The organism is Bradyrhizobium sp. 26S5, assembly GCF_036923295.1.
GTDB lineage: Bacteria > Pseudomonadota > Alphaproteobacteria > Rhizobiales > Xanthobacteraceae > Bradyrhizobium > Bradyrhizobium septentrionale.
The window spans coordinates 8,740,702-8,797,005 of record NZ_CP145948.1; the positions used below are offsets into that span (position 1 = coordinate 8,740,702).

At 65.2% G+C, this 56,304-nt stretch carries 54 protein-coding genes (2 of these 54 cut by a window edge); 14 read left to right on the forward strand and 40 right to left on the reverse strand.

Features of this window, described 5'->3' with window-relative positions; all coding sequences use genetic code 11:
- The 13 genes from phoB to V5279_RS41450 form a co-directional block, all read right to left on the reverse strand.
- Positions 1-204, reverse strand: partial view of a phosphate regulon transcriptional regulator PhoB gene (gene phoB / locus V5279_RS41390; protein WP_029079895.1) — the beginning only. 507 nt of this gene lie to the left of the window's left edge; 204 of the gene's 711 nt are visible here — the first part of the coding sequence; the start codon lies at positions 202-204; its stop codon lies off the left edge, out of view.
- A 129-nt stretch (positions 205-333) separates the two neighbouring features.
- The gene (gene phoU / locus V5279_RS41395) at positions 334-1,050 is read right to left on the reverse strand and encodes a phosphate signaling complex protein PhoU (protein ID WP_024578984.1); all 717 of its coding nucleotides are present in this window, start codon (positions 1,048-1,050) and stop codon (positions 334-336) included.
- A gap of 11 nt (positions 1,051-1,061) precedes the next feature.
- Entirely contained in the window at positions 1,062-1,880 is an 819-nt protein-coding gene (gene pstB / locus V5279_RS41400) for a phosphate ABC transporter ATP-binding protein PstB (protein ID WP_050403108.1), read from the reverse strand.
- The gene (pstA, locus tag V5279_RS41405; RefSeq protein WP_338692517.1) at positions 1,877-2,722 is read right to left on the reverse strand and encodes a phosphate ABC transporter permease PstA; all 846 of its coding nucleotides are present in this window, start codon (positions 2,720-2,722) and stop codon (positions 1,877-1,879) included. The genes pstB and pstA overlap by 4 nt, the downstream gene beginning before the upstream one ends.
- A gap of 4 nt (positions 2,723-2,726) precedes the next feature.
- A complete protein-coding gene (gene pstC, locus V5279_RS41410; protein WP_029079898.1) occupies positions 2,727-3,716 on the reverse strand; it encodes a phosphate ABC transporter permease subunit PstC in 990 nt (329 codons plus the stop codon).
- Positions 3,717-3,945: 229 nt separating this feature from the next.
- The gene (pstS, locus tag V5279_RS41415; protein ID WP_338692520.1) at positions 3,946-4,956 is read right to left on the reverse strand and encodes a phosphate ABC transporter substrate-binding protein PstS; all 1,011 of its coding nucleotides are present in this window, start codon (positions 4,954-4,956) and stop codon (positions 3,946-3,948) included.
- A gap of 136 nt (positions 4,957-5,092) precedes the next feature.
- Positions 5,093-6,406, reverse strand: a complete 1,314-nt coding sequence (locus tag V5279_RS41420; RefSeq protein WP_338692522.1) for an ATP-binding protein — start codon at positions 6,404-6,406, stop codon at positions 5,093-5,095.
- Between the two features lie 84 nt (positions 6,407-6,490).
- Positions 6,491-7,546: a lysylphosphatidylglycerol synthase domain-containing protein gene (locus tag V5279_RS41425; RefSeq protein ID WP_224741319.1), complete on the reverse strand. Its 1,056-nt coding sequence runs from the start codon at positions 7,544-7,546 to the stop codon at positions 6,491-6,493.
- 290 nt (positions 7,547-7,836) lie between these two features.
- Entirely contained in the window at positions 7,837-8,064 is a 228-nt protein-coding gene (locus tag V5279_RS41430) for an Rdx family protein (RefSeq protein WP_338692526.1), read from the reverse strand.
- A 19-nt stretch (positions 8,065-8,083) separates the two neighbouring features.
- Positions 8,084-8,992: a haloalkane dehalogenase gene (locus tag V5279_RS41435; RefSeq protein WP_338692528.1), complete on the reverse strand. Its 909-nt coding sequence runs from the start codon at positions 8,990-8,992 to the stop codon at positions 8,084-8,086.
- Positions 8,989-9,579 (reverse strand): TetR/AcrR family transcriptional regulator, encoded by a 591-nt coding sequence (locus V5279_RS41440; protein WP_338692530.1) that lies wholly within the window; start codon positions 9,577-9,579, stop codon positions 8,989-8,991. Before V5279_RS41440 ends, V5279_RS41435 begins: the two co-directional genes overlap by 4 nt.
- Before the next feature lie 107 nt (positions 9,580-9,686).
- Positions 9,687-9,983, reverse strand: a complete 297-nt coding sequence (locus tag V5279_RS41445; protein WP_338692532.1) for a hypothetical protein — start codon at positions 9,981-9,983, stop codon at positions 9,687-9,689.
- 2 nt (positions 9,984-9,985) lie between these two features.
- Positions 9,986-11,380 carry an OmpA family protein gene (locus V5279_RS41450; protein ID WP_338692534.1) on the reverse strand — a complete coding sequence of 465 codons (1,395 nt, stop codon included), beginning with the start codon at positions 11,378-11,380 and terminating at the stop codon, positions 9,986-9,988.
- A gap of 169 nt (positions 11,381-11,549) precedes the next feature.
- Between V5279_RS41450 and V5279_RS41455 the strand changes: the two genes are divergently transcribed.
- A complete protein-coding gene (locus V5279_RS41455; protein ID WP_338692536.1) occupies positions 11,550-12,608 on the forward strand; it encodes a polysaccharide deacetylase family protein in 1,059 nt (352 codons plus the stop codon).
- Between the two features lie 111 nt (positions 12,609-12,719).
- On the opposite strand, the gene V5279_RS41460 is transcribed toward V5279_RS41455, so the two are convergent.
- From V5279_RS41460 to V5279_RS41470, 3 genes are read right to left on the reverse strand one after another with little or no spacing between them, the layout of a single operon-like run.
- Positions 12,720-13,445, reverse strand: a complete 726-nt coding sequence (locus tag V5279_RS41460; RefSeq protein ID WP_338692538.1) for a sulfite exporter TauE/SafE family protein — start codon at positions 13,443-13,445, stop codon at positions 12,720-12,722.
- Between the two features lie 48 nt (positions 13,446-13,493).
- Positions 13,494-13,700, reverse strand: a complete 207-nt coding sequence (locus tag V5279_RS41465; RefSeq protein WP_338692540.1) for a hypothetical protein — start codon at positions 13,698-13,700, stop codon at positions 13,494-13,496.
- The gene (locus V5279_RS41470) at positions 13,687-13,899 is read right to left on the reverse strand and encodes a hypothetical protein (protein ID WP_338692542.1); all 213 of its coding nucleotides are present in this window, start codon (positions 13,897-13,899) and stop codon (positions 13,687-13,689) included. Before V5279_RS41470 ends, V5279_RS41465 begins: the two co-directional genes overlap by 14 nt.
- Positions 13,900-14,137: 238 nt before the next feature.
- On the opposite strand from V5279_RS41470, the gene V5279_RS41475 reads away from it, so the two are divergent.
- Positions 14,138-14,938: an SDR family NAD(P)-dependent oxidoreductase gene (locus tag V5279_RS41475; RefSeq protein ID WP_338692544.1), complete on the forward strand. Its 801-nt coding sequence runs from the start codon at positions 14,138-14,140 to the stop codon at positions 14,936-14,938.
- Positions 14,939-15,097: 159 nt separating this feature from the next.
- Here V5279_RS41475 and boxB read toward each other — a convergent pair whose 3' ends face one another.
- The 4 genes from boxB to V5279_RS41495 all read right to left on the reverse strand — a co-directional run bounded on the left by boxB (position 15,098) and on the right by V5279_RS41495 (position 21,045).
- Entirely contained in the window at positions 15,098-16,549 is a 1,452-nt protein-coding gene (gene boxB, locus V5279_RS41480; RefSeq protein WP_338692546.1) for a benzoyl-CoA 2,3-epoxidase subunit BoxB, read from the reverse strand.
- A gap of 149 nt (positions 16,550-16,698) precedes the next feature.
- Entirely contained in the window at positions 16,699-18,387 is a 1,689-nt protein-coding gene (gene boxC, locus V5279_RS41485) for a 2,3-epoxybenzoyl-CoA dihydrolase (RefSeq protein WP_338692548.1), read from the reverse strand.
- 166 nt (positions 18,388-18,553) lie between these two features.
- Positions 18,554-19,363 (reverse strand): alpha/beta hydrolase, encoded by an 810-nt coding sequence (locus V5279_RS41490; RefSeq protein ID WP_338692549.1) that lies wholly within the window; start codon positions 19,361-19,363, stop codon positions 18,554-18,556.
- Between the two features lie 149 nt (positions 19,364-19,512).
- Entirely contained in the window at positions 19,513-21,045 is a 1,533-nt protein-coding gene (locus V5279_RS41495) for a benzoate-CoA ligase family protein (protein ID WP_338692550.1), read from the reverse strand.
- Between the two features lie 174 nt (positions 21,046-21,219).
- On the opposite strand from V5279_RS41495, the gene V5279_RS41500 reads away from it, so the two are divergent.
- Complete coding sequence (locus tag V5279_RS41500) at positions 21,220-22,128, forward strand: helix-turn-helix transcriptional regulator (RefSeq protein WP_166299412.1); 909 nt, start codon at positions 21,220-21,222, stop codon at positions 22,126-22,128.
- A gap of 214 nt (positions 22,129-22,342) precedes the next feature.
- On the opposite strand, the gene V5279_RS41505 is transcribed toward V5279_RS41500, so the two are convergent.
- A complete protein-coding gene (locus V5279_RS41505; protein ID WP_338692553.1) occupies positions 22,343-23,128 on the reverse strand; it encodes an IclR family transcriptional regulator domain-containing protein in 786 nt (261 codons plus the stop codon).
- A gap of 105 nt (positions 23,129-23,233) precedes the next feature.
- Here V5279_RS41505 and V5279_RS41510 point away from each other — a divergent pair, with 105 nt between their 5' ends.
- On the forward strand, positions 23,234-24,592 hold the full coding sequence (locus tag V5279_RS41510) for an aromatic ring-hydroxylating dioxygenase subunit alpha (RefSeq protein WP_338692555.1): 1,359 nt from the start codon (positions 23,234-23,236) through the stop codon (positions 24,590-24,592).
- Between the two features lie 221 nt (positions 24,593-24,813).
- A complete protein-coding gene (locus V5279_RS41515) occupies positions 24,814-26,262 on the forward strand; it encodes a glutamine synthetase family protein (RefSeq protein ID WP_338692557.1) in 1,449 nt (482 codons plus the stop codon).
- A gap of 48 nt (positions 26,263-26,310) precedes the next feature.
- Here V5279_RS41515 and V5279_RS41520 read toward each other — a convergent pair whose 3' ends face one another.
- Positions 26,311-27,408, reverse strand: a complete 1,098-nt coding sequence (locus tag V5279_RS41520; RefSeq protein ID WP_338692559.1) for an enolase C-terminal domain-like protein — start codon at positions 27,406-27,408, stop codon at positions 26,311-26,313.
- A 5-nt stretch (positions 27,409-27,413) separates the two neighbouring features.
- Here V5279_RS41520 and V5279_RS41525 point away from each other — a divergent pair, with 5 nt between their 5' ends.
- On the forward strand, positions 27,414-28,100 hold the full coding sequence (locus tag V5279_RS41525) for a helix-turn-helix domain-containing protein (RefSeq protein WP_338692561.1): 687 nt from the start codon (positions 27,414-27,416) through the stop codon (positions 28,098-28,100).
- Between the two features lie 226 nt (positions 28,101-28,326).
- On the opposite strand, the gene V5279_RS41530 is transcribed toward V5279_RS41525, so the two are convergent.
- From V5279_RS41530 to V5279_RS41550, 5 genes are all read right to left on the reverse strand, one after another.
- Complete coding sequence (locus V5279_RS41530) at positions 28,327-29,055, reverse strand: ABC transporter ATP-binding protein (RefSeq protein WP_338692563.1); 729 nt, start codon at positions 29,053-29,055, stop codon at positions 28,327-28,329.
- Positions 29,048-29,815: an ABC transporter ATP-binding protein gene (locus tag V5279_RS41535; protein WP_338701681.1), complete on the reverse strand. Its 768-nt coding sequence runs from the start codon at positions 29,813-29,815 to the stop codon at positions 29,048-29,050. Before V5279_RS41535 ends, V5279_RS41530 begins: the two co-directional genes overlap by 8 nt.
- Before the next feature lie 4 nt (positions 29,816-29,819).
- A complete protein-coding gene (locus V5279_RS41540) occupies positions 29,820-30,767 on the reverse strand; it encodes a branched-chain amino acid ABC transporter permease (RefSeq protein ID WP_338692565.1) in 948 nt (315 codons plus the stop codon).
- Entirely contained in the window at positions 30,764-31,681 is a 918-nt protein-coding gene (locus V5279_RS41545; protein WP_338692567.1) for a branched-chain amino acid ABC transporter permease, read from the reverse strand. The genes V5279_RS41540 and V5279_RS41545 overlap by 4 nt, the downstream gene beginning before the upstream one ends.
- Positions 31,682-31,941: 260 nt before the next feature.
- Entirely contained in the window at positions 31,942-33,114 is a 1,173-nt protein-coding gene (locus V5279_RS41550) for an ABC transporter substrate-binding protein (protein WP_338692569.1), read from the reverse strand.
- A 394-nt stretch (positions 33,115-33,508) separates the two neighbouring features.
- Between V5279_RS41550 and V5279_RS41555 the strand changes: the two genes are divergently transcribed.
- Entirely contained in the window at positions 33,509-34,048 is a 540-nt protein-coding gene (locus tag V5279_RS41555; RefSeq protein ID WP_224741318.1) for a DUF805 domain-containing protein, read from the forward strand.
- Between the two features lie 90 nt (positions 34,049-34,138).
- On the opposite strand, the gene V5279_RS41560 is transcribed toward V5279_RS41555, so the two are convergent.
- Together V5279_RS41560 and V5279_RS41565 are read right to left on the reverse strand one after the other, a co-directional pair.
- Positions 34,139-35,035, reverse strand: a complete 897-nt coding sequence (locus V5279_RS41560) for a sigma-70 family RNA polymerase sigma factor (protein WP_338692573.1) — start codon at positions 35,033-35,035, stop codon at positions 34,139-34,141.
- A gap of 50 nt (positions 35,036-35,085) precedes the next feature.
- Positions 35,086-35,394 carry a hypothetical protein gene (locus V5279_RS41565; protein ID WP_338692575.1) on the reverse strand — a complete coding sequence of 103 codons (309 nt, stop codon included), beginning with the start codon at positions 35,392-35,394 and terminating at the stop codon, positions 35,086-35,088.
- 182 nt (positions 35,395-35,576) lie between these two features.
- On the opposite strand from V5279_RS41565, the gene V5279_RS41570 reads away from it, so the two are divergent.
- The 3 genes from V5279_RS41570 (at position 35,577) to V5279_RS41580 (ending at position 40,328) form a co-directional block, all read left to right on the forward strand.
- Entirely contained in the window at positions 35,577-36,983 is a 1,407-nt protein-coding gene (locus V5279_RS41570; protein ID WP_338692577.1) for a DHA2 family efflux MFS transporter permease subunit, read from the forward strand.
- 114 nt (positions 36,984-37,097) lie between these two features.
- The gene (locus tag V5279_RS41575; protein ID WP_166299425.1) at positions 37,098-38,372 is read left to right on the forward strand and encodes an NAD(P)/FAD-dependent oxidoreductase; all 1,275 of its coding nucleotides are present in this window, start codon (positions 37,098-37,100) and stop codon (positions 38,370-38,372) included.
- A 375-nt stretch (positions 38,373-38,747) separates the two neighbouring features.
- A complete protein-coding gene (locus V5279_RS41580; RefSeq protein WP_338701683.1) occupies positions 38,748-40,328 on the forward strand; it encodes a tannase/feruloyl esterase family alpha/beta hydrolase in 1,581 nt (526 codons plus the stop codon).
- A 19-nt stretch (positions 40,329-40,347) separates the two neighbouring features.
- Here V5279_RS41580 and V5279_RS41585 read toward each other — a convergent pair whose 3' ends face one another.
- Positions 40,348-41,298: a helix-turn-helix domain-containing protein gene (locus V5279_RS41585; protein ID WP_338692582.1), complete on the reverse strand. Its 951-nt coding sequence runs from the start codon at positions 41,296-41,298 to the stop codon at positions 40,348-40,350.
- A gap of 149 nt (positions 41,299-41,447) precedes the next feature.
- Between V5279_RS41585 and V5279_RS41590 the strand changes: the two genes are divergently transcribed.
- The gene (locus V5279_RS41590) at positions 41,448-42,113 is read left to right on the forward strand and encodes an isochorismatase family cysteine hydrolase (protein WP_338692584.1); all 666 of its coding nucleotides are present in this window, start codon (positions 41,448-41,450) and stop codon (positions 42,111-42,113) included.
- A 255-nt stretch (positions 42,114-42,368) separates the two neighbouring features.
- Here the strand turns inward: V5279_RS41590 and V5279_RS41595 are convergent, their stop codons facing one another.
- Together V5279_RS41595 and V5279_RS41600 are read right to left on the reverse strand one after the other, a co-directional pair.
- A complete protein-coding gene (locus V5279_RS41595; RefSeq protein WP_338701685.1) occupies positions 42,369-43,595 on the reverse strand; it encodes an ABC transporter substrate-binding protein in 1,227 nt (408 codons plus the stop codon).
- Positions 43,596-43,650: 55 nt separating this feature from the next.
- Entirely contained in the window at positions 43,651-44,853 is a 1,203-nt protein-coding gene (locus tag V5279_RS41600; RefSeq protein ID WP_338692586.1) for a cytochrome P450, read from the reverse strand.
- An 82-nt stretch (positions 44,854-44,935) separates the two neighbouring features.
- On the opposite strand from V5279_RS41600, the gene V5279_RS41605 reads away from it, so the two are divergent.
- Complete coding sequence (locus V5279_RS41605; protein WP_029082941.1) at positions 44,936-45,460, forward strand: MarR family winged helix-turn-helix transcriptional regulator; 525 nt, start codon at positions 44,936-44,938, stop codon at positions 45,458-45,460.
- 419 nt (positions 45,461-45,879) lie between these two features.
- Here the strand turns inward: V5279_RS41605 and V5279_RS41610 are convergent, their stop codons facing one another.
- On the reverse strand, positions 45,880-47,739 hold the full coding sequence (locus tag V5279_RS41610; protein WP_414645974.1) for a feruloyl-CoA synthase: 1,860 nt from the start codon (positions 47,737-47,739) through the stop codon (positions 45,880-45,882).
- 161 nt (positions 47,740-47,900) lie between these two features.
- On the opposite strand from V5279_RS41610, the gene V5279_RS41615 reads away from it, so the two are divergent.
- Together V5279_RS41615 and atzF are read left to right on the forward strand one after the other, a co-directional pair.
- On the forward strand, positions 47,901-48,431 hold the full coding sequence (locus tag V5279_RS41615) for a MarR family winged helix-turn-helix transcriptional regulator (protein WP_338692592.1): 531 nt from the start codon (positions 47,901-47,903) through the stop codon (positions 48,429-48,431).
- Positions 48,432-48,668: 237 nt separating this feature from the next.
- Positions 48,669-50,456: an allophanate hydrolase gene (gene atzF, locus V5279_RS41620; RefSeq protein ID WP_422653175.1), complete on the forward strand. Its 1,788-nt coding sequence runs from the start codon at positions 48,669-48,671 to the stop codon at positions 50,454-50,456.
- 80 nt (positions 50,457-50,536) lie between these two features.
- Here the strand turns inward: atzF and V5279_RS41625 are convergent, their stop codons facing one another.
- The 7 genes from V5279_RS41625 to V5279_RS41655 all read right to left on the reverse strand — a co-directional run.
- The gene (locus tag V5279_RS41625) at positions 50,537-51,268 is read right to left on the reverse strand and encodes a GntR family transcriptional regulator (RefSeq protein ID WP_029082945.1); all 732 of its coding nucleotides are present in this window, start codon (positions 51,266-51,268) and stop codon (positions 50,537-50,539) included.
- Between the two features lie 43 nt (positions 51,269-51,311).
- Complete coding sequence (gene hpxZ / locus V5279_RS41630) at positions 51,312-51,704, reverse strand: oxalurate catabolism protein HpxZ (RefSeq protein WP_338692597.1); 393 nt, start codon at positions 51,702-51,704, stop codon at positions 51,312-51,314.
- Position 51,705: 1 nt separating this feature from the next.
- Entirely contained in the window at positions 51,706-53,103 is a 1,398-nt protein-coding gene (locus V5279_RS41635) for an AtzE family amidohydrolase (protein ID WP_338692599.1), read from the reverse strand.
- A 7-nt stretch (positions 53,104-53,110) separates the two neighbouring features.
- On the reverse strand, positions 53,111-53,290 hold the full coding sequence (locus V5279_RS41640) for a DUF4089 domain-containing protein (RefSeq protein ID WP_338692601.1): 180 nt from the start codon (positions 53,288-53,290) through the stop codon (positions 53,111-53,113).
- 19 nt (positions 53,291-53,309) lie between these two features.
- The gene (locus V5279_RS41645) at positions 53,310-55,136 is read right to left on the reverse strand and encodes an ABC transporter ATP-binding protein (RefSeq protein WP_338692603.1); all 1,827 of its coding nucleotides are present in this window, start codon (positions 55,134-55,136) and stop codon (positions 53,310-53,312) included.
- Between the two features lie 97 nt (positions 55,137-55,233).
- The gene (locus tag V5279_RS41650; RefSeq protein ID WP_338692605.1) at positions 55,234-56,133 is read right to left on the reverse strand and encodes an ABC transporter permease; all 900 of its coding nucleotides are present in this window, start codon (positions 56,131-56,133) and stop codon (positions 55,234-55,236) included.
- 9 nt (positions 56,134-56,142) lie between these two features.
- On the reverse strand, positions 56,143-56,304 hold the final stretch of the coding sequence (locus tag V5279_RS41655) for an ABC transporter permease (RefSeq protein WP_166299435.1). Its footprint extends 852 nt past the window's final position; only the last 162 of its 1,014 coding nucleotides appear in the window; its start codon lies off the right edge, out of view; it ends in the stop codon at positions 56,143-56,145.

Genomic DNA, 56,304 nt, shown 5'->3' on the forward strand with positions numbered 1-56,304 from the left:
CAGACGGCGGCACAGCTCGATGCCGGACAGGCCCGGCAGCATCCAATCGAGTACCACGAGGTCGGGGATGCGCTCCTTCAACCTGGTGTCGGCGTCGTCGCCGCGTCCCACCGTTTCGACGTCGTAGCCTTCCGCATCGAGGTTGTAGCGCAACAGCGTCGTCAGCGCTTCCTCGTCTTCGACTACCAGAATGCGTGCGCTCATCGGTCTAAGTTCTTTCTCTGTGGTGATCCGTTGCCCAAACGCAAACCGAAACACTCAACCCCTGAGCATATTCCCCGTGGAAACGGTTTGTCGCGACGACAATCCGGTTCCGCCGATGCGGATCATGCCCTAGTTGCCCGGCACCGTGGTGGCGAAATTGGTCATATCGCCCTTCGGACGCTTGTCGGTGATCTGCTGGCCCTCGATCATGTAGAACACGGTCTCGGCGATATTGGTGGCGTGGTCGCCGATCCGCTCGATGTTCTTGGCGCAGAACATCAGATGGATACAGAACGAGATGTTGCGCGGATCCTCCATCATGTAGGTAAGCAGCTCGCGGAACAGCGAGGTGCAGATCGCATCGACCTCCTCGTCGCCCTTCCAGACGTTCATCGCCGCCGGCAGATCGTGCGCGGCATAGGCGTCGAGCACCGACTTGACCTGAGACAGTACGAGATCGGTCATGTGCTCGAGGCCGCGGATCAACTTCAGCGGCTGGAAATCGCTCTCCAGCGCCGCGACGCGCTTGCCCATGTTCTTGGCGAGGTCGCCGATCCGCTCGAGGTCAGTCGCGACGCGCATCGCGCTGACGATCTCGCGCAGGTCGATCGCCATCGGCTGGCGGCGAGCGATCGTCAGCACCGCGCGCTCCTCGATGACGCGCTGCAGATTGTCGATCTCGATGTCGGCGGCGACCACGCGCTTGCCCAGCGCGACGTCGCGGCGGATCAGCGCGTCGACCGACTCGGTGATCATGCGCTCGACGAGGCCGCCCATCTCGGCGACCAGGCGGGTCAACTCCTGCAGGTCGCTGTCGAATGCCTTGGCGGTATGTTCAGAAGCCATCGCTTGTCTCCTCAGCCGAACCGGCCGGTGATGTAGTCCTGCGTGCGTCGATCGCTCGGCGAGGTGAAAATCTTGTTGGTGTCGTCGAACTCGATCAGCTCGCCGAGATACATGAAGGCGGTTTTGTCGGAGACGCGCGCCGCCTGCTGCATGTTGTGGGTGACGATCGCGATCGTGTAGTCCTCGGAGAGCTCCTGGATCAGCTCCTCGACCTTGGCGGTCGAGATCGGGTCGAGCGCCGAGCACGGCTCGTCGAACAGGATCACCTCGGGACGCACCGCCACGGTGCGTGCGATGCACAGCCGCTGCTGCTGGCCGCCGGAGAGCGACAGGCCGGAGGCGTTCAGCTTGTCCTTGACCTCGTTCCACAGCGCGCCGCCGCGCAGCGCCTTCTCGACCCGGTCGTCCATCTCGGACTTCGAGATCTTCTCGTAGAGGCGGATGCCGAAGGCGATGTTCTCGTAGATCGTCATCGGGAACGGCGTCGGCTTCTGGAACACCATGCCGACCCGCGCACGCAGCAGATTGAGGTCGAGCTTGGGATCGAGAATGTTGGTCTGGTCCAGCATCAGCTGGCCGACCGCGCGCTGGCCTGGATAGAGGTCATACATCCGGTTGAAGATGCGCAGCAAGGTCGACTTGCCGCAGCCGGACGGGCCGATGAACGCCGTGACGCGGTTGGTGCCGAGCGTCAGGTTGATGTTCTTCAGCGCGTGGTGCTCGCCGTAATAGAAGTTGAGGTTGCGCACCGTGACTTTCGGCGGCGCTTCCGGCAGCGGCACCTGGGGAACGTGGCTCGCGGCAGTCGTGGAGACGGAAAGCTCGGTCATTTTGCGGCCCTTTCGGCACCAAGGATGCGCGCGCCGATGTTCAGCGCGAGCACAGTGAATGTGATGAGCAGCGCACCGCTCCACGCCAGCTCTTTCCAGTAGGCGTAGGGGCTCTGCACGAAGTTGTTGATGGTCACCGGCAGGTTGGCCATGGTCTTGGTCAAATCCCAGCTGAAGAACTGGTTCGACAGCGCGGTGAACAGCAGCGGCGCGGTTTCGCCGGCGACGCGGGCGGTCGCCAGCAGCACGCCGGTGATCAAGCCGGATCGCGCTGCACGATAAGCGATCCGCTTGATCACCAGCGAGCGCGGCAGGCCGAGCGCGGAGGCCGCCTCGCGCAGCGGATTGGGCACCAGCAGCAGCATGTCCTCGGTGGTGCGCAGCACGACCGGGATCACGATCACAGCGAGCGCGAGCGCGCCTGCGATCGCCGAGAAGCCGCGCATCGGCACCACGACCGCACCATAGATGAACAGGCCGATGATGATCGAGGGCGCGCTGAGCAGGATGTCGTTGATGAAGCGGATCACCGAGGTGAGCTTGTCGTTCTTGCCGTATTCGGCGAGGTAGGTGCCGGCGAACAGGCCGAGCGGCGCACCGATGCCGACGCCGATCACGGTCATGATGACCGAGCCGACGATGGCGTTGAGCAGACCGCCGTCGGTCGAGCCCGGCGGCGGCGTGTTCTGGGTGAACAGCTGCACGCTGAGGCCGGCGAGGCCGTTGTAGAGCAGCGTGAACAGGATCAGCGCCAGCCAGGTGACGCCGAACAGCGCCGCGCCGACGCAGAGTGCGCGGATGACGATGTCGCTGCGGCGGCGGGATTTGTAGATCGGGTTCATGGCGCTACTTCCCCGCCTTCGTTTCAAGCCGCATCAGCATCAATCGCGCGCCGGCGAGCACGAAGAAGGTCAGCACGAACAGCAGCAAGCCGAGCAGGATCAGGCCGGACTGGTGCAGGCCGTCGCTCTCGGCGAATTCGGAGGCGATCGCGGCCGAGATCGTGGTGCCCGGCGCGAAGATCGACGACGAGATGCGGAACGAGTTGCCGATGATGAAGGTCACCGCCATGGTCTCACCGAGTGCGCGGCCGAGCGCCAGCATGACGCCGCCGATCACGCCGACCCGGGTGTAGGGGATCACGACGCTGCGGACGACTTCCCAGGTGGTGCAGCCCATGCCGTAGGCGGCCTCCTTCAGCACCGGCGGCACGGTCTTGAACACGTCGACCGAGATCGCGGTGATGAAGGGCAGCACCATGATCGCAAGGATCAGCGCGGCGTTGAACAGGCTGAGATAGGACGGCGGGCCTCCGAACACCGCACCCAGCACGGGCACGCCTTCGAAGATCCGGATCATGAACGGCTGGAACGTGTTGGCCAGGAACGGGCCCAGCACGAAGAAGCCCCACATGCCGTAGATGATCGAGGGGATGCCGGCTAGCAGCTCGATGGCGATGCCGATCGGGCGGCGCAGCATTTGCGGGCAGAGTTCGGTGAGGAAGATGGCGATGCCGATGCCGACCGGGATCGCGATCATCATCGCGATGACCGAGGTGATCAGCGTGCCGTAGATCGGGCCGAGCGCGCCGAGCACCGGCGGATCGGCCGAGGGTGCCCAGCGCTGCGTCCAGAGGAAGGCGAAACCATATTCCTTCATCGCCGGCCAGGCGCCGACGATCAGCGACAGGATGATGCCGCCGAGGATCAACAGAACCGAAATCGCCGAGATGCGGGTGATCCAATAGAAGGTGAGATCACCCAGCTTGAAGGCGCTGAGGGCCTTGGCGCGATCGTACGGTCCCGCGGCTTCCATCACATCGCTCTGAACAGCCATGTCTGCCACGCCAATCCCCTCTTTACTATGTGAAAGCCACGCAAACCGCTACGCCCCGAAGCGATCTTCACTGACGCAGTTGACCGGGCGCCATTCCGGCTTGCGCCTTCGGAGGCGCGAGCCCGGGCCCCGTCCGCGTTTCTTGCCGCGGTAACGGAGCCCGGGGCCTTGATCGCTCAACCTGTGCCGCCCTTGGAAGGCGGCACGGGCCGTGTTCGAAATATCGAACTTAGCTCTTGATGTCCGACGACCAGGTCTTCTCGATCAGCTTGACGACCGAGTCCGGCATCGGGATGTAGTCGAGCTCTTCGGCCGCCTTGTCGCCCTTCTCGAAGGCGTACTTGAAGAACTTGAGCGCTTCCTGCGAGGCCGCCTTGTCGGTCGAGTCCTTGTGCATCAGGATGAAGGTCGCCGCGGTGATCGGCCAGGAGGCCTCGCCCGGCTGGTCGGTCAGGATCACGTAGTATCCGGGAGCCTTGGCCCAGTCGGCATTCGACGCAGCGGCCTGGAAGGCGGCGATGGTCGGCTGCACGGTCTTGCCGGCCTTGTTGACCAGCGCGGTGTAGGTCAGCTTGTTCTGCTTGGCATAGGCATACTCGACATAGCCGATCGCGTTCTTGGTCTGGCTGATGTTGCCGGCAACGCCTTCGTTGCCCTTGGCGCCGACGCCTACCGGCCATTCGACCGCGGTGCCGGAACCGACCTTGGACTTCCAGTCGGCATTCGACTTGGCGAGATAGTCGGTGAAGTTGAAGGTGGTGCCCGAACCGTCAGAACGGCGCACGACGGTGATGGCGTCGCCCGGCAGGGTCAGCTTCGGATTGAGCTTGGCGATCGCCGCGTCATTCCACTTGGTGATCTTGCCGAGATAGATGTCGCCGAGCACTTCGCCCGACAGCACGAGCTCGCCCGGCTTGATGCCCTCGACGTTCACGACCGGAACGATCGCGCCCATCACCATCGGCCACTGGACGAGGCCGTCCTTCTCGAGCTGCTCGGCCTTGAGCGGCGCGTCGGTGGCGCCGAAGGTCACGGTCTTGGCCTGGATCTGCTTGATGCCGGCGCCGGAACCGATCGACTGGTAGTTCAGGCCATTGCCGGTGTCCTTCTTGTAGGCGTCAGCCCACTTCGAATAGATCGGGAACGGAAACGTCGCGCCCGCGCCGGTAATATCGGCAGCGAAGGCTGACGTCGAAGCGGCGACCATGCCGGCAGCGACGATTGCTTTGATGAAATTCATGGGGTGGTCTCCATCTTGTGAGCGAAGCGCCGAACGCGCCCGATTGCGCTCACGCCGGTCCATCTAGGAGCGGTCGGTGCTGCTTTTACGAAGGTTGGATGACAGTTGGATGACAGCGCTAAGCAGCTGAAAGTGCTTAGCTTTTGGTCGGTATCGGGGTCTTCGGCCGGGGAAAACAGGCGGTAAAAGTCGCGCCGTTTTTCGGCACGCTTTCGATCAAAAGACGCCCGCGATGACGGTTAAGAATATGTTTCACCAGCGATAATCCGAGGCCGGTTCCACCCTGGTTACGGCTGTCGCCGACGTCGACCCGGTAGAAGCGCTCGGTCAGCCGCGGCAGGTGCTCCGGGGCGATGCCGGGGCCGAAATCCCGTACCAGGACACGGATTTCGGGGCTTCCCTCGCCGCCCGTGCCCGGAGCGGTCTGGTTGAGCGACACTATGACGCGGCCACCCGAGGCGCCGTATTTGAGGGCATTCTCGATCAGGTTCTCGAACAGGCGGAGCAGTTCCTCGCGGTCGCCGGCGATCGTGACCGGGGTCTGCGGCAGGTCGACGTCGATCTCGACCTGGCGCTCGCTGGCCAGCGCCTCGAGCCCGTCGGCGACCTGACGGATGATCGGCACGATATCGATCGAGGCCTCGGGCCGCACATGGGCCGACAGCTCGACCCGCGACAGCGACAGCAGATCGTCGATCAGCCGCGCCATGCGGGTGGCCTGGGTGTGCATGATGCCGAGGAACCGCTCGCGCGCCCGCGCGTCGTCGCGCGCCGGCCCCTGCAGGGTGTCGATGAAGCCGGACAAAGCAGCGAGCGGCGTGCGCAGCTCATGGCTGGCATTGGCAACGAAGTCGGCGCGCATCTCCTCGACCCGGCGCAACGGCGTCAGGTCGTGGAAGGTCATCAGCATGCACTTCTCGGTGCCACCGAACTGGGTCGGCACTGGAACCGGCGTGATCACCAGTTCCATCCAGCGATCGACCGGGACGTGGTCGGTGTAAGTGGCCCGCCGCGGCTCGGTGGTCGCGATCGCCTCGCGCAGCGCGGTGATGATCTCGGGCGAACGCAGGGCAAATTGCGCCAGTTCGTTCCGGCGCAGCGCCGGCGCGAGCTCGGCCGCGGCGGTGTTGAGGTGGATGACGCGGCCGGCGCGGTCGAGCAGCACGGCCGGATCCGGCATGCCGGCGACCACGGCGCTGACGGAGGCAGCCTCTACCGGATTGCCACTGCGGACATCCTCGCGCGAGGTCCCGGCATCATGCAGCCGCCATGGCACCAGCGCCGCGGCCGCGATGCAGGCGAACACCGCGCAGGCGCGCACCAGCGACAGCTCGCCGAGTGAAACCACCACGCTCAGCGCCAGCGCCGCGGCGAGCAGGATCAGCGCGGCATGACGCAACCGGTCGGGCCAGGGCGAGAAGATGGAGGAATGCGAATCGTCAATTGCCATCGCGGCGGCTTTCTTCCCGTCGGTTCATGTCTCGCCCAGGCGCGGTCACATCGACCTTCCCTCGGGAGGCATCGGGCCGCTTCATCAGACGCCGGAGTCACCGCGCTTGCGGACCAGAACCGCCTCATGATGCGGCTCAGCGCGGGGACCCGAATCAGCCTGCGGCAGCCGTTTGAGTCGGGCGCCGACGATAACCTCCCGAAACGTCAGCAAGATTACAGATATGACGAACGGCGCAATATAGTAGAGCAGGCGGAACAGCAGCATGCCGCCGAGCAGGTCCTCGCGGTCCATCTGCCAGAGGCCGACCAGCATGGCGGCGTCGAACACCCCGAGGCCGCCCGGGGAGTGGCTGGCGAAGCCGAGCAGGGTCGCCGACACGAAGATGACGGCGACCACGACGAAGCCGAGATTGGGCTCGTCCGGCACCAGCACGTACATCGCCAGCGCGCAGAAGCCGAGGTCGACGATGCCGATCGCGATCTGCAGTAGCGTCAGCGGACCGCCCGGCAGGGTCACCGTCCAGGGGCCGCGGCCGACCACCCGCGGCTGGGTCCAGACCCAGACCACATAGGCAACCAGCGCGATGATGATACCGAACGCCAGCGTGCGGTTGAGCCAGGGCGGCAGCTGGTCGATGTTGGCGGCAGCCTCCGGGTGGTAGGCGATGCCGAGCCCGAGCACCGCGGCATTGCCGAGCCAGAAGGTGAGGCCGGCGAGAAAGCAGATCTTGGCGACGTCGATCGCGTTCAGTCCCCAGGCCGAATAGATCCGGTAGCGCACCGCGCCGCCGGTGAAGACGCTGGCGCCGACATTGTGGCCGATCGAATAGGAGGTGAATGCCGCGAGCGCGTTGATGCGATAGGGCACGTGGGCGTGGCCGATCGCGCGCACCGCGAACAGATCGTAGAAGGTCAGCGTGAAATAGCCGGCTGTGACAAACAGCCCCGCCAGCGCGATTTGCCGCGGCTCGGTGCTCTTGATGGCCTCGAGCACCTCGTTGGTGTCGATGCCGCGCAGCATGTGATAGAGGACGTAACAGGCGATGCCGATGACGGCGATGCTGATCACAACACCCAGCCGATGCAGGATTTGCTTCTGGCGCAGAAACGCCATCGCCCTGCGTATTGCTTCCAGCATCTAGACCTCGAATTGCGATCCCGCGACGACGGCTCCCGGGCGAACTCCGCCGGCGCTTCGCTGTGTCCTGCCCCGTGTAGCGCGTTTTAAGCCGGAGTGGAATTCGTCGAAGGACAATAAAACGCGCATCTTCAAGATATTAGGGATGATTCATGACAGCGGATGCACAAATATGCGCGTTTCTCGCCACCTTCGACAAGACTTGACATTCCCGTGCGTTAGTTAGCCCGCCGAACGGCCCGCGAGGCATCCGGAATACTACGGGGAGGAAGCCGCGAGCGGCGGCGCGGTCATGCCCGTGCCGGCGCCACCGCGGTGACGATTTCCGAGGCATCGGGGAAATGCCCCTTGACGCGGCGGGCGATCACCTTGCCGTCAAGCCTGACCTCGAAGATGTCGCCCTTGCCGGGCACCAGCGCCGCATCGAGCCCAAAGCGTTCGCGCAGCAGCGAGGCCGCCTCCCCGGCGCGCTTCTCGTAACCGCAGGGACGGCAATAAATGATCGAGAGATCGGTCATGGCGTGGCCTCCCGTCCACTCATGCCGCGCGGCGTTGCGCGCTCGCGGCCTCGATCCCGGCGATCCAGCCTGCGACCGAGCGGCCGATCGCCTCCGGATGATCTTCCTGCAGATAGTGCGCGCCGGCGCCGAGCTGGATAACCGCGCAATGCTGCAGCGTCGCCGCGAATTCGGCGGCGAAGGCCGGCGACACCAATGCGCCGGGCGATGCCGCAAACAACAGCTTCGGATAGCTCGATGCCGCAAGCGCCGCGTGTGCTGCGGTGAGCGCCTGATCGACATCATCAGGTTCGCCTGCGATCGGCAGCTCGCGCGGCAGCATCAATGTCGGCTTGCGACTCTCACGCGTCGCAAACGGCGCGCGGTAGGCGGCCATCTCCTCCTCGCTGAGCTTGCGCAGGATCGAGCCGGGCAGCACGCGTTCGACGAACGCATTGTTGTCGAGGATCATCGCTTCGCCCTCGCCTGGTGTCCTGAACTTCTTGAACGTCTCCCGTGCCGCGTCGTGCTGGTGGAAATCGGACCAGTCCCGCATCGGGCGGATGAACTCCATGAAAGCGAGCCCGCGCACGAGTTGCGGACGGCGCGCCGCAAGATGGAACGCGAGCGCCGTGCCCCAATCCTGCGCGACGAGATACGCCGAATTGATGCCGAGCGCGTCGATCAGCGCGTCGAGATAGTCGGCATGGTCGAAGAAGCGATAGGCGATGTCGGGCTTGCCGGACTGGCCGTAGCCGATCAGGTCGGGCGCGATGCAGTGCCCGACCGGCGCGACCAGCGGCATGATGTTGCGCCAGATATAGGACGACGTCGGATTGCCGTGCAGGAACAGCACGTGCGGCGCGTCGCTGCGCCCGGTCTCGCGATAGGCCATCGTGGTCCCCAGCACGGAGCGATGATGCAGGCTGATCTCGGCGGCTATGGTCATGGCAACTCCTTGAACACGGTTTGGAATGCGATCGTCTTGAAGCGCGTCAGCGCGGCTTCGCTGCGTTCGACCTTCATGCGCAGCATCGCGCCCTGCCAGGATGCGAGCAGGAAATCGGCAAGCGCGTCGGGATCGAAGTCGGAGGCGATCTCGCGCTTGGCCTGGGCTTCGGCGATGCAGGCCGCAAACGGCACGCGCCATTCCCGGAAGATGTCGTCGAGCTGCGCGCGCAGCATCTCGCTCGAGCCTGACGCCTCGAGGCTGAAATCGCCGATCAGGCAGCCGCGGGTGAAGCCGTCATGCGCAAGCTTGCCGGTGATGAGATCGAGATAGCGCCGCAGCCGTTCGCGCGACGGCAGCGTGGTGTCATCAAGCGCTTCCGCGACGAGGCCGCGCACATAGAGGAAGTAGCGGTCGAGCACCTCGGAGGCGAACAGCTCCTTGGAGCGGAAATGGTTGGTGAACGAGCCCTGCGGGGCGCCGGCGGCGGCGGTGACGTCGCGCACGCTGGTGCCGTGATAGCCGGTGCGGAACATCGCCTTGAGGCCGGCGTCGAGGATGGCATCGCGGAGAGAGGGTTTTGGCATGGCCGCAATTTAATACGTACGTACGTATTGATGTCAAGCCGCAAAATGAATGCGGCCGGCGCCGCGCGTGGCGGCCGCATCAGGCCCGAAGGATCAAGGGTTTGGGGTCAGCTCGCGGGCTTGCTGCGGGAAACCACCCAGTCGCGCAGCCACGAGCCGATGGCGCAGCCGACGAGATAGAGCGCGAACATGACCAGGAACAGATCGAGCCAGTAACCGAAGCGGCCGGGCACGACCCGCGCGAACGACGCGGCCACCAGCGCGGCGGCAAGCAGCGCCAGCCAGCCGATCCAGGCCTTCGAGACGCCCTGCGCCCGATGCACCACCGCAATCCAGCCCATGCCGAAGCCGAGCAGCGCTGCGCCGAGCAGCCAACCCCAGAAGAATGTCGCGAGCACGGTCATCGCTACTTCACCACGAATTCGATGCGGCGGTTCTGCGCCTTGCCGTCTTCACTATCGTTGCCGGCGAGCGGCTGCGTGCTGCCATAGCCGATCGGCGTGAAGCGATTGGCGGGCAGCCCGGCGCGCACCAGGTAATCCACCACGGCCTGCGCCCGACGCTCCGACAGCGCCTGGTTGGCGGCTTCCTCACCGTCGCTGTCGGTATGGCCGACGACCTCGATCGTGGCATTCGGACAGCGCATCGCGGTCTCGATCAGGCGGTCGAGCAGACCGGCGGAGTCAGGCACGATGTCGGCCTTGCCGGATTCGAAGCGGATCTTGCCCTTCGAGAGGATCTCGGAAAACAGCTGCTGGCACACGGTGGGATCGACCGGCGCCGCCGCCGGCTTGACCGTGACCTCGGCCTTGTACTGCCAGCCCTGCGGAAAGTCCTTGCCGAGCCCGTCGCGGATCTGGCCGGCCGCGGCATCATAGAGCGCATCGCCCGACAGCTTCACCTCGCGGTCCGAGACGACAAGCGTTCCGGTCGACAGCCGCGACAGCGCGCCGAGCGCAGGCGCCACCGCCGCCGCAAAACCCGACGGCGCGCCGAGGCTGGCCTTGAGATTGTCGACCACCTTCTCGCTGAAGAACTTGCGGCCGGCGGCCGCGACCAGTGCGGCATGCACGTTGTTGTCGGGCACGTATCCGGTCAGTGTCAGCGTCACCGCGACCGGGTCCTTGTAGGCCTGGAATACGTAAGGCGGCGCCTTGATGTCGTTGGCGGCGACCGAATAGCCTTCCGGCAGGTTCTTCAGCGCGGCCGCGACCGCTTCGCGTCCGCCGAGTTCGCGCGCCATGCCGGCGAGGTTAACCTTGCTGTCGGTCAGCGTGATCTTGCCGTCCTTCAGCTTGCTGATCTGGTCGAGCAGCAGCAGCGCAGCCGCGTCGAACCGCGACGGTGCGCCGCGGGCGAGCGCCATCTGATCCACCACCTCGACACCGCCGAGGCTGGCCTTCGCGGCCTCGGTCAGCTTGCTCTTGCTCGACGGCAGCGGCGCATTGCCGCCAAGCGTGACCCGCACCACGTCGCGTTCGGCGGACCAGACATAGGGCTTGGCCTCGGCAACAAGACGGGTCTCGTCGTTGACCAGCCGCACGCCCGGCACCGCCTCGACCGACGCCACCGCGCTGAGCCGGCCGTCTTCGGAGAAGGCGTTGGCCGCAAACGTCACGTCGCGGCCATCGACGCTGATGCGGCGCTTGTCGAGCACGGTGTCCTTGAGTGCGGCATTAGAGCGCGCGGCGAGGTCGGCTTCGACCGTTGCCGTGCTGGTCCAGGCCGCGATACCCCAAAGGACGACCAGTGGAATCACGCCCGGCCACCACTTGCTACTCCACTTGAAAAGTCCGTGCATTCAGGGTCCTGCGGGCTCGGGAACCAGAGAGAAAACAAACCCTTGGCTGACTGTCAAACCCCAAATCAAGCATCATGGCGGGGGCGCCATGTCGGACCGGAATAACAGTTTCTTCAGTGGTCTTTCGCTAAGTTTGCCGCGGAATGCAAATCGGCCGGCCGGCGCCCTCATGAAACAACTCCGCAACACCGTGATCCGTGCCGGGCTGGAGGCGTTGTATTTTTCGGGCGCGCATCATTTGCTGCGGCCGATCTTCGCCGGCGTCGGCGCCATCTTCATGCTGCACCACGTCCGCCCGCGGCGCGGCGACGCGTTCCAGCCCAACCATCATCTCGAAGTCACGCCCGACTTCCTGCGCGCGATGCTGACGCATCTGCACGCGCTCGACGTCGATGTCGTCAGCATGGACGAGGCGCATCGCCGTCTCACCGAACGGAACTTCGCGCGGCGCTTCGCCTGCTTCACCTTCGACGACGGCTATCGCGACAACCGCGATTTTGCGCTGCCCGTCATGCGCGAGTTCGGCGCGCCGTTCACGGTCTATGTCGCGAGCGATTTCGCGGAGGGCTGCGGCAGGCTGTGGTGGATCGCGCTGGAGCGGGTGATATCGGCAGCGTCCGCGATCGAGGTGCCGATCGATGGCGTGATGACGCGGATCGACACCTCGACGCCGCCGGCCAAGCGCACAGCTTTCGGCCGCATGCACGACTGGCTGCGTTCGCTGCCGGGCGAGCGGGAGATGCAGGCCGAGATATCAGCGCTTTGCGCTCGCCATGGCGTCGACGAGGCCGGCATCGCGCGCGAGCTGTGCATGTCCTGGGACGAGTTGCGCGGCTTTGCCGACGATCCGCTCGTCACCATCGGCGCGCACACCATCAGCCATTGCAATCTCGCCAAGCAGAGCGAGACGATCGCATCGTTCGAGCTCGCGACCAGCCGGGCACGGATCGAGCAGGCCCTGCAGCGGCAGGTCGCGCACCTCGCCTATCCCTATGGCGACCGGATCGCCGCCGGGCAGCGCGAATTCGCGCTCGCCAGATCGATCGGCTTCAAGACCGCCGTGACCACCCGGCCCGGCATGCTGTTTGCCGAAAGCGCCGACCACATGACCGCGTTGCAGCGCGTCTCGCTGAACGGCAATTACCAGGAAGCGCGGCTGTTGCCGGTCCTGACCTCAGGCGCCGCCACCGCGGTGTGGAACGGTTTTCGCCGCATCGACGCGGCGTGATCCACTTTCCGTAGCCCGGATGGACCGAAGCGCAATCCGGGACGGTCTTGCAACCGGGCGAGCCCTTCCCCGGATTTCGCTGCGCTTCATCCGGGCTACAGACCACAGACTCTAGATCACCAGCAACAGCCCCGACACCAGCAACAGGCTGAGGATCACGCGCCTGAAATTGGCCTCGTTGATGTTGCGGAAAGCAAAGATACCGAGCCACGAACCGGCCAGCAGCGCCGGGGCGCCCAGGATGACGTCGTAGGCGACCTTCATCGACAGGTCGCGATGCAGCAGCAGCATCACGAGCGCGGATATCTGCATCGCGGCGATGAAGGGTTGCACGAGGCCGCGCTGCTGCTGCTTCGGCACGCCATGGATGTCGCACCAGATCGTCGGCAGCGCGCCGGGCATCGCGGTCAACCCGCCGATCAGGCCGCCGCCAAACCCGACAAGCGCGTTGCGCCTTTCCGGCAACCGGCCGTAGCCGATCGCGGGCCTGAACAGCATGTAGCCGGCATAGAGCGCGACCATGACGCCGAAGCCTTCGCGGAAGGTCCGGCTATCGGTGTTGTGCAACAGCCAGAGCGCGAGCGGCACGCCAAGCAGTCCGCCTGATATCAGCGACAGGCTCTCCTTCCACTGAATGTGGTGCCGAAGCGCCCACAGATTGGCGCCCTGCACGCCGACGCTGCAGGCCATCATCAGCGGCACCGCCTCGGTGGGCGGCATCGCATGCAGCAGGATAGCGCCGGCAATTGCCGAAAAGGCGAAGCCGGCGAGACCGGATACGAAGGCGCCGCAAAACACCGCCGCGCTGAGCACGAGAAATGACGTGACGTCGGCCACGAGCGGACCTCCGTTGATGAGAGTGATGATGAATGAATTGGGAGAGCGCTAGTCGGTGTGAACCGTTCTCACCTCTTGCGGCGCGGCTGGCTGGGGCTCGGCCGGATCGCCTGCGGCCGCAGGCATCAAAAGCGTCGCAGTGAGGATATGCAGAACGAGAAATCCGATCGCGATGACGATCAGCAGTGTGATCTCGCTGATCTCCGGAAGCCGGATGATCGATTTGCGCGTCGTCGACCGCTCACCGATGGACATGAGCGCCCTCCAGATTGGTGCGGTGGCGGTCGGCACGGTCGATCAGATGCCGATACTGCTTCAGAACGCGGCGCGTCTGGATCCGTCGCGAGACATGAATTGCGCCAAGGATTGCAGTGAAGAGACCCTTCCGCCTTCGGCCCAATTGAATGAGGGTGACAGGCATCACACCCGTCACCGGCAATGAAATGTGCTTCATTCTTGGAACTCCTTGTCCTGGAATTCCACCCCACGTGCTGATACGTCAAAGCGACTGACCCGTTTGTTCAACGCATCACATCTCAAGAAAGCTTGATCGAATCGACGCACGATCTCTGCGGGCATATCGATCAAGACAATTCCTTGGATTGATCGGGCAGCACGTACATCCGCCGCGGCGGTTCCTTGACTAGCTCCGCCAACACGGCCAGAACGCTTGCCACAGCAAGGGAGGCAACATGTTCAAGGATCTGTTCTCACTGAAGGGGCGCGTCGCGCTGGTCACCGGAGGATCGCGCGGCATCGGCAAGATGATCGCGGCCGGCTTCCTCGCGCAGGGCGCCGCCAAGGTCTACATCACCGCGCGCAAGGCCGGGCCGTGCGAAGCCACCGCCCAGGAACTCACCGCCGAATATGACGGCGAGTGCATCGCGCTGCCGATCGACATCTCGACCGTCGAGGGCTGCGAGAAGCTCGCAGGCGAGTTCGTCAAGCGCGAGCCGAAGCTCGACATCCTGGTCAACAATGCCGGCGCGGCGTGGGGCGCGGATTTCGACGAATTCCCGGAGAGCGGCTGGGACAAGGTGATGAACCTCAACGTCAAGTCTATCTTCTTCCTGACCAAGGCGCTGGCCAAGCCGCTGCGCGCGGCGGCGACGCATGACAAGCCCGGCAAGGTGATCAACGTCGCCTCGATCGACGGCATCTTCGTCAACCCGATGGAGACATATTCCTATGCCGCGAGCAAGGCTGCGGTGATCCATCTGACGCGGCGGATGGCGACCCGCCTGATCAAGGACAACATCAACGTCACCGCGATCGCGCCGGGCGCCTTCAAGTCGGACATGAACAAGGCCGCGCGCGACCACGCCGACGAGGTCGCCAAGCGCGTTCCGGCGAAGCGCGTCGGCACCGACGAGGATATGGCGGGTGTTGCAATCTACCTCGCCTCGCGCGCCGGCGACTACGTGGTCGGGAACACGATCGCGGTCGACGGCGGCGTGGTCTACGCGACCGCGGGGCTGGAGATCGCGGGGTAAACAGCCGCGCCTCATGAAAACGATGGCGAACACGTGCCCGGCTCACCCCAGGGCTCACGCGTAAGGGCCACCGCTAGCGCTGGATAAGAAAAGGGGCGAGCCTGGGACCTTTTGGCTCGCCCCTTTTCTGCTCTCTCCCGAAGGAGAGCGCTCAGAACGTCAGCTCTCGATCCTCACATACTCGAAGTCGCCGGGCTTGTTGTCGATGCCGACCTTGGGCGCCGAGATCCAGGAGGCGAACTCGCCGGGCTCGGTCACCGGCTTCATCAGCGAGGCGATGAAGTCGCCGTCCTCGGTCGACGGCAGCCAGTCGTTCCTGCGCTTGGCCCAGGTGGCGTCGTCGATCAGCAAGCCATCGGGCGTCGCATGGACATCCCTGAACTCGCCGATCTGGCGATGGAACACCGTGCTCGGCACCGCGAGCTTGTAGTCGATGCCGGATGTCGAGATCACCTTGTTCCAGCGCAGCATGCCCTTGACGCAATCCTGCGTGTAGTCGTCGCGCAGCCGCATGTTGAGCGCGGTCAGCGCCGGCTCGTCGACCATCTTGATCTGGCCGTCCACCATCTTCATGACCGGATAGGTCGAGTTCTTGAGCTGGTGATCGTCCTCGATCGTGGTTTCCTTGTAGCGGCCCTTGATGCCGGCATTGAAGGCGTTGGCGGCGTTGGTCGAGACCTCGGAGCCGAACAGGTCGAGCGACAGCGAATAATGCAGGTTCAGCTTCTTCTGGATGGTCGGCAGGTCGATCACACCGAGCGCGCGGACCTTGGCGATATCGGTCGGATCGGTGATGCCGGCTTCCTGCATCGCATCGCAGGTGCGCTGCACGACGCGGGTGATGCCGGTCTCGCCGACGAACATGTGGTGAGCTTCCTCGGTCAGCATGAAGCGGCAGGTGCGCGACAGCGGATCGAAGCCCGACTGCGCCAGCGAGTGCAGCTGCATCTTGCCGTCGCGGTCGGTGAAGTAGGTAAACATGAAGAACGACAGCCAGTCCGGCGTCGCCTCGTTGAAGGCGCCGAGCATGCGCGGAGAATCCGCATCACCGGAGCGGCGGCGCAACAAATCGTCCGCCTCCTCGCGGCCGTCGCGGCCGAAATACTTCTGCAAGAGGTAGACCATCGCCCAGAGATGGCGGCCTTCCTCGACATTGACCTGGAACAGGTTGCGCATGTCGTAAAGCGAGGGCGCGGTCTTGCCGAGATGGCGCTGCTGCTCGACCGAGGCCGGCTCGGTGTCGCCCTGGATCACGATCAGGCGGCGCAGCATCGCGCGATGCTCGCCGGGGACTTCCTGCCAAGCCGGCTTGCCAAAATCCTCGCCGAACGGAATGACGCGGTTTTCCTCCTGTGGAGCAAGCAGAATGCCCCAGCGATATTCCGGCATGCGGACGTAATCGAACTTCGCCCAGCCGCGCGGATCGACCGAATAGGCGGTGCGCAGATAGACCAGCGATTCCTGGAAACCGTCCGGCCCCATGTCCTTCCACCAGTCCATGTAACCGGGGTGCCAGCCTTCCAGGGCCTTGAGCACCTGGCGGTCCTCGGCGAGATTCACATTGTTCGGAATCTTGGTCGAGTAATCGACGTTCATGATGTTCATGTTCATGGCCGTGCTCCTTGCTGGGTCTCGTGTCCCGGACGCGGTGCAGCGCGAAGGGATGCGCCGCAGGGCCGGGACCCATTGATTCGTGGTCCACATAAGTCCCGGTTCTGCAGCGCGTCACTTGCGTGCCGCGCAGCGCCCGGGACACAAAATCAAACGCGCGTCATGTCGAATTGCGCCTTCTGGCCGGTGCCGTAGCGGCGCAGCGCGCCGTCCTCACCGACCGCGTTCGGCCGCTGGAAGATCCAGTTCTGCCACGCCGTGAGCCGCGAGAAGATCTTCGATTCCATGGTCTCCGGACCGACGAAGCGCAAATTGGCTTCCATGCCGGTGAGGCCGTCGGGCGAGAACGAGGTACGCTCCTCGAAGAAGACGCGGACCTCGTCGTCCCAGTCGATGTCGTCGAGCGCGAAGGTGACGAGGCCGAGCTCCTCGGCCTCCTCGGCGTCGAGCGCCTTGCCGATCGATGCCTGTGCGCGCTCGATATCCGATGGATCGGCCTGGAAGCGCGATTGCAGCCGGGTCAGGCCGTGGCTCATCGGATAAGGCCCGAAATTCATCGCCGTCAGCTCGATCGCCGGCGGCGGGCGGTTGTCGCCCTGCTTCTGGCCGATCAGCATGTAGGAGCGGTCGGCGGCGAACACGAGCTCGGCGAGCGTGCCGACGAAGCAGGAGCCCGGTTCGACCAGCGTCACCAGCGTGCGCGAAGTAACGTCGATGCGCTTGAGCACGCGCTTCCAGTAATGCCTGACCTCGTTGACCAGCCAGTGCGCCTTGTTGGCCTCCAGGAACGCGTCATAGGACACGACGTTGGCGCGGTCGCCATGGCTCTTGAACACCAGCATCGCGATCTGGAGCTCGTTGATGCGCAGATGCAGGATCGCATCGTCGAGCTCGCGCGCGACCTGCAGCGGCCAGAACGCCGCGCCCTGCGCGATCATGCCGTCGATGTCGGCAGGCGCCGCAGTTTCCGGCGCCTTGATCGAGATCGTGGCGATGCGCGCGGCGCGATCGATATCGACGCTGACGAAGCCGTAGCGGATCGCGCTGTCATCGATGGTGCGCGTCAGCGGCGCCAGCGTGATGCCCTTGCCCTCGCCGTTGCGCTTCGATCTGGCGGCGAATTCCTTGACGCGCTCGGCAAGCTTGCCCTCGAGCTTGGAGTTCGGCGCGATCTCGTCAACCAGGCGCCAGGACACGGCGCGCTTGCCCTTGATGCCTTCCTCGATGGTGCAGAAGAAATCGGCGTGGTCGCGGCGCACCTTGCGCTTGTCGACGACGCGCGTGAGCCCGCCGGTGCCCGGCAGCACCGCGAGCAGCGGCACTTCCGGCAGCGCGACGGCGGCGGCGCCGTCGTCGGCCATCATGATGTGGTCGGTCGCGAGCGCCAGCTCATAGCCGCCGCCGGCCGCGGTGCCGTTGACGAGGGTGATGAAGCTCTGGCCGGAGTTCTCGCTGGAATCCTCCAGACCGTTGCGGGTCTCGTTGGTGAACTTGCAGAAGTTGACCTTGTGGGCGTGGGTCGAACCCGCCAGCATGCGGATATTGGCGCCGGCGCAGAACACGCGGTTCTTGCCCGAGCGCATCACCACCACCTTGACCTCGGGATGCTCGAAGCGCAGCCGCTGCACGGCATCGGCGAGCTCGATGTCGACACCGAGGTCGTAGGAATTGAGCTTGAGCTGATAGCCCTCGAACAGGCCGGCATTCTCGTCGACGTCCATGGTCAGCGTCGCGACGTCACCCGCAATGTCGAGCTTCCAGTGGCGGTAACGCGACGGATCGGTCTGGAAGTCGATGTACTTCGCCCCGCCTGCAAGGACGCGATCGTCACCAGCCATGGGCCACCCTTATCTGTTGTTCGTTTTGAAGGTTCGTCGTCTCAGTCCTCATGCACAATAATGCATGTTTTCGATCTGGTCCAGTTCAAAACGAAAAAACATGCATTTTGTTTCATGTTCGGGAAAATCACGTGCTGGGCCAATGGCCTGGCACCGGCACCAAATGTCAGGCGGCCAAGGTCCGGTCGTCGCGGAGTGCCGCCCGGGCGAATTCGGTGACCGCGTCCAGCGTCACCGCGGCGGCCTCGCGATGCGGCGAGTGGCCGGCGCCTTCGATGACCGCGACGTCGACCGGGCAGTAGCACTCGCCCTCGGCGATCTCGACCTGGCGCATCGTGCCGTACTGATCCTCCGCGCCCTGCACGATCAGGACGGGCACGCGAATATAGGCGAGATAGTCGGAGATATCCCAGTCGCGGAATTTTGGGTCGAGCCAGGCGTCGTTCCAGCCGTAGAAGGTGCTGTCGACATCCTTGTGCCAGCGCGCCAGCTTCTCCTTCAGGTTTGTGGTCCGATACGCCGTCTTGGTCTCGGCGATCGATTTGACCGAGATGTCCTCGACAATGAAATGCGGCGCGATCAATGCGAGCCCGTGCAGGCGATGGTCCTGATGCGAGCCGGCATAGATCGCCGCGATCGATCCGCCGTCGGAATGCCCGAGCAGGAGGCCGCGGCGGAAGCCGATCCGATCGAGCAGCTTCGGCAGCACATCGAGCGCCTCGCGATGCATGTAATCGACCGGACGCGGCAGCCTAGCCGGCGACGAGGCGCCATAGCCCGCGCGCGAATAGGCGAACACGCCGGCGCCGGTCACCGCCTGCAGCTTCTCCGGGAAATCGCCCCACAGGCCGACGCAGCCGAGACCTTCGTGCAGCATCACGATGGTCGGGGCTTTCTCGGGCATTGGGCCGATCATGCGGTATTCGAGCTCGGCGCCGTCGATGCTGAGGAAGCCTGAGGGGTTCAAATTCTGCATGATAGGCCTTCCTCACTCGTCGTCCCGGCGAAGGCCGGGACCCATAACCACAGGCGTTAGTTGTTGCGCAAAAGCCGTTGAACAGCGTCTCTCAAAACGAAAGCCGCGGCGTATGGGTCCCGGCCTTCGCCGGGACGACGCGTGGGCAGCTATTGCGCACCGTCGCGCAACTTGAACCGCTGGATCTTGCCGGTCGCCGTCTTCGGCAGATTGTCGACGACGTCGATCCAGCGCGGATATTTCCACGGGCCGATCTTCTGCTTGACGTGCTCCTTCAGCGCCTCATTCAGACCGTCGGCTGAGCTGCCGGGCCGCAGCACCACATAGGCCTTCGGCTTCAACAGCCCTTCCGGATCGGCCTCCGGCACCACGGCGGCTTCAAGCACCGCGGGATGGGTGATCAGCGCGCTCTCGACCTCGAACGGCGAGACCCAGATGCCCGAGACCTTGAACATGTCGTCGGCGCGGCCACAGAAGGTGTAACGGCCGTCGGCGTCGCGCGTGTATTTGTCGCCGGTGCGGGTCCACGCGCCCTCGAAGGTGGCGCGGCTCTTGGCGCGCTGATTCCAGTAGCTCTCGCCGGCCGAGGGCGCATCGACCACGAGCTCGCCGACCTCGCCGTCGGCGACATCGGCGCCGATCTCGTTGACCAGCCGTACCTTGTAGCCGGGCACCGGACGGCCGGACGAGCCGTATTTGATGTCGCCGGGCGCATTCGACAGGAAGATGTGCAAGAGCTCGGTCGAGCCGACGCCGTCGAGAATGTCGACGCCGAACCGCGCCTTCCAGGCATTGCCGACCGATTCCGGCAGCGCCTCGCCGGCCGAGGTGCAGATACGCAACCGGTCGCCCGCGGCTTGCGCCTTGGTCGCCTCGTCGTTGAGCATCGCCGCGAACAGCGTCGGCACGCCGAAGAAGATGCTCGGATGATATCTGTTCATCAGCGCGAACATCACCGCCGGCGTCGGACGCTCCGAATTGAGCACTGTGGTGGCGCCGACCGACATCGGGAAGGTCAGCGCATTGCCGAGCCCATAGGCGAAGAACAGCTTTGCCGCCGACAGGCCGACATCGTCCTCACGGATGCCGAGCACCTCCTTTGCGTAGGTCTCCGCGGTCGCGGCGAGGTTGGAATGCAGATGGCGCACGCCCTTGGGCATGCCGGTCGAGCCCGACGAATAGAGCCAGAACGCCGGCTCGTCGGCATGGGTCGGCGCAGTGGCAAACACGTCGCCCTCGCGTGCGATCTCGTCCGACAGCTTGTTGTGGCCGTGCGCGTCCTTGCCGGAGACCACGACATGTTCGAGGTCGGGCATGCGAGCGATGATGTCCTTCACGACCGGCAGCAGCGCCTCGGAGACGAACAGCACGCGCGCGCGGCAGTCGCCGAGGATGTAGGCGTATTGCTCCGCGGTTAGCAGCGTATTAAGCGGCACCGGCACCACGCCGGCGCGGATCGCGCCCAGGAACACGATCGGGAAATCGACCGTGTCCAGCATGATCATGGCGACCCGCTCCTCGCGGCGGACGCCGAGCCGGCGCAGCATGTTGCCGAGGCGGCGGGTCTGCTGCTGCAGTTGGCCATAGGTGATTTGCGACACCGTGTCGTCGAACACGACCTTGTCGCCGCGGCCTTCATCGACATTGCGGTCGAGCAGCCAGGTCACTGCGTTGTAAGTCATGGCCCGCTCCTCAGGCAAAAGCGCGTAGCGCCTGCCCTCTCCCGTCAAGTTTTAAGAATTATAATTCATACAAAGCCACCACATTGGCTTGCTGTCAATCCTCATCGGCACTATGTTTCCTAAAGCTTGGGTCTGATTCCAGCCTGAACAGAACCCGCACGTCGCACAGGGATCATGACCGCAGCCAACGATCCGGAAACCGACTTCCTCGAGCAGCTCGGCCAGCGTGTGCGCACGACGCGCGGCCTGGCCGGCATGTCGCGCAAGGTGCTCGCCAAGGTCTCCGGCATTTCCGAACGCTACATCGCCCAGCTCGAGAGCGGCAAAGGCAATGTCTCGATCGTGCTGCTGCGCCGTGTCGCAGGCGCGATGGGCGCGCATCTCGAGGACCTGATCCCCTCGAGCGAACCGATCCCGGATTGGGCTGTCATCCGCGACTTCTTGCGCAAAGCTTCGCCGAACCAGATCGCGCAGGCCAAGGACATCCTCGCCGGCAGCAGCCCGCTGGCACCGCGCCGCGCCTCGTTCTCCGGCATCGCGCTGATCGGCCTGCGCGGCGCCGGCAAAACCACGCTGGGCCGGCTGCTGGCGAAAAAGATCGGCTGGAGCTTTGTCGAGCTCAACAAGGAGATCGAGGCGCAGAACGGCCTCTCGGTCGCCGAGATCATCGCCCTGTACGGCCAGGAAGGCTTTCGCAGGATGGAGCAGGCCGCGCTGACGCAGCTGCTGGCACGCAACGAATTGATGGTGCTGGCGACCGGCGGCGGCATCGTCTCCGAGGCCCTGACCTTCGACCTGATCCTGTCGTCATTCTACACGATCTGGCTGAAGGCCGAGCCGGAAGAGCACATGGCGCGCGTCCGCCGCCAGGGCGATCTGCGCCCGATGGCCGACGACCGCTCGGCGATGGCGGAATTGCGCAACATCCTGGTCAGCCGCGAACCGCTCTACGCCCGCGCATCGGCGGTGGTCGACACTGCAGGCCTCTCGGTCGATGCCGCCGCCGCGCGGCTGATCGATTCAGTGCGACCCGTGCTGCAGAACGAGGCGCGCAGCTTCGGGCTGCGCAGCGTGGCGCTTTAAAGCCGCTCACGTCAGGTTAGGTCGGTCCAACAGCGGTCTCGCTGCACCTCTCCCGCTTGCGGGGGAGGTCGGCGCGCGTAGCGCGGCGGGTGGGGGCTCTTACCACAATACGACTCGCGGAGAGAGCCCCCACCCTAACCCTCCCCCGCAAGCGGGAGAGGGGACCGCAATTCCGATGCCGCTGCTGCTCGATCAACGTCACGCCGTAGACGCACTACAGCAGCCGGCTCTTCACGCACTCCGCCCCTTCACGCAGCAGCGGCAGGAAGCGGTCGATCAACTCCTTGGCCGGCACGCGATCGACGTGCGCGCCCATGTTGATCGCGGCGACGATGGTGCCGTCGTAGCGGCGCACCGGCACTGAGATGGAACGGAAATGCGGTTCGGCCTCGCGGTCGACCAGTGAATAGCCCTGCGCGCGATCGGCGATGATGGCGGCGAGCAGTTTCTTCGGATCGGTGACGGTCTGCGGCGTCACGGGATCGCGGCGCATCGCCTTCAGCCGCGCCGCCAGTTCTGCGTCGCCGAGCCGGCCGAGCATGGCGCGGCCGACCGAGGTGCAGAACGCCGGGAGCCGGTAGCCGATATCGAGACCAGCGGAGAACACCCGCGTCGGGCTCGAACGCGCGACGAACACGACGTCGTCGCCGTCGAGCAGCGCGAGCGACGCGATCTCCTGGGCCGCGGTCGCGATGCGATCGAGCACCGGCTGCAGCACCGTCACCACCTGGTTGGATTGCAGGAACGAGCCCGCCAACGTCAGCACATGCGGCGTCAGCGTGAACAGCTTGCCGTCGGTCGCGACAAAACCGCCATGCGCCAGCGTGAACAGGATGCGGCGCGCGGTGGCGCGCGGCAGGTCGGCGGCGCGCGCCAGATCGCTCAAGGTCGCCGGGCCGTTGACGGTGCCGAACACCTGCAACAGGCGCAGGCCGCGATCGAGCGCCTCGACGAAATCGGTGGCGCGCTCGTCCTGATCGGTCCGCTTCAGCTTGGGCATGGGCTTTGAACGGTTCAAAAATTGCGCTTGCTGTTGGAATTAGACATGGCATAATTCGCACATTCGTTCAATAGGCGAACAAATCCAAATCCAGGAGACGCCGCCATGATGAGCCAGGAAGCGAACGATCTGATCACCCGCACCGGCCGCAAGGACGCCTGCGGAAAGCTGATGCGGATGTACTGGCAGCCGGCGGCGCTGGTCGACGAGCTGGAGGGACCGCGCCCGGTGCGGCCGGTCAAGCTGCTCGGCGAAAACCTGGTGCTGTTCCGCAGCGAGGACGGCAGCTACGGGCTGATCGACCGCCACTGCGCGCATCGCGGCGCCGACCTCGCCTTCGGCCGGCTCGAGAATGGCGGGCTGCGCTGCGCCTTCCACGGCTGGCTGTTCGACGTATCAGGTCAGTGCATCGAGACGCCGGCCGAGCCCGCCGGCTCGCAGCTCTGCAAGGGCATCAGGCAGCGCTCCTATCCGGTGATCGAGAAGAGCGGCATCCTGTGGGCCTATCTCGGCGAAGGCACCCCGCCGGCATTTCCGGAGCTCGACTGCTTCGTCGCACCCGACAGCCACACCTTCGCGTTCAAGGGCCACATGAACTGCAACTGGCTGCAGGCGCTCGAGGTCGGCATCGATCCGGCGCACGCCTCCTTCCTGCATCGCTTCTTCGAGGACGAGGACACCTCCGCCGCCTACGGCAAGCAGTTCCGCGGCGCCTCCGCCGGCAGTGACATGCCGATGACCAAGATCCTGCGCGAATATGATCGCCCGATCATCAATGTCGAGCACACCGAATACGGCCTGCGCCTGATCGCGCTGCGCGAGCTCGACGAGGAGCGCACCCATGTGCGGGTGACAAATCAGCTGTTCCCGCACGGCTTCGTCATCCCGATGTCGACCGAGATGACGATCACGCAATGGCACGTGCCGGTCGATGACGAGAACTGCTACTGGTACGCGATCTTCACCAGCTACGCGGCGCCGGTCGACAAGCAGAAGATGCGCGACCAGCGGCTCGAGCTCTATACGCTGCCCGACTACAAGTCGCGCAAGAACCGCAGCAACGACTACGGCTTCGATCCGCACGAGCAGGCGACCGAGACCTATACCGGCATGGGCACCGACATCAACGTCCACGACCAGTGGGCGGTGGAATCGATGGGGGCGATCCAGGACCGCACCAACGAGCATCTCGGCCAGAGCGACAAGGCGATCGTGCAGTATCGCCGACTGCTGCGGCAGGAGATCGAGAAGGTTGCCGGCGGCGAGAAGCCGATGCTGTTCCTAGACGACGCCTCGGCGCGCAGCATCCAGGGCCCGGCGACGATGGACGGCATCGGGCCGACGCTAGGCTGGGAGCTGTACTGGATGGAGGTCGACGTCAAGCGCCGCCGCGGCGCGCCGTGGGCCGCCCCGGTGCCGCGCGAGATCGCCGGCAAGGTGCATCATCTGACGGCGGCGGAGTGAATGGTGACTTCGATGCTGCAACACTGCGTCTCCCCTAACCTCGCCCCGCTTGCGGGGAGAGGTCGGATTGCACCGCCAGGTGCAATCCGGGTGAGGGGGTACAGGTCCATCGACACATCCAATCGGCGGAGAGAGCCCCTCACCCCGACCCTCTCAGGGCGAGCTTTGCTCGTCCCGGCCCCGCAAAGGGCGGGGCGAGGGAGAAGTGAAGGAGTGACGCGGTGAGCTTTGTCGAGCGTCACGGCCTGTGGTCGGATGAGCAGAAGGAGGCCGCACAGCGCCTCCGCCGCATCGTCGAGGAGAAGAACCTCGAGGTCATCCGCCTCTCATTCCCGGACCAGCACGGCATCCTGCGCGGCAAGACGCTGATCGCCAGCGAAGCGGTGCGCTCGCTGGAGGGCGGCTGCTCGATCACCACGACGATGCTCGCCAAGGACACCTCGCACAAGACGGTGTTTCCGGTGTTCACCGCCGGCGGCGGCTTCGGCATGAAGGAGATGGAGGGCGCGGCCGACGTGCTGATGGTCGCCGATCCCACCACGTTCCGCGTGCTGCCGTGGGCGGAGAACACCGGCTGGGTGCTGTGCGATCTCTACTTCAGCGACGGACGGCCGGTGCCGTTCGCGACCCGCAACCTCTATCGCAAGGTGCTCTATCAGCTCGGAGACCGCGGCTACGATTTCGTCGCGGGCCTCGAGGTCGAATTCCATCTGTTCAAGCTCGACGATGCGCATATGGCGCCGGAGGATGCCGGCCAGCCCGGGCGGCCGCCGTCGGTCAGCCTGCTGTCGCACGGCTATCAATACCTCACCGAGCAGCGCTACGATCTGATGGAGCCGGCGCTCGAGATCATCCGCCGCGACATCCTCGCGCTCGACCTGCCCCTACGCTCGGTCGAGGTCGAGTTCGGTCCGAGCCAGTGCGAATTCACCTTCGCGCCGACCACAGGCCTCGCGCCGGCCGACACCATGGTGCTGTTCCGCTCCGCAGTGAAGCAGATCGCGCGCCGCCACGGCTATCACGCGACCTTCATGTGCCGGCCGAAACTGCCGAACGTATTTGCCTCGGGCTGGCACCTGCACCAGTCGCTGGTGTCGCGCGCCAATGGCGAGAACGTCTTCATGGCCAAGGAAACCGGCAAGGAAACCGGCGAACCGCTCAGCCCGCTCGGCCGCGCCTGGCTCGCCGGCCTGATCGAGCACGCGCGGGCCTCGACCGTGTTCACGACGCCAACCATCAACGGCTACAAGCGCTACCGCTCCTATTCGCTGGCGCCGGACCGCGCCATCTGGGGCCGCGACAACCGCGGCGTGATGATCCGCGTGCTCGGCGGTGCCGGCGATCCGGCGACCCGGCTGGAGAACCGGATCGGTGAGCCGGCCGCCAATCCCTATCTCTATATGGCTTCGCAGATCCTCTCCGGCCTCGACGGCGTCGACCGCAAGCTCGATCCCGGCCCGTCCGCCGACACGCCCTACGAGACCAAGGCCGCGCTGCTGCCGAAATCGCTGCGCGAAGCGGTGTTTGCGCTCAACGACGATCCGTTCTTCCGCGGGGCGCTGGGACCTGAGTTCGTCGACTATTACGTCTTCATCAAGAACGCGGAGATCGAGCGCTTCCAGGCCGAGGTGTCGGACTGGGAGCAGCGCGAATATTTCGAGATGTTTTGAGGGGAGCGCCCCGCGCGGGACAAGCCCTCGAACCGGTCCACTCTGCGGCTAGAGACTCGCGAGGTTTGCGGCAACGGCCCGTTCGTTCCATTCCAGGCCGAGGCCGGGCGCGTCAGGAATATGCAAAAGGCCATCCTTTATTTCATATGGCCGTTCGAGAATTGGATCGGCCCAATCCTGCCACTCTAGCCAATGTGCGGTCTCCGTTGCACGCATGACATGAGCGGCCACTTCCGGATAAAGATGCGTTGACATCGGTATGCCTGCTGCGCCGGCGATCGCTGCCGCGCGCATCCAGCCCGTCACTCCGCCGATGCGCATGAAATCAGGCATTACCAGGTCGCAAGCCTTTTTCGCGATCGCCTTATGCATCTCCCTCGGGCCATAGAAGTTCTCCCCGATCTGAATCGGTGTCTTCAGTTCTGCCGCAAGCTGGGCGTGCCCGTCGAGATTGTCGTAGAGCACGGGTTCTTCGATCCAGTCGAGGCCGTGGTCGTCGATCATATGGCAGCGCTCGATGGCCTCGGCGAGATTTAGCCCCTGGTTGTAGTCGACCATCAGATTCATGTGCTCACCGACCGCTTTATGCACCGCGTCGAGCGTCGCCAAATCTTCGCGCGGATCGCTTCGGCCGAGCCGCAATTTCAGAGCGGAAAATCCTCCTTCGTTCCGCAACTCCAAGGCTTCGGCTGCGACGGCGGCCGGCTCTTTCAACCAAAGGCCGTTGCTGTTGTAGGATCTCACGGCGCCGACCGTAGCACCCAACAGCACGCACAGCGGCTTGTTTGCGGCCTTCGCCAACGCATCCCACGCAGCCATGTCGAGACCCGACGCGGCGATCATCGACAATCCCTCATAGCCGACAAAGTGGAGGGATCTGCGCGCTGCCTCAAAGAGTTCGACCGGCGCCACGCTTCGACCTCTGAGCAATTCGCTGAGGTCATGAAGTGCGGGAACCAGATATCGCATCGATTTCACGATATACGGCTCGAGATAGCTTCGCCCGACGATGCCCTCCTCGGTCACGAGATCGATGAGAACGAGCGGCCACTCCGATATCGTGACAATGCGCGCGACCACAGGCCGCTTCAGCTTGAGCACCACCGGACGGGCTCTGATTTCTCTGAGCGTCAATGGGTCGGGCATGACGATTGCCTTCGCAGCGCGAGGGAAGAAACTGGTTACAACGGGCTGAAAAAGTCACAGATGCCATTCCATTCGGTTTTTCGACCGGTGTAAATTCACTACCTGGTATACTCAGGGGTGACTGCATGGTGCGATCTGCAGAACCGACACGACAGCGCATCCTTGCTGCCGCATACGTCCTGTTTCGCCAGCGCGGATATAGCCGCGTGAGCATGGACGAAATTGCAGCGGCGACGAGGGTCACGAAGCGCACGCTCTACAATCATTTTCAAAGCAAGGATCAGCTGCTCGCCTTCGTGCTTGAAGCCCAGAACGAATTGGCCTTGGCCACGTTCGGCGACAAGCTGTCCGGCTCGCCGGCAGCGATTATTGACGGCCTATTCCGCGACCTCGCGGTCTGGGCCGACCGGCCACGATGGGCCGGCTCGGGATTTACCAGGCTGGTTATCGAACTGGCCGATCTCCCCGGCCATCCCGCACGCGCAATTGCGCGGCGGCACAAGGCATTGCTTGAAACCCATCTCGGCGACTTGCTGAAGCGGGCTGGCGTCCGCGAGGCTCACCGCCGTGCGCGCGAGATCTGGCTGCTCTCCGAGGGCGCGATCTCCTTGATGCTGGTGCATGGCGATCGGGCCTATGCGGCGGCCGCGGCCGATGCAGCAAAACGCCTGCTGCGAAGCTCTTCGCGGTGAACCGCGGAAGGCCTCTACGCCCCGTCATCCCCGCGCAAAGGCTTCGCCTTTGTCGCTGGAGGCGCGAGCCTTGCGGCGCAATTGCGCCGCTGGGCGAGCCTCGAAGGATGCTCGGCCCGGCTGGTGGCCGTCGACCCTTCGAGACGCGCTACGCGCTCCTCCAGCGACAAAGGCGAAGCCTTTGCGCGGGGGTGACGGGGCTTGAATCGGTGCGGCGATCAAGCCGTCAAATCCCCAAATACTTGTGCTGCAGCTCCGGCTCGGCGATCAGCTGCTCGCTGGTCCCGCTCCACACCGCCTTGCCGCGCTCGATGATGTAGTGGCGGTCGGCGATGCGGGCGAGGTTTCCGACGTTCTTGTCGATGACGAGCACCGACTGCCCGCGTCCCTTCAGCATCGACAGGCAGCTCCAGATCTCGTCGCGGATCAGCGGCGCAAGACCTTCGGTGGCCTCGTCGAGGATCAGGAGTTTTGGGTTGGTCATCAACGCACGGCCGATCGCGAGCATCTGCTGCTCGCCGCCGGACAGCGTGACGCCCATATTGCCTGTGCGTTCGGCGAGCCGCGGAAACAGCGCATGGATCTTGTCGATGGTCCAGGGATCGGAGGCGCCGAACCGATTGCCTGAGGCGGCGACGAGATTTTCGCGCACCGTCAGGTTCGGAAAGATCTGGCGTCCTTCGGGCACCAGGCCGATGCCGAGCTTTGCGATCTTGTAGGACGGCAGGCCGCGCACCGACTCGCCGGCGAAACGGATGCCGCCTGATCGCGCCTGCGTCAGGCCCATGATCGAGCGGATGGTCGTGGTCTTGCCCATGCCGTTGCGGCCCATCAGCGCGACCATCTCTCCCGACTTGATCTGCAGCGACAGTCCGAACAGCACCTGGCTCAACCCGTAGCAGGTCTCGATTCCATCGACTTCGAGCAGGGTTTCAGCGGTTTTCATATCAGCCATGGCCTGTCACCGCATGCTGTTCGCCGAGATAGGCGCGCTTGACCTCTTCATGCTTGCGGATCGCATCCGGCACGTCGCAGGCGATGACGCGGCCATAGACCAGCACCGTGATACGGTCGGCCAGCGCGAACACCGCCTCCATGTCGTGCTCGACCAGCACGATGGTCACTTCCTTGCGCAGCTCTTTCAGCAGCACGACCATCCGCGCGGATTCGGTGACGCCGAGCCCGGCCATCGGCTCGTCGAGCAGCAAAAGCTGCGGCTTGGTGGCGAGCGCGACCGCGAGCTCGAGCTCACGCTGCTCGCCATGGCTCAATTGCGACACCAGCACATCGGCACGCTTGCCGAGGCCGACGCGCTCCAGCGCCGCGCGCGCGGCGTCGCGCAGACGCCGCTCCTTGCGCGCATTGCCCCAGAAGCGGAAGGAGTGGCCGTCATGCGCCTGCGCCGCCAGCGCGACATTGTCGATCGCCGAGAAATCCTTCAGCAGCGAAGTGATCTGGAACGAGCGCGCCAGCCCGAGCCGGCTGCGCTTGTAGGACGGCAGGCCCGTGACATCGCGGCCGGCGAAGCGGATGGTGCCGGAGTTCGGCATCACCTGTCCGGTGAGCTGGCTGATCAGCGTGGTCTTGCCGGCGCCGTTGGGGCCGATGATGGCGTGCAGTTCGCCCGGCACCACCTCCATCGAAAGGTTGTCGGTCGCGGTGATGCCGCCGTAGCGACGTACCAGATTTTCGACGCGGAGCAGGGGCTCAGCCAGGGAATCAGCCACGGCGCATCCTCCCGAGCAGGCCCATGATGCCGCCGCGCGCGAACAGCACGATCAGGAGCAGCACCGGACCGAGGATCAGTCCCGAATATTCGGTGACCTGCGACAGCAGCTCCTCGAGCAAGAGATAGACGATCGCGCCGATCACCGGGCCGAACAGCGAGCCCATGCCGCCCAGGATCACCATCACCATGAGGTCGCCGGAGCGGGTCCAGTACATCACGGCGGGGCTGACGAAGTCGGTGTTGTTGGCAAGCAGCGCGCCGGCAAGGCCGCAGATCGTGCCCGCGATCACGAAGCAGACCAGGCGATAGCGGTTGGCGTGGAAGCCGATCGCCTGCATGCGCTGCTCGTTGGAGCGGACGCCCTGCACCACGAGGCCGAAGCGCGAATTGACGATGCGCCAGATCAGATAGAGGCCGCCGAACAGGCAGGCCAGGCAGAGGTAATAGAACTGGGTGCGGTTCGAGAGGTCGATCAGGCCGGCGAAATCGCTGCGCTTGTAGACGGTGAGGCCGTCGTCACCGCCGTAGCGCGACAGGCCGGAGGTGATGTAATAGGCCATCTGCGCGAAGGCGAGCGTGATCATGATGAAGTAGACGCCGCGGGTGCGCAGGCTGAGCGCTCCGATCACCAGCGCAAACAGCGCCGAGACCGCGAGCGCCACCGGCCACTGGATGAAGCCGGAGCCGATACCCTCAGTGGCGAGGATGCCGACGGCATAGCCGCCGATGCCGAGATAGGCGGCGTGGCCAAAACTCATCATGCCGCCATAGCCCATGATCAGGTTCAGGCTGGCGGCGGCGAGCGCAAAGATCACGATGCGGGTGAACAGCGTCAGGATGAAGATGTTGCCGGTCACCACCGAATAGACCGGCAGCAGGACCAGGGCGGCGCAGAGCAGCGCCACGACGGAATTGGAGGCGTTGAGCTTGGGCATCATCGTTTGGCCGCCGGGAACAGCCCTTCAGGCCGCAGCACGAGGATGATGGCCATCAAGAGATAGATCAGCATCGAGGACAACGCCGGCGCCGCGGTCGAGGCCGCCGCCCCGCTCAGCACCTTGCGCAGCAGGTCGGGCAGGAAGGCGCGGCCCATCGTGTCAATGATGCCGACGAACACCGCGGCCATGAACGCGCCGCGGATCGAGCCGATGCCGCCGATCACGATGATGACGAAGGCCAGGATCAGGATGTTCTCGCCCATGCCGATCTGCACGGTGAGGATCGGCGCCTGCATCAGCCCGGCGAGCCCGGCGAGCGCGGCGCCAAGGCCGAACACCAGCGTGAACAACAGCTTGATGTTGATGCCGAGCGCCCCGATCATCTCGCGGTTGGAGGCGCCGGCGCGGATCAGCATGCCGACGCGGGTGCGCATCACGACGAGATAGAGCAATACTGCGACCGCCAGCGCGACCACGATGATCATCAGCCGGTAGGCCGGATAGTACACGCCGGGAATGATCTGCACCGGTACGGTGAGCCAGACCGGCAGCGGCAGCGCGAGACCGGCCGGGCCCCAGATCAATCGGACAGCATCGTTGAAGAACAGGATCAGGCCGAACGTCGCCAGCACCTGGTCGAGATGGTCGCGGCCGTAGAGATGCCGGAGCGCGGCATATTCGAGCGCGATGCCGAGCAGCAGCGTGGCGCCCAGCGCCAGCAGCGCGCCAAGAACAAAACTGCCGGTCCAGGCCACGAAGGTCGCCGCGAAATAGGCGCCCATCATGTAGAGCGAGCCGTGCGCCAGATTGACGAAGTCCATGATGCCGAACACCAGCGTCAGTCCGGCTGCCAGCAGGAACAGCAGCAGGCCGAATTGCAGGCCGTTCAGCAGTTGTTCGACGACGAGATACATGGATCCTTCATATCGGGCTGAAACAAAACAGCGGCAGCGCGCATGCGCCGCCGCTTTTACGGCTTGTTGTTCTCCCTCGCCCCGCCCTTGCGCGGCCGGGACGAGCAAAGCTCGCCCTGAGAGGGTTGGGGTAAGGGGCTCTTTCCACGAATCGAGCTTGTGGAAAGGGCCCCTCACCCGGCGCCACGCGCCGACCTCTCCCCGCAAGGGCGGGGCGAGGTGAAAAGGAAGCAAGGCGTGGGCCAGGATTGCCCTAAGAGTTATTTCATCGCGCACTTTTCGTGGAAGCGATCCTGGTCATCCTTGACGATGGTCGCGACCGTCTTCAGCGAGAGCTGGCCGTCGGCGTCCTTGACCACGTCCTGCAAGTAGAAATTCTGGACTGGAATGTGGTTGTTGCCGTACTTGAACGGGCCGCGCACCGATTTGAAGTTCACCTTCTCCATCTCGGCCTTCATCGCGTCTTTCTTCGTCAGGTCGCCCTTCACCGCGACCACGGCGCTGTTGATGAGGTTGGCAGCGTCATAGGATTGCGCGCCGTAGAAGGTCGGGCGCAGGCCCGGATACTTCTTGCGGTAGTCCGCGACGAACTTCTTGTTCTCCTCGTTGGGCAGGTCGTTGACCCATTGCTGCGCGCCGGGAACGCCGAGCGCATTGTCCTTCTGCAGCGGCAGCGACAATTCGTCGATGGTGAAGGCGGTATAGAGCGGGATCTGCTGCTTGATGCCGGCCTGCGCATACTGGTTCAGGAACTGCACGCCGGCCGCGCCCGGATAGAACACGAAGATCGACTCGGCCTTGGAATTCTTCGCCTTGGTGAGCTCGGCGGAGAAATCGAGCTGGCTCGGCCACACCGTGTATTCCTCGCCGACGACCTCGCCCTTGAAGGTGCTCTTGACGCCGGCCAGCATGTCCTTGCCCGCGGCGTAGTTCGGGCCGATCAGGAATACCGACTTGACGCCCTTCTGGTTCATGTAGGTGCCGACCGCCTGTGGCGTCTGGTCGTTCTGCCAGGAGGTCGAGAACACGTAAGGCGAACACAGTTCGCCGGCGAGCTGCGACGGACCGGCATTGGCCGAGATCAGGAAGGTCTTGGAATCGACCGCCGTCTTCAGCGAGGCGAGCAGCACGTTCGACCAGATGTAGCCGACGATGAAGTCGACCTTGTCGGACTGCACCAGCTTCTCGGTCTTCTGCTTGCCGACATCGGGCTTCTGCTGGTCGTCCTCGTAGATCACCTCGACCGGCTTGCCGTCGATCTTGCGGCCGAGATGGTCGAGCGCGAGCTCGAAGGAATTGCGCATGTCGTTGCCGATCACGGCGGTCGGACCGCTGAAGGTCGAGACAAAGCCGATCTTGACGCTGTCAGCCGCCGTCGCGGGCTGCGCGAGCGCCAAAGCCATGGCGCCTGCCAGCCAAAATGCCTTTTTCATATTCACTCCCCTCCTCAACCAAAGATCCCGCCAAGCTCGATCACGAGGGCCCGGGGGTCACGCTTTACGCGCGTCGTTCTGTGACGTGTTTTGTGCGCGATATCGCAAGTCTGCAGCAAGCACGAACCGACGGCGCTCATTTAGAACCTTCGGCGCATACCCGAGCACCGTGCATCATAATTCGTCTAAACCGGGCAAGGCAAGAAATATAATGCCGGTTGCGTAGGCAACGATTGTCGCAGGCCCCCGCTCCCCTCCAGAGGCCCCCGCCGCACTGCAGCAGGCTTTAAGGATTCGGTAAAGCGCTCGGAAACCACGTCCCGGGAAGCCCGTCCTGGACTTCATGGTCTCGAAAGCATCGCCGGGCGAGGCTCGGTCCAAAGGGACGCGTCGCATGCTGTTGAATTACATTTTCGGCTTCAACGCCCGGCTCGGCCGGCTGGCCTATTTCTTCTTCAGCTTCGTGGTCGGCTGCGGCTACCTGATGCTGGTGTTCGGCATCACCGGCAATGCACCGGCGAGCGGCAGGACGGATGTGCTGCTAGCGCAGGCCGCCAACAGCATGCCGCTCCTGATCGGCTTTTATGCCGTGCTCGTCATGACCTTCATGCTGCAATCGATGCGCATCCGCGACATCGGATGGGACCCGGTCTGCGTGATGGTGGGTTGGATTGCGCTCGTCGTGATCGACCGGATCGTCGCCGGAAAATATCCGGAATATGCACTGACCTACCAGCACACCGGCACGACGGTCGGCGCGCTCGTCAACCTTGCGCTGATGCTGGCCCTGACGTTCTGGCCCGGCAGCCGCCTCGGCGAAGAGCCGCATGAGACGGGCGATGACGGCTTCTCAAGCAGGGGCAGCACCCCGGCCGCAGCCGGCAACCGCGTTGCGCGTATCGCCAGCGGCGAGTTCGGCGGCAAGACGCGGTAGCGCGCCTCTCTCGACCGTCGTCCCGGCGAAGGCCGGGACGACACCGAGTTTGTGGCGCGGTCAGCGAGCCACAGGCTAAGCAGCGACCGCTCACCCTCCGTCCACCGCCCATTCGGCGCCGTCGATCGCATAGGCCGCGTGGCGGAAATCCCTGATCGTCGCGACCTTGTCGGCCGACCAGTCGAGCAGCATGAACGAGCGCGGCGGCGCGCCTTGGGCGTCCGGATCGAACACCAGGATCGCGGGACGTCCCTCGACCTGTCCAGTCACCAGATGCCAGTCGTGGATCTTCGAATAATTGCCGAAGTAGCGCGACACCTCGGCCTTGCCGTTCAGCCGCGTCCGGTTGACGAGCTCGAGCCTGACGTCATCGGCGATCATGGCGCGGATGGCGTCGAAGTCGCGGGCGTTGAAGCGGCCGACATAGGCGTTGAGCCTGCTGCGATCGGCCGGCGACAGGCCGGGCCGCGGCGCGTCGTCGGGCTCGCGGGCGAATTCCCGCAACTGCGTCCGTCCGCGGTGCAGCGCCGCCTTCACCGCGGGCAGGCTGAAATCCATGATGCCGCAGACCTCCTGCAGCGAGCAACCGAGTACGTCCATCAGGATCACGCTGGAGCGCTGCGCCACCGGCAGGCGCATGAAGGTGCGCAGGCTCGCCGCTGCGATCTCGCGGCGGCTGACGTCATCGAGCTCTCCGGCCATCATGTCCACCTCCTCCGGCGCGTGGAGCGCGTCCTGGCGGTTGCGCCGCCTGAGGAAATCGAGCGCGGTGTTGTGTGCGATCCGGAACAGCCAGGCTTCCACGTTCTGGATTGGAGCTGCGGACGCAAAAGCCTCCACCGCCTTGATCAGCGCGTCCTGCAGCACATCCTCGCCGTCGATCACCGATCCGACCATGCGGGCGCAGTAGCGATGCAGCCTTGGCCGCATCGCTGCCAAGAGCGCGTCGACCTCGGTCGCTTCAGGCGCTTGGGGGGGTGAGGTCATGATGGCTCCGCCAGGTCGGTTCAAGGCCGGTCGGTTCACGGCTCGCCGGTTCACGGCTCATCCAGCATACGATAATTGCCGACAATCACAGCACTGCGAACCAGCGGCGGCTCGGCGCAACGATCGCGGATGCCGTCCTGGAAGGCCTGGAACGCCGCGAGCTTCGGGATCGGGCTCGAGCCGTCGTCGGCCGCGGTCTCGACCATGTGGATGAAGGTATCGTCCTCCAGCCGCAAGGTCAGGTAGCGCACGCCGTCCGGCTTCGCCGCCTTCAGCTCGGCAAACACGGCCGAAACCAGCTCGGCATTCTTCTCGGCCATCTCCGGCTTCGCCTTGTACCTGATCAGGGTCCGTCTCATCGCAACCTCCTTGGCTCGGTCTCTGCGGCCGGAACAGGCCGCGTCACACCCAAGGACGTTTGCCGACCGCCAAAGGATGCGGTCCGGCAAAGAATATTTTCGGCCGCATCCTTTGCCGGCCGCGGTTCGTCCTGGCCTACGAAGCGCGCCGCAACCTTGCCGCACGCCAACGGAGAACGACCATGCAGACCCCTCGAGAGCGCGCCGAACAGCGCTGGGTGCTCGGCCTCACCGCGCTGGCATCCTTCATGATGGCGCTGGACGCCATGATCATGACCACGGCCTTCGCGACCATCCGCGCCGATTTCGGCAGCCCGGTGGAGACGCTGCAATGGACCGTCAACGCCTTCAATCTGACCTTCGCGGTGCTGCTGCTAACCGGCGCCGCGCTCGGCGACCGCTTCGGGCGTCGGAAAATGTTCGCAACCGGGATCGGCCTGTTCGTCGCGGCCTCGGCGGTCTGCGCGCTGGCCGGCAACGCCGCGGCACTAATCGCCGCCCGCGCCCTGCAGGGCGCAGGCGCGGCGCTGGTGATGCCGCTGGCGATGGCGATCCTCAGCGGCGCGTTCGGCCGGGAGGAACGCGCCCGCGCGCTCGGCATCTTCAGCGGCATCACCGGATGCGCGCTGATCATCGGCCCCGCGATCGGCGGCTTCATCACCGAGCATCTCGGCTGGCGCTGGATCTTCTGGATCAACCTGCCGATCGGCCTGGTCGCGATTTCCCTCGTGCTGGCGCGGCTGCGCGAAAGTTTTGGACCGGCAGCGCCGCTCGACGTCACCGGACTGACGCTGGTCGCCCTCGCGGCGCTGGCGCTGGTCTGGGGCCTGTTGCGCGGCAACAGCGTCGGATGGGCGAGCGCGGAGGTGACCGGCGCGCTGATCGCAGGCCTCGCGCTGGCCGTGACGTTCGTGCTGTGGGAGCTACGCGCGACGAACCCGATGGTGCCGATGCGGCTGTTCGCGGCAAGACCGTTTGCCTCCGGCATGGCCGCCAGCGTGCTGTTCTATGCCGCGATGTACGGCGTGCTGTTCCTGCTGCCGCAGTTCCTGCAGATCGCGCTCGGCTTCGACGCCTTCGGCGCCGGGCTGCGGCTATTGCCGTGGACGGCGACGCTGTTCGTCACCGCGCCGATCGCCGGCGCCGCCGTCAACCGGTTCGGCGAGCGCACGCTGGTCGTCACTGGTCTGCTGATGCAGGCGATCGGGCTCGGCTGGATCAGCGAGATCGTGAGCCCGTCAGTGCCTTATTCCGCGCTGGTCGCGCCGCTGGTGCTCGCCGGCGTCGGCGTCTCGATGGCGATGCCGGCTGCACAGAACGCAGTGCTGAGCGCGGTTGCCACGAGCGAGATGGGCAAGGCGTCCGGTGTCTTCAACATGGGCCGCTTCCTCGGCGGCATGTTCGGCATCGCGGCACTGGTGGCGAGCCTCGTAACCAATGGCGCCGCCGATTCAACCCGACATTTCACCAGCGGATTTGCTGCGGCGATGAGCCTTGCAGCAACGCTGTCGTTCGCTGGCGCCGTCGCTGGCCTGTTCCTGCCGATGCGGCGACGGGCCGTCGCAGCAGCCGCGCCGCAGGATGCATGACGTTGCGACGATTGGGTTTTGCTATCGGGCGATCGGGCATTTCGTGTTGGAATGAGGCTGCGAATGACTACATAATCAAATGACGAAGCCGTTCGGAACCGAGAGCGACATCTCATGACGCAAGCGCCGGCCAAACCTCATCGCGTGGTGATCGTCGGCGCCGGCTTCGGCGGGCTGGAAGCCGCTTTCGGTCTTTCGGGCGCGCCGGTCGAGATCACCTTGATCGACCGCCGCAACCACCATCTGTTCCAGCCGCTGCTCTATCAGGTCGCGACCGCATCGCTTGCCACCAGCGAGATCGCCTGGCCGATCCGCTATCTCTTGCGCGACCGGCCCGAGGTGACGACGCTGTTTGCCAATGTCTGCGGCGTCGATGCGGCCGGAAAGCAGGTGCAGCTCGATGACGGCGGCAGCATTCCCTACGACACGCTGATCCTCGCCACCGGCGCGCGCCACGCCTATTTCGGCCATGACGAATGGGAGCCGTTCGCGCCCGGCCTGAAGACGCTGGAGGATGCCACCACGCTCAGGCGGCGCATTCTGGTCGCGTTCGAGCGCGCCGAGCGCGAGACCGATCCGGACAAGCGTGCGGCGCTGCTAACCTTCGTCATCATCGGCGCCGGGCCGACCGGCGTCGAGATGGCCGGCACCATCGCTGACCTCGCCAAGGACACACTGCCGCAGGACTTCCGCCACATCGATACACGCAAAGCGCGCGTGGTACTGATCGAAGCTGGGCCGCGCGTGCTAGCCGGCTTTCCCGACGACCTGTCGGCCTATGCGCAAGCGTCGCTGGAAAGACTCGGCGTTGAGGTGATGCTGGGCGCGCCGGTCACCGAATGCTCGGCCGACGGCGTGGTGTTCGGGGACAAGAGGCTGGAGGCCCGCACCATCGTCTGGGCCGCCGGCGTGCGCGCCTCGCGCGCCGCCGAGTGGCTGAACGCGCCGGCCGATCGCGCTCATCGGCTACAGGTCGAGTCCGATCTCACCGTGCCGGGCCATCCCGACGTCTTCGCCGTCGGCGACACCGTCACGATCAAGGGCCCCGACGGCAATCCGGTGCCCGGCATTGCGCCGGCCGCAAAGCAGGAGGGGCGCTACGTCGCCGCACTGATCAAGGCCCGGCTCGATGGCAGGACGCTCCCGCCGTTCCGCTACAAGCACGCCGGCAGCCTCGCGCAAATCGGCAAGAAGAAGGCGGTGATCGATTTCGGCTGGCTCAAGCTCCGCGGCTCACTGGCATGGTGGATTTGGGGCCTCGCCCACATCTACTTCCTGATCGGCGTGCGCCACCGGATCGCCGTGGCGATGAACTGGCTCTGGATTCACACCCGCGACCAGCGCGCCGCACGGCTGATCACCCAAGGCAGCAGCAAGGTCGCGCAGTAGGTGCGCCTCGGCGCAGCCTCCGCGCCTCAAGCAATTTGAACCGTCACCCTGAGGTGGCCGCCTCTTCGGCGGCCCTCGAAGGGTCGACGGCCCCGCTAGTGGCCGTGCATCCTTCGAGGCTCGCCCAGCGGCGCAAGTGCGCCGCAAGGCTCGCACCTCCAGCGACAAAGGCGGAGCCTTTGCGCGGGGATGACGGAATGCCTGCTGGCATACAGGGCCCATCCAACCATTGTGCACCGACCCCTCGCATGAAATACTTGCCACGGCAACAATTATTGCAGGGAGGAAACAATGCAGATCGATGCGCGCGCATGGGCGCTTGCGGCCTCGCTTGTCACGCTGACGTCATTCGCAGGCGACGCGGCGGCGGCGCAGATGCTCGCCGATCCCGCGGCGACCTGTAGCGGACTTACCGGCCCCGCCGATGGCGCGATCAAGATCGATAGCGCGGTGCTCCAGGCACCGTCGCCGCTCGCAGTCGTTGAGAAAGGACCGACACCGGCCGGCCGCGTCGTCCCGGCCAATCCCGCCTTCTGCAAGGTGCTCGCCCATATCGATCCCGCCGATCCCACGGCGCCGCCGATCAAATTCGAGGTCAACCTTCCAGTGGAGTGGAACGGCCGCTCGCTGCAATATGGCGGCGGCGGCTTCAACGGGGTGCTGATATCAGGCCTCGGCCTGCCGCCGGCCTACCCGTTCGACAAATCCTCGCCGCTGGCGCTCGGCTTCGCGACCGTCGGTACCGATTCCGGCCACGAGTCGAAGCCCGGCGAGCCGCCGCAGCTATTCGCGCTCAACGACGAGGCGTTCGAGAATTTTTCGCACAAGGCCTACAAGAAGGTGCGCGACGCAGCGCGGGCGCTGGTTGTGCGCGCCTACGGCAAACCGCCGGCGAAGATGTATTTCATGGGATCTTCCGAAGGCGGCCGCGAGGCGCTGACCATGGCGCAGCGCTACCCCGACGATTTCGACGGCATTTTCGCGCGCGTGCCGGTGATCAATTGGGTGGGGCTGCAGCATGCCGGCACCCGCTCGGGCCTCGTCACGATGGGCGACGGCTGGGTCCGCCCGGCGCAGGTCAAGCTGGTGGCAGATGCCGTGCTGAAGGCCTGCGACAGACAGGACGGCTCCGACGACGCGCTGGTGCAGGACCCGGTCGGCTGCAAGGCGGCGTTCAAGCCGGCCTCGCTGGCATGCGCGGCGGGCGAGAGCGGCGACGACTGCCTGACCGACAAGCAGATCGCGGCGATCGACACGCTGCATGCGGCCTACAAATTTTCGTTCCCGCTCGCTAACGGGCTCGACGACTATCCGGGCTGGGGCGTGTCCGGCGAGAACACACCGGCATTCGGCCCGACCGGCGGATGGAAGGCGTGGTGGCTCGGCACCTCGGCGCCTGCGCAACCGCCCGCGCCCACCAACGGCATCGCCTGGATCTACGGCGCCGGCGGAATCCAGTATGTCTTCGCGCGCGATCCGAAACTCGACGTCACGACCTACAGGCCGGAGGACCACAAGGATCGCGTGCTGCAGGTCTCCGCACTGATGGATTCGACCGATCCGGATCTCAGCCGCTTCCACGCCCATGGCGGCAAGCTCGTGATCCTCGAGCACATGGCCGATTACGCGCAAAGCCCCTATGCCGGCATCCGCTATTTCGAGAACGTCGAGAAGACGCTCGGCAAGGACAAGACGGCGGAGTTCGCGCGGCTCTACACCGCGCCCGGCGTCGACCATGTCGGCTCCGGCGCACCGGCGAATGTCGACATGCTGGCGGTGCTGGTCGACTGGGTCGAGAACGGCAAGGCACCCGCCGATCTGGAAGTGACGGAGCAGAAGGTGCAGGCGCCAGGCATCGAGACGCTGCGCGCGCTGCCGCTGTGCCGCTGGCCGGCCTGGCCGCATTACAAGACTGGGCCGATGACCGCGGCGTCGAGTTTCTCTTGCGCACCGTAACGAAAGGTCGATCCGCGCGTCACCCCATCACCTGGTGAGGCGACCGGCCGAACGCGGCCTTGAAGGCGCGGCTGAAATGCGAGACGTCGCTGAAGCCGAAGCTCAGCGCGACGTCGGTGACGTGACTAAAGCGCCGTTCGGCCAGCGCCTGGTAAGCACCGGCGAGGCGCTGCTGCCAGAGCCAGCGGATCGGCGTCGTACCCTCGCGCGCGAACAGGCGATTGAGCGTGCGCGGCGCCATGTGCTGGGCCGTGGCGATCGCATCGAGATCGAGCTCGGAATCGTCGAGATTGGCGAGGATGTAGGCCTTGACCCGCGCCAGCCGTTCATCGCCGTGCCGCGGCATGTCATCCGTCAGCTCGGTCTGCAGCGTCGTCGCCAAAATGTCGAGCGCTGAGGCACTCAGCCGTGTCACGGCAGGCGCGGCTCCATCATCGAGGCGCGCCAGCCGGCGGATCAGCGATCCCGCCAGCGCTCCCACTTTCGAATCGTTGCCGACCCGCCGTGCGGTCAGGCGGTGCGCATCCGGCAGGCGCGCGAGCAGCAGCGGCCGCGGGATCGACACCATGATCGAACGCGTGCTCGGGGCGAATTCGAGCGTGAACGGCTGCGCCTGGTCATGGAGCATGAGATCGCCGCGGCGCATCTGCACCTCGCGACCCCCTTGCGCAAAGCCGACCTCGCCGCGCAACGTGAGCCACAGCATGAAATAGTCGCGCGGGTCCCTGCGGACGTCGCTCGCGCTGCGCACCACCCGGATGCGGTCGGCCGCCGGGGTCGACGACCAGATGTCGTTGATCGCAAGCGGGCCAAAATTGCGGATCGAGATCGACGCGGCAAACGCCTCGTCGGCGACCCGGCGGCATTCGGTCAACGAGAACTCGCGGCAGGTGACGTGATGCCAGCGGTCGAAACTGTCACCTGGCGCGACAAGCGTTTGCGCGACGACTGTGTGAACTGGGGTCTGCATCGGACCTTGCTCCCGCCCAACCCTGCAGCGGGATATTCTGCGTCTGCCGTCCGGTTCTGGCAAGCAGAGGCCAGCGAATGGCCGGCGCAGCCAAGAACGGCCGCCGCGGGGGATGTAGAAATACCTCCCTTTAGGAGAGGAGACACCACATGGGCTACCAATGCGACATCATCGATCCGGCCAGAACTGTCATGATCGTTGTCGACATGCAGAACGATTTCGTGGCCGAGGGCGCCAAGCTGCGTTCCGCGCAAGCCGCCGCCATGGTGCCCCGGCTGGCGCAGACGCTGAAAGCCTGTCGCGACAAGGGCATCCGCGTCATCTACACCGCGCATGTGCACCGCCGCGACGGCAGCGACATGGGGCTCTATGACGATCTCTATTCGCCGATCGCCGACCGGTCGTCGCTGGTCGACGGCACCGCGGGCGTCGAGATCTTCAATGACCTCGCACCCGCGCCGGGCGAGCACGTCATCAAGAAGCACCGCTACAGCGCGTTCTTCGCCACCGATCTCGACCTCATCCTGCGCGAATGGGGCATCACGACGGTCATCATCTCAGGGACGACGACCGAGAACTGCTGCCACGCCACCGCGCGGGACGCCATGTTCCACAATTACAAGGTCGTCTTCCTGTCGGATGCGACAGGCACGTTCGACTATCCGGATGTCGGCCAGGGCGCCCTGTCGGCCGACGAGGTGCATCGCGCCACGCTCACGATCCTCGCGTTCTCCACGGCACATGTGATGACGGCGGCCGAGATGCTGGCGCGGGTGAAGGTGACGGACGGTGCAGCGAGTCCGAAGGCGGCGTAGCGAAGAGAGCGATTCTCGCACGGCATATTCGGTCCGCCTCTCCCCTTGTGGGAGAGGCCGGATTGCATCGACAGATGCGATCCGGGTGAGGGGTTCCGGTCCCTCCGCGCAGTACGCCGTGTGGAGAAATACCCCTCACCCCGGCCCTCTCCCAACCGAAGTCGGATTTTTCCGACTTCGAAGATTAGACAGCGCAACTCGGGTAAACCCGAGTTGCGCGGGAGAGGGGGCGCAGTCGTGTTCGCGGCGAAGAGCTCACTTCACCAGCGAGCAGCCGCCATCGGCCAGCGGGCGGAACGCCTGATCGGCCGGGATGGTCGCGATCAGCTTGTAATAGTCGTAGGGGTATTTCGACTCCTCCGGCTTCTTCACCTCGAACAGATACATCGGATGGACGACACGGCCGTCCTGGCGGATCGCGGTCTCGCCGAACAGTCTGTCCATGCCCTTGAAGGTCTTCAGCTGCGGCACCACGGCCTTGGCGTCGTCGCTGCCGGTCGCGGCAACCGCATTGAGGTAGGCGAGCGTCGCGGCATAGACGCCGGCCTGGTTGCCGCTCGGCATCTTGCCATTCATGCCGGGACGTGCGGCGAAGCGTTTTGCGAACGCGCGGGTGTCGTCATTCATGTCCCAGTAGAAAGCTTCCAGCAGCTGCAGGCCCTGCGCGACCTTCAGGCCCATGCCGTGGACGTCGTTCACGAACAGCAGGAACGCGACCATGGTCTGGCCGCCCTGCTGGATGCCGAACTCGGCCGCCTGCTTCACCGCGTTGATGGTGTCGCCGCCGGCATTGGCGAGCCCGATCACTTTTGCTTTCGAGTTCTGCGCCTGGAGCAGGAAGGAGGCGAAGTCCGACGTGCCGAGCGGATGCTTGCTCGATCCCAGCACCTTGCCGCCGTGCTTCTCGATGTAGTTCGTCGCTTCAGCTTCAATGCCTTTGCCGAGTGCGTAGTCGACGGTCACAAAATACCAGTCCTTGCCGCCACGCTGCATCATCGCAGCCGCCGTGGTGTTGCCGGTAGCCCAGGCGTCGTTGACCCATTGAATGGTGTTCGGCGAGCAGGCCTTGCCGGTAAGGTCGGAGCTTGCCGTCGACGACGCCAGGAACGTCATCCTCGAGTCGCGCAGGATGGTGTTGATAGCGAGCCCGACGGCCGAGTTCGGCACGTCGACAATGGCATCGACGCCTTCGACATCGAGCCATTTGCGCGCGATCGCAGATCCGACGTCGGCCTTGTTCTGGTGATCGGCATAGACGATCTCGACCTTGATGCCCTTGCCGCCGCCATTGAAATCCTCCGCCGCCATGCGCGCGGCTTCTACCGAGCCCATGCCGTTGGTGTCTTGGAAGATGCCGGAAATGTCATTGAGCACGCCGACGCGCACCACATCGCCGGAAATCTCCGCGCGTGCGCTGCCTGCGGCGCAGGCCAGTGCCAGCGCCAGACCAATCCTAAATCGCCCAACCCCGAAGCCTCTCATCCTATCCACTCCCATGTTTCCTCAACCAACCCTTTTGCCGGTATTGAGCGTCTCGTCAGGCCGGCGTGATCTCAACGGGCAGACTGTTGAGCCCGCGCAGTGTGTTGTTGAAAAGGCGCTTCGGCTCGCCAGTGATTTCGATCTTGGCGACACGACGCGCCAGCGCCGCCATCATCACTTCGCCTTCGAGGCGGGCGACGAGTTGGCCGACACACATATGGATGCCCGAACCGTAGCCGACATGGCCCGACGTACGACGCGTGATGTCGTAGCTATCGGGCTTGTCCCAACGGCGCGGATCACGATTGGCTGCAGCCAGGAACATCAGCACCTTCTCGCCTTCGGGGATGCTGGCGCCACTGAGCTCGACGTCGCGGGTCGTGGTACGGAAGAAAGTCTGGACCGGACTTTCGAACCGCACGGCTTCCTCGAAAGCGTTGCGCGCCAGGGTCGGGTCGTCGCGCAGCTTCTGGAAATGGTCGGGGAAGCGGGCAAGGCAGTAGACGGCGGCACCGATGCCGTTGACGGTGGTGTCGAGACCGGCCGATAGCAGCGAGCGCACCAGCAGCGGCGCCTCGGTCGCGGTAATGGCACCGCTATCGACATGGGCGTGGATGCAGGCGCCGATGCCATCAGGGGTGAGATTGTCGCGCTGACATTGCTCGGCAATATAGGCCTGATGCGGCGCCGAGCGCTCGATCGCCTGCTTGCGAAGCTCGTTCGGCGGCCCGAAGGCGTTGAACACCAGGCTTGCGTAAGGCAGCAGATGCTCGCGGCCCTCCGGCCGCAAGCCCAGCGCATCCGGGAAGATCGACAGCGGATAGGCTTCCGCAAGGTCCTCGATCGCGTCGAAACTGCGCTTCTCCAGCAGCGCATCGACGCGGGCCTCCGCGGCGGCGGCAAACCGCCCGCGAAGCTGCTTCATCACGGTCGCCGACAGCACCGAGCTCAGCACGGTGCGGGTGCGAGTATGCGCCGGCGGGTCGGCCTCCAGGATCAGGCTCGGCGGCCGCCACGGCTTCTCCTTGGAGAAGTCGCTGAGGCCCACGCCACGGCTGGAGCAGAACGTGGCGGGATCGTTCAGGACCGCATGGACCTCGGCATACCGCGCCACGCCGTAGACGTTCAACTTGTCGAGATAGACCACGGGTGCGGCCTCGCGCAGCCGCTCATGGGTCGGGAACGGATCGGCGAAGAATTCGAGCGCAAACGGATCGACGTCGAGGTGCGGGACGGACGTCCCTGCCGTTGCAGTCATCGGGACCTCCCGAGGTTTGATCTTGTCAACACGGGCCGCATGTCTATTGCTCCCAAGCAGTTTCGCAGCGATGATTTGAGAAATGAGCAGTCAGCCCCTCCCCCGAAAGCCCCGCCGGCCGAGACCGGCCGATCCCGCAGACGCCACCGACGGCCCGCTGCTGGACCTCAATCGCTATGTGCCGGCGTTCATCACCTTCATCGGCAACAAGCTGTCGAACAGCGCCACCGCCTTTTACCAGAAGAATTTCGGGGTCAACGTCACCGAGTGGCGAATCATCTCGCAACTGGCGATCGAGCCGGGGATTCCGGCCTCGCGGATCTGCCAGGTGATCGGCTTCGACAAGGGCCCGGTCAGCCGCAACCTCGCGGCGCTGCAGAAGCGCGGGCTTTTGACGATCCGCACGGCGCCCGACGACGGCCGCACCCATTCGATCACGCTGACCGCGCGCGGCCGCGCCATCCACGACAAGGTGATCGTCGCGGCGCTGGAGCGCGAGCGGCGGCTGCTGTCGTGCCTGAAAAAGGACGAGCGCGAGGTGCTGATCGACCTGTTGCGCCGGTTGCACGAGAATCTCGGCGCCGTGACCGGGCAAAGCACGACCTGACCGTACGGCGGGACCCTGCGCCACCGCGATATTCGCCCGGTCTTCCATGCGTGCTGCTCGCGCGCTGCTGCGCAACATTTTCCTCCCAAACGCGTGGCCGTTGACCGGCCCTGTCCCGATTGGCCCGGAAACTCGCACAGCTTAGTTGCCATGGCAACTAAAAATACGAACCCTTGCGGGGCAAGGCTCCGGGGAACCGGTGCGGAAGGCTCAAGTGTATGGTCCGCCAGACGTTCCACAAACTCGGTGTCGTCCCGGCCTCCGAGCCGGGACCCATAACCACCAATGCTGATTATTGCGCGCCAGCGGAACGACGACCTTTGTACACAACGTCGGCCGCGGAGTATGGGTCCCTGCTTTCGCAGGGACGACGGCGGTGTACGTGGCGCCCTGCCAGCACCCTACCGGTACAAATCACGTCACGAGCCCGCGCAGGCGATCGGCTCGGCCGACGCGTCGTCCTCCAGGACCGCCACTGCTGCGACGCGGCGCGTCAGCACGGCGCGCTGGTTGATGTAGCCCTTGTCGGTGATCTCCCCGCCGTCGACGGAGGCGGGCTCGGCCAGCAGCAGCGCACGGGTGGCGTGGCCAGAGGAATGAGCGCCTTGTGCCTTCAATCGTGCGAGCCCCTGCCCGATCGCGGAGCGGATCGCAGGATGGCTGATCACCTCTCGCACGTCGGCGCTCTCGGAAAGTTCCGCCAGCGCGCGGCAGGCGGCAATGTTCGGAAACACCAGGAACCGCACCTCGTCGCAGCCATGGCCGGTGACGACGATGTCCTGCGCAAGCGGGGCCAGTGCCGCGATGCCAGCGACACGCAGGGTGCCGACGCTGACCCAGGTTCCTGAATTGAGCTTGAAATCCTCGGCGACGCGGCCGTCGAAGAACAGGCCGAGATCGGGCCGGTCAGGATCGGCGAAGGTGACGGCGTCGCCGATCCTGTAAAAACCCTCGTCGTCGAAGGCCTGGGCGGTGAGTTCGGGCGCCTTCCAGTAGCCCGGCGTGACATTGGGCCCGCGCACCCGCACTTCGAGCTTGTCGCCCGACGGCACGAGCTTCAGCTCGGTGCCGGGGATCGGCACGCCAATATTGCCGGAGCGTTTGGCGAGGAAGTGGCAGTCGGTCGCGAGCGGCGAGGTTTCTGTCGAGCCCCAGGCCGACACCATCGGCAGTCGGCGGCCGACGGTTTGCAGCGACAATTCCTCGAGCGCGTCCCACAGATTCTGCGGCAGCGCCGCGCCGGCATAGAAGGCGAATCTGGTGCCCTCGAAGAATTTTCGGCGCAGGTCATCGTCGGTGCGGAGCGCAGCGATCAGCATGTCGAAGCCGCGCGGCACGTTGAAATAGACGGTCGGCACCACGCTGCGCAGATTGGCGAGCGAGGTCGCGAACAGGCCGGGCGCCGGCTTGCCGCCGTCGACATAGAGCGTGCCGCCATTGCGCAGCACCAGATTGAAATTGTGATTGGCGCCGAAGGTGTGGCTCCAGGGCAGCCAGTCCAGGATCACGAGATCCTCGCTGGAGGATTCGAGGAACGTCCAGGTCTGCGCCTTGGCTTGCTGGCTCGAGGTTAGCATGCGCTGGGTGTTGATCACGGCCTTCGGCGTGCCTGTTGACCCCGAGGTAAACAGGAATTTTGCGATCGTGTCCGGCGTCACCGCCGCGAACGCCTTTGCAATTTCGGGCGCTTCCGGCGTCGCCGCGATGGTGCGGAACGCCAGCGCGTCGGCATCGTCAGGGTTACCGCTGACGAGGGTCGCCCGATGCCGCGGCTTGATCGCAGCAAGTGCCGGCGCGAACGGTTTTGTGCCCGTGACATAGATCGCGCCGGGATCTAGCAGGCTGATCATGCTCTTCAGCTTGTCGAAATCTTTCGACATCAGCGAATAGGCCGGCGAGATCGCGGCCGAGGGCACACCGACATGCTGGGCTGCGAGCGCAAACAGCGCGTGATCGATGCCGTTGTCGGAGAGGATGACGAGCGGCCGCTCGGTACTCAGCCCTTGCGCCAGCACCCACGATGCGACCCGCCGCACGATATCGAGCGCATCGCGATAGGTGACAGTGCGCCACGGCGCCTCGGCGCTGGCGCGCTCGCCGAGGAAGATGCGATCCGGCGCCTGCCGCGCCCAGTGCTCCAGCCAGTCGCCGATGCAGCGGGCGCCTTGCTTCAGCGGCGTGGTGGATCGAACCAGGATGCTGCCGTCATCGCGGCGGTCCGCAACGATCGCGGGCGTCGCGAACAGGCGGTGCGGATTGTCTGCGCTGGCGGCGGCCATCGTCATGATTTCCTCCTCGCCCGTATCTTGCGGGACCGCACTGCAACATCGTGCAGCATCGCGGTCCCGGCCGGGCTCTTTGGCGATAATGTTGCGGATATCAATTGTTGTCGTCAACAACAATCTTTCCCTTAGGCCGCGGGCGCGCTAGCATCGCCGCCATGGCAAGCCAGCAAAAGACGTCGCGCAAGGCGACAGGAACCGGAGCGGCAATCCGCCGCCCCCACGCGCGGGCGACGAACGGCCGGGAACATGGCGGCGACGCCGGCGATGAGATCGGCCTCGACGCGCTGGCCGGCCACGCCGGCTATGCAGTGCGGCGCTTCCAGCTCTGGATCTTCCAGGACTTCATCAAGACGCTGGCCGCGGCCGATATCCGTCCGACCCAATATTCGGTCATGACCGTGATCGGGGCCAATCCGGGCCTGAGCCAGATGGCGGTGGCCAAGCGGCTCGGGATCGAGCGCGCGCGGCTGGTGCATCTGCTCGACAGCCTCGAGGAACGCGACTTCGTCAGCCGCATCCCCTCCGCCACCGACCGCCGCACCCATGCGCTGCATTTGACCGCACGCGGCAGGACCGCGCTGGCCCAGTTCAAGCGGCTCGCCGCCGAGCACGAGCGGCACGTCGCCGAGAAGATCGGCAAGGAAAACCGCGAGCGGCTGCTGCAGATCCTTGCCTGCTTCACTTGAAGCCGGGATCAGAATTCGGCTTGATCAGACCTGCCTACAGATTGAGCAGCCGCCTTCACGGGCGAGACCGAAGCGGTTCCCACTAACCATTTCAAGCAATTGATATTGTGTAATAATCTGCCGTGACGCGAGCGCAGGTGAATTGTACACAATGGCACGTTGCTTGCTTCGATCAGGTTGCAACTCCCTCGCGGAGGGCATCCGATGCCTTCCCGCTCAACAGACGGGGCCAACCACGTGACTGAAACTGTCGCTGCGATCGTTGCTGCGCATCGCGCCGGAACCATGACGCCGGCCCAAACCGTGGCGCGCAGCTACCAGCGCATCCGCGAGCACAACGACCCCGCCATCTTCATCAGCCTGCGTGACGAAAAGGAGGCGCTCGCCGAGGCTGAGCGTCTCACCGACCCGACGCTGCCGCTCTCCGGCGTGCCGGTCGCCGTGAAGGACAATATCGACGTCACGGGCCTGCCGACCACCGCGGCCTGCCCGGCCTTCTCCTACATGCCGGCGCAGGATTCCACGGCAGTCGCAAAGCTGCGTGCGGCCGGCGCCATCATCATCGGCAAGACCAATCTCGACCAGTTCGCCACCGGCCTGGTCGGCGTGCGCTCGCCCTACGGCATTCCCAAGAATCCGGTGCGCGGCGATCTCGTGCCGGGCGGATCGAGCTCGGGCTCCGCGGTCGCGGTATCAGCGGGACTGGTGCCGCTGTCGCTCGGCACCGACACCGCGGGCAGCGGCCGGGTGCCGGCGATGCTCAACAACATCGTCGGCCTCAAGCCGAGCCTCGGGCTGATCTCGAACGCGGGACTCGTGCCGGCCTGCCGCACGCTCGACTGCATCTCGGTGTTCTCGCTCACCGTCGATGACGCGCTGGCCGCACTCGCCGTGATGGCCGGGCCGGATGAAGCCGATCCGTTCTCTCGGGATCGACCGCTGGCACCGCTCGCGACGTTTCCGGCCAAGCTGAAGCTCGGCATTCCCAAAAGCGGCCAGCTGATCTTCTTCGGCGACCGCGAGGCCGAGAAGGCCTATGGCGAGGCTTGCAAGCGCTGGCAGGCACTCGGCGCCGAACTTGTCGAGTTCGATCTCGAGCCGTTCTACGAGACCGCGCGGCTGCTCTATGAGGGGCCGTGGGTCGCCGAGCGCTATCTCGTGATCCGTGACCTCTTGGCGTCGTCGCCGGACGCGATCCATCCGGTGACGCGCGAGATCACGATCGGCGGCGCGCGGCTCACGGCGGCCGATACGTTCTCTGCGCTGTACCGCCTGCAGGCGCTGCGCCGCGTCGCCGAGCGCACCTTCGCGCAGTGTGATGCCATCGTGCTGCCGACGGCGCCGACCGTCTATTCGACCGCTGACGTGCTGGCCAACCCGATCGAGCTCAACTCGCGGCTCGGCACCTACACCAATTTCGTCAACCTGCTCGACCTCTGCGGCCTGGCGCTGCCGGCGGCGATGCGGCCCGACGGCGCGCCGTTCGGCATCACGCTGCTCGCGCCCGCCGGCCGCGACGCCGAGCTCGCCGGCATCGGCCGCGTGTTCCACGCCGACACCGGACTTGCCATCGGCGCCGAGTCGCTGCCGCAGCCACCGCTTGCCGCAGTGCCGGCGCAGGCCGGGGCCGGCGAGATCACCATCGCGGTGGTCGGCGCGCATCTGTCCGGCATGGCGTTGAACCACGAGTTGACGACGCTCGATGCGCGCCTGCTGGAAGAGGCGGTCACCGCACCGGACTACAAGCTCTACGCACTCGACACCACGCCGCCGAAGCCCGGCATGCTGCGCATCGAGGGCGGCGCAGGTCACGCGATCAAGCTCGAGCTCTGGGCGATGTCGCCGGCCGCGTTCGGAAAATTCGTTGCCGCGATCCCGCCGCCGCTCTCGATCGGCACCATCAGGCTCGCCGACGGGCGACAGGCCAAGGGCTTTATAGTCGAGCCTGCCGCGATCAACGGCGCGAAGGATATTTCCGCCTATGGCGGCTGGCGGGCGTTCGTGGCGGAGAAGGCGAAAGCGTAGCCGCGGGAATGGTGTGCTCCCTCGCCCCGCTCTTGCGGGGAGAGGGGCATCCCACCGCCAGGCGGTGCGAGTTGAGAGACCTACACCGACACCGCGTAGGTCTCGTATTCGCCGCGTACCTGCTCGATATGGGCGCGCATTGCGGCGGCGGCACCTGGCTTGTCGCCGCGCATGATGGCGACCACGACGCGGTCGTGCTCGGCGTGGGATTTTGCCAGCCGCCCGAGGTTGCGGAACTGGGCGCGGCGGAACGGCTGCACGCGCACGCGCGTCGCCAGGGTGATCTCGGCGATATAGGCGTTCTGCGATCCGGCGTAGATCGCGTTGTGGAAGCGTTCATTGACCTCGTGGAAGCGCTCGGGATTGCCGGTGTAGCTCAAGACCCGCAGCTCCTCGTGGACCGCCTCCAGCGCGTGGCGCTCCGCCGGCGTCATCCGCTCGGCGGCGAGGCCGGCGCACATCGCCTCCAGCTCGGCCATCGCCTCGAACATGCCGGTGAGTCTTTCAAGGGACGGCCGCGCCACCACCGCGCCGCGATGGGCGCGGGCATCGATCAAGCCGCTGGCGGCCAGCTGCCGCAGCGCCTCGCGCACCGGCGTGCGGGAGACGTTGAAGCGGCGCGCGAGATCGGTCTCGTCGAGCCCGGCGCCCGGCGGCAGCGTGCCGCGCACGATCTCGTCGGCGAGCTGCAGCCGCAGCTCTTCGGCGCGGGTGATCTTGTCGGTCAGCGACGACGGGCGATCGACGCGACGCACGGCCGCGTCGGGCTCGGCGCCCGGCGGCATCCGCGTCGGAAGATCGTCCAGGCTCATGCCTCAAGCGCCCTTTCAAGCAGTCCAGTTCAAACGCCCTTGTTCAAGTGCCCTTGGGCTCGTCGATGACGCTGACATGGGCCGCGACGATTCTCCAGCCCTCGGGGAAGCGAATCCACGTCTGCATCTGCCGCCCCACTCTACCCGGTGTGCCGTCCCGATAAAACAGCGTCGAGGCGATCGCAGTGTCGCGGCCATAGGTCGTGATCACGGTGCGGTCGATCTTGCGCATCAGGCCGACCGGCGAGCGCCCGGCACGAAACGCCATGATCTCGGCGTAGCCATAAAGGTTCTCGCCGATGCCGTAGCGCAGCGTCCGGCTGTCGTTGCGAAACAGCTCGTCGAGCACCGCGACATCGTTCGAGATCAGCGCCTTCTCGTAGCGCTGGAACTGGGCGGTGACTTCGGCGACCACGTCGGGAAGATCAATGTCCATATCAGAGTCCTCTCGGTGCGGGTGCCGCAGCAACGCCCATCTGTTCCAGCGCGTAGGCGACCCGCAACGCGATGTCCTCGCGCCAGGGCGCGGCGATGATCTGCACGCCGATCGGCATCGGTTCAAGCGGCACCGGCACAGCCACAACAGGCAGGCCGATGAAGGAGATCGGCTGGGTGTGGATGCCGATATTGGCGCGCACCGGCAGCTCGACGCCGTCGAGCGTGAAATTGACCTGACCGAGCTTCGGCGCGGTGCACGGCGTCGCCGGCGCTAGGATTACGTCGACCGACTGGAACAGCTCCGCTGCCTTGGCGCGGAACCAGCGGCGGAGTTTCTGCGCCTTGTCGACATAGACGGCCGGGACCATCGCGCCCGCGATGAAGCGGTCGCGCACCGCCGGATCGAAATCGTTGGGACGCTTGCGCAGGCGATCGAGGTGCAGTGCGGCACCTTCGGTCGTGGTGATGATAAAGGCCGCGGCGCGCGCGCGCACGGCTTCCGGCAGCTCGACGGTCTGCGTGGCGCCGAGCGCCTTCGCCACGCGTGCGACCGCCTCGGTCGCCTCCGGAAACACGTTCTGCTGGAAATAGCCGCCGGCGATCGCAACGCGCAGACGGCCGACGTCATTGGCAAGCAGCGGCACGGTCGGCTCAACCGATCCCACGATGCAGGCCGGATCATCGGCATCAGGCCCCTGCATCGCGTCATAGGCGAGCGCGAGATCCTTCACGCTGCGCGCCAGCGGACCGAGATGGTCGAGGCTTGCGACGAACGGATAGGACCGCGCGCGCGACAGCCGGCCATAGGTCGGCTTCAGGCCAAAGGTGCCGCAGAACGACGACGGCACGCGGATCGAGCCGTTGGTATCGGAGCCGAGCGCGATCGGCACCAGTGCGCCGCCGACGGCGCTGCCCGAGCCGCCCGAGGAGCCGCCGGTCATCCGCGTCGGGTCATGCGGATTGCGCGACGGGCCGTCATGCACGTTCTCGCCGGTGAAGTCGTAGGCGTATTCGCCCATGTTGAGCGCGCCGACCAGCACGGCGCCGGCGGCTTCCATCCGCTCGATCAGCGTGGCGTCGCGCGGCGACGGCGGCAGGTCGCGGTTGATCTTCGAGCCTGCACGGGTCGGGAGGCCCTGAACATCGAACAGGTTCTTCACCGCGAAGGGAACGCCGGCGAGCGGGCCGACCGATTGACCCGCCGCGATCGCGGCATCGATTGCCCTGGCCGTGGCGCGTGCACGATCGGCGGTGACGTCGGTGAAGGAATTGAGCACCTTGTCATGCGCCGCGATGCGCGCGAGCGCAGCCTCGGTCGCTGCGAGAGCTGTCATCTTGCGGCTTGATACGGCCTGCGCGATTTCGGCGGCCGACATGGAAGCGGGAGTTTCGGACATCGCAGTCTCAGGTCGAATAGACCGCGGCCGACACGATCTCGTCCGGCAGCGGGAAGTCATCGACCAGCCGTGCCAGCCGCAGCGAGACCTCGAGATTGGCACGCACCGCGGGACGCCAGGCCTCTTCCAGCGGCAACGCCATCGCACGGGCAACGGCGTTCATGTAGTCGTCGAGATGGTCGGCCATTTCGCTCCCAATAAATTTCTCAAGCAACCGGCAACGGCGGATGCGGGATCGCCGTCAGCAGCTCCCTTGTATAGGCATCCTGCGGATTGCCCAAGACTTGTTCGGACGTGCCCTGTTCGACGATGCGACCGGCCCGCATCACGATGACGCGATCACACAGCAGGCGCACCACATTGAGGTCGTGCGACACGAACAGATAGCTCATGCCCATCGACTGCTTGAGGTCCTGCAGCAGATTGAGCACCACCGCCTGCACCGAGACGTCGAGTGCCGCGGTCGGCTCGTCCAGGATGACGAGCTTCGGGTGCAGCGCGATCGCGCGCGCGATGCCGACGCGGGCCTTCTGGCCGCCGGAAAGCTGGTGCGGAAAGCGGTCCAGAAGATTGACCGGCAGGCCGACCAGCCGCGCGAGCTCCTCGCAGCGGTCGCGGAGCGCGTCGCGCCCCCTGATGTCGCCCAATTGCATGATCGGGTCCACGATCGCACGCGCCGCGGTGAAGCGCGGGTTGAGGCTGTCGGTCGGATCCTGGAACACCATCTGGATCTGGCTGCGCCGCGGCAGCCGCGCGAAGGACTGCGGCATGATGGCGCCGATGTCCTCGCCGTCGAACAGGATGCGGCCGGAGGTCTGGTCCAAGAGCCGCATCACCATCATCGACGTCGTCGACTTGCCGCAGCCGGATTCGCCGACCAGGCCGACGCTCTCGCCATGGTCGATCGAGAAGCTGATGCCATCGACGGCGCGGAAGATCTCCTCCTCGAGCGGCGGCTTGCGGCCGAACAGTTTTGCCAGCACCGAGCCCGCGCCCTGGCGGGGATATTCCTTGACGAGTTTTTCGACTGACAGGAGGGGCTGCTTCTGCTCCCTCTCCCCGTTCTTTACGGGGAGAGGGTTGGGGTGAGGGGCTATATCCGCGAGCACAGTATTCGGAGAGTCCCCCTCACCCGCCACGCTCTGGCGCGCAAGTGCGCTGCCGAGCGTGTCGGCCTCTCCCCGCACGCGGGGAGAGGCAAGGGAGCCCTCTTCCGGCAACAAATCCCGCAGCGACACGCCGACCCGCGGCGTCGCGCGCATCAGCTTCTTCGTGTAGTCGTGCTGTGGCGACGCGAAAATGTCGGCCGACTTCGCGGTCTCGACCACGCGCCCCTTCTCCATCACCACGACGCGGTCGCAATAAGCGGCGGCGAGGCCGAGATCATGCGTGATGAGGATGGTCGACATCGACCGGCGCCGGGTCAGCTCGACGATCAAATCCATCACCGCCTTCTGGGTGGTGACGTCGAGGCCGGTGGTCGGCTCGTCGGCGATCAGAAGCTGCGGGTTGCAGGCGAGTGCCAGCGCGATGACGACGCGCTGGCACATGCCGCCTGAGAGTTCGAACGGATAGGCGTGATAGCGCTCGCGCGGGCGCGCGATCTTGACCTGCTCCAGCGCCTCGATCGCCTTCTCGCCGCGATCGGTGACCTGCGCCTGTTGGATATGCTGGCGCAGCACATCCTCGATCTGATGCCCGACCTTGCGGATCGGATTGAGGGCGGCGCGCGGATTCTGGAAGATCATCGAGACTTCGCGGCCGCGCAGATCGCGCATCTGGCTCTCGCTCGCCGCCTTGACGTCGATGCCGGAAAACATCACCGAGCCGTCGGCGATCCGGCCGGCCCGATCGAGGATACGCATCACCGCGTACGAAGTCACCGACTTGCCGGAGCCGGACTCGCCGACGATGCCGACGGTCTCGCCCTTGCCGACCGAGATGTTGACGTGCTGCACCGCCTTGACGATGCCGCGACGGGTGGTGAACTCGACCGTGAGGTCGCTGACGTCGAGCAGCGGCTGGGCGGTCATGCGCGCCTCCCCCCATGCGATGCGTCATCCAAAAATCCGCAAAACAACCCCATGCAAAGTAGCGGAGAGGTAGCGCGACACCGTGCCGAGACAGTCATCAGGTCCTCCGCTGCGGGTCGACGATGTCGCGCAGGCCGTCGCCGAGCAGGTTGAAGCAGAACACCGCGATCATCAGCGCAAGGCCCGGGAACAGCGCGATCCACCACTCGCCCGACACCATGAAGCCGGCGCCCTCGGCAACCATGATGCCCCACTCCGCGGTCGGTGGCCGGACACCGAGGCCGATGAAGGACAGGCCCGCGGCGTTGAGGATGGCATAGCCCATGGTCAGCGACATCTGCACGATCATGATCGGCATGATGTTCGGCAAGATGTGCCCGAGCAGGATGCGGTATTCGCCATTGCCGGAGAGCCGCGCCGCCTGCACGAAGCCGGCGTTGCGGCGGACATTGGCCTCGGCGCGCGCGACGCGGGCATAGAGCGGGAAGTTCACGATCGCGGTCGCGATGATGATGTTTTGCACGGTGTTGCCGAGCGCCGCGACGATGCCCATCGCCAGCACGAACAGCGGAAACGCCATGATGGTATCGGCGATGCGGCCGACGATGCGGTCGGTCCAGCCGCCGAAATAGCCGGCGGCGATGCCGGCGAGCCCGCCCATCAGGAACACCAGCACGACCGAAGCCACCGCGATGAAGGTGTCGAGCCGTGTCGCGACAATGACGCGGCTGAAGATGTCGCGGCCGAGCTGATCGGTGCCGAACCAGTGTGCGGCGGACGGCGGCTTCAATGCCGCCGCGGTGTCCGAGGCGAGCGGATCGTACGGCACCACGTAGGGCCCGAACAGCGCGGCAAACAGGATCACGATCAGCAGCGCGAAGGCAAAGCCGGTGACCTTGTTCTCGCTGAGCACGTAACGGGTTTGCTCAATGACCGCGGCGAGACCCGAGGTGCGTGCGGGACCGACCGGCTCAACAGTGGGGGCTACGCTGCTCATCTGTCCTCCCTACCCTTCGAGCCTGACGCGTGGATCGATCACGCCATAGAGGATGTCGATCAGGAGATTGAGCAGCACGTACATGACCGCCATGGTCAGCACGAAACCCTGCACCGGCGCGAAGTCGGACGCGATCAGCGCCTCGACCGCGTAGGAGCCGATGCCGGGCCA

Coding starts and splice junctions, on each gene's coding strand:
- phoU (WP_024578984.1), bottom strand. CDS start 1,050: ATGGCTTCTGAACATACCGCCAAGGCATTCGACAGCGACCTGCAGGAG.
- pstB (WP_050403108.1), bottom strand. CDS start 1,880: ATGACCGAGCTTTCCGTCTCCACGACTGCCGCGAGCCACGTTCCCCAG.
- pstA (WP_338692517.1), bottom strand. CDS start 2,722: ATGAACCCGATCTACAAATCCCGCCGCCGCAGCGACATCGTCATCCGC.
- pstC (WP_029079898.1), bottom strand. CDS start 3,716: ATGGCTGTTCAGAGCGATGTGATGGAAGCCGCGGGACCGTACGATCGC.
- pstS (WP_338692520.1), bottom strand. CDS start 4,956: ATGAATTTCATCAAAGCAATCGTCGCTGCCGGCATGGTCGCCGCTTCG.
- V5279_RS41420 (WP_338692522.1), bottom strand. CDS start 6,406: ATGGCAATTGACGATTCGCATTCCTCCATCTTCTCGCCCTGGCCCGAC.
- V5279_RS41425 (WP_224741319.1), bottom strand. CDS start 7,546: ATGCTGGAAGCAATACGCAGGGCGATGGCGTTTCTGCGCCAGAAGCAA.
- V5279_RS41430 (WP_338692526.1), bottom strand. CDS start 8,064: ATGACCGATCTCTCGATCATTTATTGCCGTCCCTGCGGTTACGAGAAG.
- V5279_RS41435 (WP_338692528.1), bottom strand. CDS start 8,992: ATGACCATAGCCGCCGAGATCAGCCTGCATCATCGCTCCGTGCTGGGG.
- V5279_RS41440 (WP_338692530.1), bottom strand. CDS start 9,579: ATGCCAAAACCCTCTCTCCGCGATGCCATCCTCGACGCCGGCCTCAAG.
- V5279_RS41445 (WP_338692532.1), bottom strand. CDS start 9,983: ATGACCGTGCTCGCGACATTCTTCTGGGGTTGGCTGCTCGGCGCAGCG.
- V5279_RS41450 (WP_338692534.1), bottom strand. CDS start 11,380: ATGCACGGACTTTTCAAGTGGAGTAGCAAGTGGTGGCCGGGCGTGATT.
- V5279_RS41455 (WP_338692536.1), top strand. CDS start 11,550: ATGAAACAACTCCGCAACACCGTGATCCGTGCCGGGCTGGAGGCGTTG.
- V5279_RS41465 (WP_338692540.1), bottom strand. CDS start 13,700: ATGTCCATCGGTGAGCGGTCGACGACGCGCAAATCGATCATCCGGCTT.
- V5279_RS41470 (WP_338692542.1), bottom strand. CDS start 13,899: ATGAAGCACATTTCATTGCCGGTGACGGGTGTGATGCCTGTCACCCTC.
- V5279_RS41475 (WP_338692544.1), top strand. CDS start 14,138: ATGTTCAAGGATCTGTTCTCACTGAAGGGGCGCGTCGCGCTGGTCACC.
- boxB (WP_338692546.1), bottom strand. CDS start 16,549: ATGAACATGAACATCATGAACGTCGATTACTCGACCAAGATTCCGAAC.
- boxC (WP_338692548.1), bottom strand. CDS start 18,387: ATGGCTGGTGACGATCGCGTCCTTGCAGGCGGGGCGAAGTACATCGAC.
- V5279_RS41490 (WP_338692549.1), bottom strand. CDS start 19,363: ATGCAGAATTTGAACCCCTCAGGCTTCCTCAGCATCGACGGCGCCGAG.
- V5279_RS41495 (WP_338692550.1), bottom strand. CDS start 21,045: ATGACTTACAACGCAGTGACCTGGCTGCTCGACCGCAATGTCGATGAA.
- V5279_RS41500 (WP_166299412.1), top strand. CDS start 21,220: ATGACCGCAGCCAACGATCCGGAAACCGACTTCCTCGAGCAGCTCGGC.
- V5279_RS41505 (WP_338692553.1), bottom strand. CDS start 23,128: ATGCCCAAGCTGAAGCGGACCGATCAGGACGAGCGCGCCACCGATTTC.
- V5279_RS41510 (WP_338692555.1), top strand. CDS start 23,234: ATGATGAGCCAGGAAGCGAACGATCTGATCACCCGCACCGGCCGCAAG.
- V5279_RS41520 (WP_338692559.1), bottom strand. CDS start 27,408: ATGCCCGACCCATTGACGCTCAGAGAAATCAGAGCCCGTCCGGTGGTG.
- V5279_RS41530 (WP_338692563.1), bottom strand. CDS start 29,055: ATGGCTGATATGAAAACCGCTGAAACCCTGCTCGAAGTCGATGGAATC.
- V5279_RS41540 (WP_338692565.1), bottom strand. CDS start 30,767: ATGATGCCCAAGCTCAACGCCTCCAATTCCGTCGTGGCGCTGCTCTGC.
- V5279_RS41545 (WP_338692567.1), bottom strand. CDS start 31,681: ATGTATCTCGTCGTCGAACAACTGCTGAACGGCCTGCAATTCGGCCTG.
- V5279_RS41550 (WP_338692569.1), bottom strand. CDS start 33,114: ATGAAAAAGGCATTTTGGCTGGCAGGCGCCATGGCTTTGGCGCTCGCG.
- V5279_RS41555 (WP_224741318.1), top strand. CDS start 33,509: ATGCTGTTGAATTACATTTTCGGCTTCAACGCCCGGCTCGGCCGGCTG.
- V5279_RS41560 (WP_338692573.1), bottom strand. CDS start 35,035: ATGACCTCACCCCCCCAAGCGCCTGAAGCGACCGAGGTCGACGCGCTC.
- V5279_RS41565 (WP_338692575.1), bottom strand. CDS start 35,394: ATGAGACGGACCCTGATCAGGTACAAGGCGAAGCCGGAGATGGCCGAG.
- V5279_RS41570 (WP_338692577.1), top strand. CDS start 35,577: ATGCAGACCCCTCGAGAGCGCGCCGAACAGCGCTGGGTGCTCGGCCTC.
- V5279_RS41575 (WP_166299425.1), top strand. CDS start 37,098: ATGACGCAAGCGCCGGCCAAACCTCATCGCGTGGTGATCGTCGGCGCC.
- V5279_RS41580 (WP_338701683.1), top strand. CDS start 38,748: ATGCTCGCCGATCCCGCGGCGACCTGTAGCGGACTTACCGGCCCCGCC.
- V5279_RS41585 (WP_338692582.1), bottom strand. CDS start 41,298: ATGCAGACCCCAGTTCACACAGTCGTCGCGCAAACGCTTGTCGCGCCA.
- V5279_RS41590 (WP_338692584.1), top strand. CDS start 41,448: ATGGGCTACCAATGCGACATCATCGATCCGGCCAGAACTGTCATGATC.
- V5279_RS41595 (WP_338701685.1), bottom strand. CDS start 43,595: ATGAGAGGCTTCGGGGTTGGGCGATTTAGGATTGGTCTGGCGCTGGCA.
- V5279_RS41600 (WP_338692586.1), bottom strand. CDS start 44,853: ATGACTGCAACGGCAGGGACGTCCGTCCCGCACCTCGACGTCGATCCG.
- V5279_RS41605 (WP_029082941.1), top strand. CDS start 44,936: ATGAGCAGTCAGCCCCTCCCCCGAAAGCCCCGCCGGCCGAGACCGGCC.
- V5279_RS41610 (WP_414645974.1), bottom strand. CDS start 47,739: ATGGCCGCCGCCAGCGCAGACAATCCGCACCGCCTGTTCGCGACGCCC.
- V5279_RS41615 (WP_338692592.1), top strand. CDS start 47,901: ATGGCAAGCCAGCAAAAGACGTCGCGCAAGGCGACAGGAACCGGAGCG.
- V5279_RS41625 (WP_029082945.1), bottom strand. CDS start 51,268: ATGAGCCTGGACGATCTTCCGACGCGGATGCCGCCGGGCGCCGAGCCC.
- hpxZ (WP_338692597.1), bottom strand. CDS start 51,704: ATGGACATTGATCTTCCCGACGTGGTCGCCGAAGTCACCGCCCAGTTC.
- V5279_RS41635 (WP_338692599.1), bottom strand. CDS start 53,103: ATGTCCGAAACTCCCGCTTCCATGTCGGCCGCCGAAATCGCGCAGGCC.
- V5279_RS41640 (WP_338692601.1), bottom strand. CDS start 53,290: ATGGCCGACCATCTCGACGACTACATGAACGCCGTTGCCCGTGCGATG.
- V5279_RS41645 (WP_338692603.1), bottom strand. CDS start 55,136: ATGACCGCCCAGCCGCTGCTCGACGTCAGCGACCTCACGGTCGAGTTC.
- V5279_RS41650 (WP_338692605.1), bottom strand. CDS start 56,133: ATGAGCAGCGTAGCCCCCACTGTTGAGCCGGTCGGTCCCGCACGCACC.